This is a genomic window from Burkholderia crassaminum, from assembly GCF_964265005.1.
Lineage (GTDB): Bacteria > Pseudomonadota > Gammaproteobacteria > Burkholderiales > Burkholderiaceae > Burkholderia.
This window is the reverse complement of the sequence record NZ_OZ183800.1, coordinates 2839895-2897244: the sequence shown is the minus strand read 5'-3', so window position 1 is coordinate 2897244 and position 57350 is coordinate 2839895. Positions and strand designations below refer to the sequence as shown.

Below are 57350 nucleotides of genomic sequence, written 5' to 3'. Positions count from 1 at the left end.
GGGTATCGAGTTCGCACCGGGTACGGATACGGGGCGGTCGCACTGAGGCAGGTGAAGCCCGGCTGATGCCGGGTGACGGAGGCGCGGCCGCGTGTTCTCGCGGCCGCGCCCTTCAATTTTGTTGGGGCACGGGTTCAGTCGGTGCGCTGCGCTTCGCCGTCTTTCGGCTGCGCCTGCGCCGCGCGTTGCCAGATCGGGAACATCGCGTTGTCGACCGACGTCTGCGCGGCAATGACCTTGCCGTGATCGATGCCTGGCAGGCCGAGCAGCCGGTCGACCGCCGCTTTCGCGCCTTCGACGTCCTGCGGGAACCCGCACGCGAACCGCCGGTTCGTATCGAACAGTATCCACCACACATCCGATTCATACGGCCCCTGGTCGTTGGTTTCGATCACGATCGCGCCGAGGTCGGGCAGCGCGATTCCGTGCGTTACACCCTTCGGGTCGGTCGACTCGATACGCGTATCGGTCACGGTCACGGCCCAGCAGCCCGGCTGGATAGGCGCGTGGATCGATGATGAAAGCGTGTCGGGCCGGGCCGTGTCGCCGGCGGCGGTCGGTGCGGCTGCATTCACCCGACCGGTTGCGTCGGCCGGGCCATCCGGCGCGCTTCCTGCCATCGGCGCGACGGCGTCCGGCTTCCGGCGCCCGCCGATCCACGGCAACGCGGCGCCACCGGCCATCGCCACGATCCACAGGTAGTACCCGAGGCCGAACGCGTGGATCGGCTTGAAGTCCGGGCCGGTCGGTATCGTGTGCCATCCGAGCGCGAAGATCACGACTACGGCCAGCAGCGCGGACACGATCCGGTTCGGCTTGATCAGCGCAACGACGAGCAGCGGGTTGCCGAGCCATGCGAATTGCAGGTCGAGGATCGCGAGCGGGCCGATCGCGAGCACCGCGTAACCGCGCCACCAGTTCACCGTGCCGGCAGCATTCGGCGGTTCGGCCGCGACGGGCAACAGCAGCGACACGACATACAGCGCGACGATGACGGCGCGCGCGAGGTTCAGGCGAGCGGAAGCGGTGCGAGTCTGCATGTTGCCTTCTTTCTTGTCGTGCAGCGGCGAGCGAAGCGGTCGGTGCCGGACGGCCGTGCCGGCATTCACGACGCGTGGCCGCCACGCGTCGCTGGCGATTGTGGGCGATTCGCGCGGCGATGTCGAATGCGCGTGAATTGCCCGCAATCGCCACCCGCCGGCCCGCACCGCTTCAAAGTGCTTCGACCAGCAACCGCTTGCTCTTCTCGCAATACTCATGACACGCGACCCGCGCCGCAATCGACGCACCGTGCACGAACCGCGGCGCATCCGCGCGTCGTGACATCGACACGACGATCGACGGCGGCGACGGCTGCAGCGGCAGTTCCACGACTTCACCGCTTTCGATCAGCGCATCGACGAACAGCACCGGAATCGCCGCGACACCGAAACCGTCGCGCACGAGCTGCACGATCACCGAGATGGAAGGCGAGCCGGTGATGCGCGTCTCCGACAGCGGCACGCCATGCGCGTGCGCGAGCGCGCGGACGATGTCTTCCAGCGCGCGATGGGGCGCCGTCCCGCGCCCGTAGGTGAGAATCGGCTGGCGCAGCACTTGCCGCGCGAGGCCCGTGCGCGTGTTCGGCAGCAGCCCGGCGCGCGCGATCCAGCGCACCGGATAGTTCGCGAGCGCATCGCACACGACCGACGCCTCGTCGCTGCCTTCCACGCGGATGATCAGGTCGAGCTCGCCGGCCATCAGCCGGCGCTGCAGCACGACGCTCACGTCGACGGTCAGGTCGATTTCGAGCTGCGGATAGTCGGCCGCCAGCCGCCGCATATAGTGCGGCAACCAGCTGTGCACGACGGTCTCGATCACGCCGAGCCGCAGCTTGCCGCGCAGCGCGCTCTCGCCGGAGGCGGCGGCCTGCAGCTCCTGCGTCGCCTCGACCACGGCTTTCGCATAGCCGAGCAGGTATTCGCCGTTCGGCGTGAGCCGGAATTCGCGGCTGTCGCGATCGACGAGTACCGTCTGCAATTCGTCCTCGAGCGCCTTCACGCGCTGCGAGATCGCGGCCGGCGTCGCGTGCAGCGCGGCGGCCGTCGTGCGGAAGTTGCGCAGCTTCGCGAGCGTGACGAAGGTTTCGAGAAAACGCGTGTTCATGGCGGTCGGACGGAGGGTGGATGCGCACTTTGCCGGTGAGGAAAAGTGAACGGAGCAGGGGAAAACCCCGAGATGTGTTAAGAAATTCTATACAAGAGACGCAAAAAAACTCGTTGGCGACAAAATTTTTTCTTTTCTATTCTTCGCCGTATCCGATGACACGGCACCGTCATCCCGACGACATACCGATTAGCGACCCCACACCATGACGCCTTCCGAATTCCGCCAGTCCGTGCGCCACGGCGCGTTCCGCGGCCCGACCGCCGGCCATTGCGGCCCGTACGCGCAAGCGAACCTCGCGATCCTGCCCGACGCGTATGCGCACGATTTCCTGCGCTTCTGCCAGGCGAACCCGAAAGCGTGCCCGCTGCTGGGCGTCGGCGAACCGGGCGCGTTCCGGATCGACGCGCTCGGCGAGGATCTCGACATCCGCACCGACGTGCCGAGCTACAACGTCTACCGCGACGGCCGCCTGACCGAGCGCGTCGAGTCGCTGGAAGCGCTGTGGCGCGACGATTTCGTCGTGTTCGCGATCGGCTGCTCGTTCTCGTTCGAGGACATGCTGGCCCGCGAAGGGATCGGATTGCGTCACGTCGAGGAAGGGCGCAACGTGCCGATGTACCGCACATCGATTCCGAACCGCCGTGCGGGGATCTTCGGCGGCCAGCTGGTCGTGTCGATGCGGCCGATGCGTGGCGCCGACGCGATCCGCGCGGTGCAGGTCACGAGCCGGTTTCCGGGCGTGCACGGCGCGCCGATCCATCTCGGCGATCCGCGCGAACTCGGCATCGCTGACCTGAACGCACCCGAATTCGGCGACGCGGTGACGATCCGCGACGGCGAACTGCCGGTGTTCTGGGCGTGCGGCGTGACGCCGCAAACCGCGCTGATGGACGCGAAGCTGCCGATCGCGATCGCGCACACGCCCGGCCACATGCTGATGACCGACATCACGAACGCGTCGCTGGCCGTATTCTGAATCCCGGGCCGGCAGACGGCCACGCACGACACACCGCACGCACGATCGCCATTTGACGGCGCATAACGACAGGAGCACCACCATGGAAAGCAAGACCCTCGCGGCGAGCGCCGCCCAGCCCGCGAGCCCCGAGCGCAACGGCCTGTTCTCGTGGTACGGCGACGCGCAGCCGCGCGAGCGCCGCGCGTTCTGGAGCTGCAAGGTCGGCTACATGCTCGACGGGATGGACACGCAGATGCTGTCGTTCGTGATCCCGACGCTCGTCGCGACCTGGGGCATCTCGTTCGCGGATGCGGGCTTCATCGGCACAATCACGCTGCTCGCGTCGGCGCTCGGCGGCTGGATCGCCGGCATCCTGTCCGACCGGATCGGCCGCGTGCGCACGCTGCAGCTCACGGTGCTGTGGTTCGCCGTGTTCACCGCGCTGTGCGGGCTCGCGCAGAACTACCACCAGCTGCTCGCCGCGCGTGCGCTGATGGGCTTCGGCTTCGGCGGCGAATGGACGGCCGGCGCGGTGCTGATCGGCGAAGTGATCCGCGCGCGCGACCGCGGCAAGGCGGTCGGCCTCGTGCAGTCGGGCTGGGCGATCGGCTGGGGGCTGTGCGCGCTGCTGTATGCGCTGCTGTTCTCGGTGCTGCCCGCCGAAGACGCATGGCGCGCGCTGTTCCTCGTCGGGCTCGCACCGGCCCTGCTGGTCGTCGCGATCCGCCGCTACGTGAAGGAGCCGGACGTCTACGAGAAGGAGAAGGCCGCGCAGGCGAAAGTGGCCGATGCACCGCGCCTCACCGAGATCTTCGCGCCGAAGCTGATCACGACGACGCTGCGCGCGGCGTTGCTGACGACCGGCGCGCAGGGCGGCTACTACGCGATCACGACGTGGCTGCCGACCTTCCTGAAGACCGAGCGCCACCTCACGGTGATGGGCACCGGCGGTTATCTCGCGATGATCATCTTCGGCTCGTGGGTCGGCTACCTGACGAGCGCATACCTGACCGACCGGCTCGGCCGCAAGCCGAACTTCATCCTGTTCGCGCTCGGCTCGATGGTGATCGCGTTCGCGTACACGTCGCTGAACCTCACCAACGCGTCGATGCTGTGGCTCGGCTTCCCGCTCGGCTTCTTCGCATCGGGCATCTTCTCGGGGATGGGCGCATTCCTCACCGAACTGTTCCCGACCCGCGTGCGCGGCTCCGGCCAGGGCTTCTGCTACAACGTGGGCCGCGCGATCGGTGCGCTGTTCCCGTTCCTGATCGGCGCGCTGTCCAAGCAATACGGGCTCGGCACGAGCATCGGCATTTTCGCGGTCGCCGCATACGGCGTGGTGATCGTCGCCGCGCTGACGCTGCCCGAGACCCGCGGCCGCGAACTCGACGCCGCCTGAACCGGCGGGGCGCTCCGCCCCGCGTTTGCTTCCCCTTTCATCGACTCCGTGACACGGCGTGCGACGCGCGCCGTGCGGCGGCGCTCGTCCCTCGATTCAACGACGCATCGACCCGACATCATGACTGACCGACACCTTTCCCCCGTTCCCTCCGACACCGCCCGCTGGCAATTCTGGATCGACCGCGGCGGCACGTTCACCGACATCGTCGCGCGCCGGCCCGACGGCACGCTCGTCACGCACAAGCTGCTGTCGGAGAACCCCGAGCAGTATCGCGACGCGGCCGTGGCCGGGATCCGCCACCTGCTGGGCCTCGCGGCCGGCGAGCCGATCACGCCCGAGCGCGTCGACATGGTGAAGATGGGCACGACGGTCGCGACCAACGCGCTGCTCGAACGCAAGGGCGAACGTACCGCGCTCGCGACCACGCGCGGCTTTCGCGACGTGCTGCGCATCGCGTACCAGAACCGGCCGCGCCTGTTCGACCTCGACATCGTGTTGCCCGACGCGCTGTACGAAACCGTCGTCGAGATCGACGAGCGCATCGGCGCGCACGGCGACGTCGTCGTGCCGCTCGATGCAGAGCAGGCCGAAGCGTCGCTGCGCCGTGTGTACGACTCGGGCGTGCGTGCGCTCGCGATCGTGCTGATCCACGGCTATCGCTACACCGCGCACGAACGCGCGCTGGCCGCGCTGGCGCGCCGGATCGGCTTCACGCAGGTATCGGTGTCGCACGAGGTGTCGCCGCTGATGAAGATGGTGTCGCGCGGCGACACGACCGTCGTCGACGCGTACCTGTCGCCGATCCTGCGTCGTTATGTCGAGCAGGTCGCGCACGAGATGCCGGGCGTGAACCTGCAGTTCATGCAGAGCAGCGGCGGCCTGACGCGTGCCGACGCGTTCCAGGGCAAGGACGCGATCCTGTCGGGCCCGGCCGGCGGCATCGTCGGGATGGTGCGCGCCGCGCGGGCGGCCGGCTTCGAGCGCGTGATCGGCTTCGACATGGGCGGCACGTCGACCGACGTGTCGCACTACCACGGCGAGTTCGAGCGCGTGTTCGAGACGCAGGTGGCCGGCGTGCGGATGCGCGCGCCGATGATGAGCATCCATACGGTGGCCGCCGGCGGCGGCTCGGTGCTCGGCTTCGACGGCGCGCGGCTGCGCGTCGGGCCCGAGTCGGCCGGCGCGAACCCGGGGCCGGCCGCGTACCGGCGCGGCGGCCCGCTGACGGTGACCGATTGCAACGTGATGCTCGGCAAGATCCAGCCGGATCATTTCCCGCGCGTGTTCGGCCCGCATGCGGACGAACCGCTCGACCGTGACGGCGTGGTCGCGAAGTTCGAAGCGCTCGCCGACGAGATCCACGCGGCGACGGGGCGGCGCGAGACGCCCGAGGCGCTCGCAGAAGGTTTCCTGGAGATCGCGATCGGCAGCATGGCGAACGCGATCAAGAAGATCTCGGTGCAGCGCGGCCACGACGTGTCGCGCTACGTGCTGACGACGTTCGGCGGCGCGGGCGGCCAGCACGCATGCGGCGTGGCCGACGCGCTCGGGATGACGCAGGTGTTCGCGCATCCGCTCGCGGGCGTGCTGTCCGCATACGGGATGGGCCTCGCCGACCAGACGGCGATGCGCGAGCGCGCGGTCGAGGCCGTGTTGTCCGACGCGTCGCTGCCAGCGCTGAATGCGGCGCTCGACCGGCTGGCCGACGAGGCCGTCGGCGCGCTGCTCGAACAGGGCGTGCCGCAGGCGCGGATCGCGATCGAGCGCCGCGTGCACCTGCGCTACCAGGGCACCGATTCGGCGCTCGACGTGCCGGCCGGCAGTGTCGACGCGATGCAGCAGGCGTTCGAGGCCGCGTACCGGCAGCGCTATGCGTTCCTGATGCCCGGCACGCCGCTGGTGGCCGAACTCGCGTCGGTCGAGGCGATCGGCCGCTCCGACGCGCCGGTGGAGATCGCGCCGCTCGCGCCGCGCGGCAGCGGCGGGGAGGGTGAGGGCGACGATGCCGCACTGCGTGCCCATTCCGCCGTGCGCTTCCATTCCGGCGGCCAATGGCACGACGCGGCGCTCTACGTACGCGACACGCTGCTGGCCGGCGACGCGATCGACGGCCCGGCGATCGTCGCGGAGAAGAACGGCACGACCGTCGTCGAGCCCGGCTGGCGTGCGGAGATGACCGCACAGGGCAACCTCGTGCTGACACGCACGACGCCGTTGCCGACGCGCCGCTCGCTCGGCACCGACGCCGACCCGGTGCGCCTCGAGATCTTCAACAACCTGTTCATGTCGATCGCCGAGCAGATGGGGTTGCGGCTGCAGAACACCGCGTACTCGGTGAACATCAAGGAGCGCCTCGACTTCTCGTGCGCGATCTTCGACGGCGACGGCAACCTGATCGCGAACGCACCGCACATGCCGGTGCACCTCGGCTCGATGGGCGAGAGCATCCGCACCGTGATCGAGCGTAATCGCGGCCGCATGCGCGACGGCGACGTGTTCATGCTGAACGACCCGTATCACGGCGGCACGCACCTGCCGGACGTGACGGTCATCACGCCGGTGTTCGCGGACGGCTCGGACGCGCCGCTGTTCTACGTCGGTTCGCGCGGCCACCACGCGGACATTGGCGGCACGACGCCGGGCTCGATGCCGCCCGATTCGACGCATATCGACGAGGAAGGCGTGCTGATCGACAACTGGCAGCTCGTGTCGGCCGGCACGCTGCGCGATGCGCAAACCCGCGCGCTGCTCGCGTCGGGCCGCTACCCGGCGCGCAACGTCGAGCAGAACATGGCCGACCTGCGCGCGCAGGTCGCCGCGAACCAGAAGGGCGTGGACGAGCTGCGCCGGATGGTCGCGCAGTTCGGCCGCGACGTCGTGCTCGCGTTCATGGGCCACGTGCAGGACAACGCGGAAGAAGCCGTGCGGCGCGTGATCGGCGCGCTGCAGGACGGCGAGTACCGCTACCCGCTCGACAACGGCGCTCAGATTCGCGTCGCGATCCGCGTCGACCGGGGCGCGCGGCGCGCGGAAATCGATTTCACGGGCACGTCCGCGCAGCTCGACAACAACTTCAATGCGCCGAAAGCCGTCTGCATGGCCGCCGTGCTGTACGTGTTCCGCACGCTGGTCGGCGACGACATCCCGCTGAACGCGGGCTGCCTGAAGCCGCTCACGGTGATCGTGCCGGCCCGCTCGATGCTGAACCCCGAGTACCCGGCGGCGGTCGTGTCGGGCAACGTCGAGACGTCGTCGGCCATCACCAACGCGCTGTACGGCGCGCTCGGTTGCGTTGCGTCGAGCCAGGGAACGATGAATAACTTCACATTTGGCAACGATCGATACCAGTACTACGAGACGATTGCGGGCGGCAGCGGTGCCGGCGACGGCTTCGCGGGCGTCGGCGCGGTGCAGACCCACATGACGAACTCGCGGCTCACCGATCCGGAGGTGCTGGAATGGCGCTACCCGGTGCGGCTCGACTCGCACCGGATCCGCGCCGGCTCGGGCGGCGGCGGGCGCTGGCGCGGCGGCGACGGCGCGGTGCGGCGGATCCGCTTCCTCGAGCCGATGACCGCGTCGATCCTGTCGAACAACCGGATCCACGCGCCGTTCGGCGCGGCGGGCGGCGAGGCCGGCGCGCTCGGCCGCAACACGATCGAGCGCGCGGACGGCACGGTCGAGGCGCTCGACCACATCGGCCGCGCGCAGATGGCGCCGGGCGACGTGTTCGTCGTCGAAACGCCGGGCGGCGGCGGGTACGGCGCGGCGGGCTGAACCGCGTAACCGGCGCGGGCATCCCGCGCCGGTTACGCGGACGACATTGCAATGAAATGTGGAATAAAGCCGCGCATTAACGCCCGAACGGAATCAAAAAAGACGAAAAATCGGGTCGCGGGAATGCGATCCGACCCTGCCGCCACGGTTCAGCCGCCGCGCTGTCCCCCTATTCTGAAATCAGCCGGAAACGCCCGCCGGGCGGGGCGCTCGGCCTGTCTCGCCAGGCCCGTTGCGCACCGCCGCACCCGCATTCGCGCAGGCTGCCAATCATGAAAAATCCGGCTTGCCAATCGAGTCCCGATTCCTTGACACTCCGCTCTAAATGTGAGTGCCAATCCGGATCGTCATTTGATAAGATGGCTCTCATCATTCGTTAGGCAGAACCTGCGCGCATCACGCGCGAACGCCGGGTCGCATTAGCTGGAAACAAGTACGGGACGAGGCCCATCATCACGGCAATCACGGTTGCCCCGCCGGGAGCGCGCGACGCGCGGCCCGGAAGGGCCGCCGGCCGCTCGCCTCCGTCTACACTGTGCGTTTTTTCTGGATCGGGGCGTCTCCATGGATGACGAAAACGATAGCGCGGTGCTCGAGGCGCACGTCGGTACGCGCAGCCCCTGCTGGCGTCTCGGCAGCGACAGCAATGCACTCGAACTGGCGGCCGTCCGCGGCCTGACCAACGTCGCCGTCGCGCTGACGGTCGAACAGGCCGCGTGCATCCGCGCGCTGACCGGCGTCACGTCGCACCTCGTGCTCGACATCACGCTGTTCGGCGAACCGGTCAGGCTCCATCTCGTCGGCCGGAAGGTCGACACGACCGACTGGGCCGGCACGGCCTCGGCCTATTCCGATGCGGAGTCCGTCGCGGTCGATCTCGCGCACGGGCTCGCGTTCGCCGAGCAGGTCGTGTCGGAGGTGAATTCGCTCGTCGTGATCCTCGACCGCAACGGGATGGTGCAGCGCTTCAACCGCCTGTGCGAGGAAGTGACGGGCAAGCGCGAGGTCGACGTGATCGGCCGCAGCGCGTTCGAGCTGTTCATGAGCCCGGAGCAGGGCGCGCAGTCGCGCACCAACATCACGGGCTTTTTCGCGAGCAACCACTCGTTCGCGGTCGAGCGCTACATCAACACGGTCAACGGGCCGCGCCTGTTCCAGTTCCGCAACAAGTTCGTCCAGAGCGGCAGCGGCGTCGACGAGCAGTTCCTGATCTGCTCGGGTATCGACATCACCGAGGAGCGCAACGCGCAGCATCGGCTCATCGAACTCGCGAACACCGACGTGCTCACCGGGCTGCCGAACCGCCATGCGATCAGCGAGCGCATCCACGCGGCGATCGCCGCCGAAACCGCCGCGTCGCGCGGGCAGGTCGGCATCCTGTTCCTCGATCTCGACAACTTCAAGCGCGTCAACGATCACTACGGGCACATCACCGGCGACCGGCTGCTGCAGGACGTGTCGGCGATCATCAGCGGCTGCCTGCCGTCCGGCGCGACGCTCGCGCGGCTCGGCGGCGACGAATTCCTCGTGCTGTTCGAGCACGGCACGCGGCCGCTGCTCGAAGCGACCGCGCAGATCATCCTGGAGCGGCTGCGCACGCCGATCCATCTCGGGCTGATGGAGGTCTACACGAGCTGCTCGATCGGCATCGCGATGCATCCGCAGCACGGCGATTCGCTCGAGACGCTGATCCGCAGCGCGGATACCGCGATGTACGTCGCGAAGGAAGAGGGCAAGCATACGTACCGCGTGTTCTCGCTGGAGATGAACCAGAAGGTCGCGAAGTACATGTGGCTCGACACGAACCTGCGCAAGGCGCTCGAAGAGGAGCAGTTCGTGCTGCACTACCAGCCGGTCGTCGATATCGCGACCGGCGACGTGCATGGCGTCGAGGCGCTGATCCGCTGGCAGTCGCCCGATCGCGGGCTCGTCGCGCCGGTCGAATTCATCCGCTTCGCGGAGGAGTCGGGCCTGATCGCGCCGCTCGGGCGCTGGGTGATGCGTAGCGCGGCCGCGCAGGCCGCCGCGTGGAAGTCGAAGGGGCTCGACATCCGGATCGCGGTGAACGTCTCCGCGCGGCAGTTGCAGGACATGAACATCGTGCACCAGTTCGCGTCGATTCTCGACGGTGCGGGGCTGAAGCCCGGCCTGCTCGACATCGAGCTGACCGAGAGCTGCTTCATCGAGGACGAGGATGCGGCGATCGGGCTGATGCGGCAGTTCCGCCAGCTCGGCGCGGAGATCCATCTCGACGATTTCGGCACTGGCTATTCGTCGCTGTCGCAGTTGTCGCGCCTGCCGCTCGACGCGATCAAGCTCGACCGCACCTTCATCACGGGCATCGACCGCAATCCGCGCTCACAGGCGCTGGTGCGCTCGGTCGTGTCGCTCGCGAAGGCCCTGAATTTCGCGGTGGTCGCCGAAGGCGTCGAAACGCATGCGGAAGCCGAATTCCTCAAGCAGCTCGACGTCGATCACGCGCAGGGCTACTACTACGCGCGCCCGATGCCGGCCCAGGCGTTCGAGGCGTGGCTCGCGGAGACGAGAAAGCTCAGGCTGATCGCCTGAGCTTCGTTCATGAAGCGGCGCCGCCCGCAAGTGGCGGCGCCCGTCGCACTACACCGTGCGCAGCTTCGACACGCGCCGGTTCTGCAGCATCACGAGGCGTTCCATGTACGCGAGGTCCTTCGGCTCGATCGTGAACGCCGCATGCACCCATGCTTCCGTGATGTCCATCAGCTCGGAGCGCGTCAGCTGGAACACCCGCTCGCGTGCGCGCAGCATCGCGCGCACGCCGTTCAGCTTCGGTTTCATCACGTCGATGAAGGTGCGCGTCGCGAGATACGCGTCGCCCGCGTCGAACGTCTGGTCGATCAGGCCGCGATCCTCATACCACTCGGATGCGTGCGCTTCACCGGTCGCGATCAGTTGCTCCGCAATGCCCCGGTCGGCCTTGCGTGCGACGAGCGAATAACCGCCCATGCCCGGGAACAGGTTGAACGCGATCTCGGGGAACCCGAGCTTCACGCCCTTCTGCGCGAGCACGTAGTGATGCGCGAGCGCGGCCTCGAAACCGCCGCCGAGCGCGCTGCCCTCGACCATCGCGATCGAGATCGACCCGGTGCCGAAGCCCGTGTAGATCTCGTACACGCCGTCGATGCACGAGCGCGCGTAGGCCATCAGCAGGTCGCGCCTGCCGCTGCGGATCGCGTCGACGAAGAAGCTCAGGTCGCCGCCGACGTTGAACAGCTCGGGGACGAGCGAGCCCGTCACCCAGAAGTCGAACGGCAGGCCCGAGTCGCGTGCGACGCGTGCGAGATGGATGATGTCGGTAACGAGTTGCTGGTTGAAGCACGGCCGCGGCTCCGATCGCAGCATCATCCACATGACATTACGTCCTTCTTCGTAAAAGGCAGTCAGTTGCGTGAGTTCGCCGGCTTCATAAAACGGGCGGCACGCGGGATGGGATTGGAGTTGCATGGTATGTCCTCGTGAATGTGGTTTTTGAAGACCGTCGCGCCCGGTGCCGAGCGGGAGACGGGTATCCCGCAGGGCGCCGGGCGCGAGGCATCGCCATTGTTGCGCGCACAAACTCGGCCGATGTGTTGAGTGGGTCACCCGATCGCGCCGTCGGCGATCACGCGGCGGCGGGAAAATCGGTTACACGCGAATGAATCGATATGTGACCTTCGTGCAGGGCGGGAGGCCGGTTTCTCGCGGGCTTCGCGCGGGAAATGGGTGACTCGGCAGGCTGCGAAGGTATTTCGCGTGTGAATTTTTTTGGAAGGGAAACCGGCGGCGACGATGATGCGGAGCGATCGTCGTTACAACGGAAGGCGGACGAGCCGCGATCGTGTGACGAAGGTGCGCGGCGCCGTGACGCCGCGCACGGCACAAGAGATCGTGATTGGAAGCGGAAGCGGAAGCGGAAGCGGAAGCAGTAGCAGTAGCAGTAGCAGTAGCAGTAGCGGCGACACTTCGTCGATCTAGTTCGTCATGCAGATCACTTGACGATATCACCTTGGATCGACGCACGCGTCAGGCGTGCGTGACGTGTCGGCGGCGCTCCCGGCTTCACGCATCGGGCCTCGTGCGCGGTCGGTGCTCCCGCTCGGCCCGTGAGCCCGATGCAATCGCATGGCATTCCGTACCGTCGGCTCGCCCGTTCGGGCGGCGGTCCGGACAGGGTATTCACCGATCGCGACACGGTTGCGCCACAATTTTTCGACGTTAGAATCCCGCGCGCGTTGTATCGTGCCCCGCGTTACGCCCCGCGCAGGCGAACGCGGCGTCCCGCCCATCCTCATGCCGATGCGTGTTCACGGGAACTTGCCAGGATCGGTCCGGATCGGCCACCATTCGCTTCCGGCCCGACTGCGTCATCCCACCGCAGTCCGGCCTCATACCGACAGAAATACCAGTCCGCCCCGCGCGGCCGATCGAATCGGCGCGCGCGGCAGGCTTGGAGGAGAACACCCATGTCAGAAAAACATCGGATCCTGGTGCTGGACGACGATCCGGAAGTGCGCGTCTGGCTGAAGAGCGTGCTGGAAGAGGCCGGGTTCGAGGTCTCGGCCGTCGACAGCGCCGCCCGGATGCAGCAGCAGCTCGCGGCCGCGCCGCACGCGCTCGTGATTCTCGACCTGAAGCTGCGCGGCGAGGACGGCCTGACGGTCGCGCGCGAGCTCCGGCGCCGGTCCGACGTGTCGATCATCATGATCAGCGGCCTGGGCGACGAGACGGATCGGGTGCTCGGCCTCGAGACCGCGGCCGACGATTTCGTCACGAAACCGTTCTCCGGGCGCGAACTGATCGCACGGGTGCGTGCCCAGCTGCGGCGCACGATCGAGCTGTCGATGCCGCGCCCCGCGTCGAACGGCGGCGGCCCGCGCTACTGCTTCGATGGCTGGACGATGGATCTGGCCGCGCGCACGCTGACCCACAACGGCGGCCCATGCGCGCTGACGCAAGGCGAATTCGAGCTGCTCGCGGCGATGGTGCAACAGCCGTCGCGGGTCTGGTCGCGCGACCAGTTGCTCGAACACACGCGCGGCTTCGGCATCGACGTGTACGACCGGACGATCGACGTGCTGATCCTGCGCCTGCGCCGCAAGATCGAGCCGAACCCCGAGCAGCCGACCTATATCCGCACGCAGCGTGGCATCGGCTACGTGTTCGCGGTGCCCGTCGTGCGCGTGTGACGCGATGCGCACGACGGTGAGGCTGTTGCCGCCCTGGAGTGTCCGGGCGAAGCTGATCGCGACGTTTCTGCTGCTGTTCGGCATCACGCTCGCGGTCGTGGTGGTCGGCGTGCTCGGCATGCGTGCGAACCAGAACGCGCTCGACGAATACGAGGCGAACGTGGTGCCGGAGATTGCCCGCGCGCTCGAGTTGTCGGACAAGGTCGCGCAGCTCGCCGCGGTCGCGCCGAGCATGATGCTGACCGATTCGCCGGACTTGCTGCACAACGACACCGAGCTGATGCGCGGCCTGCTCGGCGACATCCGGCGGCTGTCGCCGGGCTTCGGCAAACTGCCGGGCCCCGCCGCGAAGGCGGGCGAGCAACTCGCGGTGATCGACGATCTCGACGCGATCGACCAGGATCTCGCCCGGCTGCTGATCGTGTCGGGCAGGCAGCGACAGCTCAAGGAGGAACTGAGCACCCTGCGCCTTGCAAACGACCGCATCGGCGACAGCATCGCGCGCGACAAGAGCGTGATCGCGCAGCGCGCGCCGACGCTGCTCGAGATCTGGGCCCGCACGGCCGGTGCGCTGCAGGCGGCTAACGCGGCGGAGCTCGGCAGCGCGGAAAGCGACAACGAGGCGCTGTGGCTGCGCGTGCGCGAACGCGGCGAAGACCGCCGCCAGCCGGCGCTTGCCGAGGCGCTGCAGCAACTCGACGGCGGCGCGCGCAACGTATTCGCGGTGCGCCGCGAGTTTCTGTCGAGCGAAGCGCAGACGGGTTATCTCGTGACGCTCCTGCGCGGCCACGCGGATCACCTGAGCGGCAAGTCGGCGCGCTACGTCGAGCGCTTGCGGCAGATCGCCAGCGAGCGCAGCGACAAGGTGCGCAAGGTCGCGGTCTCCAGCCAGTCGGGCCTGCTGCTGCTGGCCGTCGCGGGCGTCCTGGTGGCGTTGCTCGGCGTCGCGTATGCGAGCCGCATCCTGCACAAGCTGCAGGCGATGACGCGCGTGATGGCGCGACTCGCGAAAGGGATCACGTCCGACCGGATGCCGTCGACGCACCGGCCGGACGAAATCGGCGAGCTGGCGCGCGCGTTCGAGGTGTTCCGCACCAACCTGATCGAGAAGGAGCAACTGACCCACGGGCTCGAGTCGCAGCGCCGCCTGCAGGAATCGGTGCTCAACTCGATGAACGACGGGGTGTCCGTCCACGACACGCACGGCAGCCTGATCGCGTGGAATCCGACCTTCGCGACGCTGCTCGGGATCGACCCCGGCACGCTGCATGCGGGCCTGTCGCTCGCGATGCTGCGGCAGGCCATGCATCAGCCCGCGCGCTGGCGCCAGGTGTCGCGCGAGACCGCGACCCGCACGTCGGACGGCGCGCGCATCGCCGCGTCGGCCGAGCTGCACCTGCGCGACCAGCGGACCCTCGAATTCCACTGCCAGCCGCTTCCCGACGGCGGATGGGTGGCGGTCTGCCGCGACCTGACGAGCCGGCGCGCGGTCGAGGCCGAGCTGCGCCAGGCGCAGAAGATGGACGTGCTCGGCCAGCTGACGGGCGGCGTCGCGCACGATTTCAACAACTTCCTCGTCGCGATACTCGGCAACCTGGAACTGCTGCTGCCGCGGCTCGACGGCCAGCAGGACGCGCAGACGATGGCCGAGCGGGCGCGCCGCGCGGCCGAACGCGCGTCGCGGCTCACGCGGCGGCTGCTTGCGTTCGCGCGGCGCCAGCCGCTGCAGGCCGAACGCGTATCGGTCAGGGCGATGCTCGCGGAGATGCTCGATCTCGTCGAATACTCGGCGGGCCAGCGGGTGAGCGTCGTGCTGGAGCCGGCCGCCGACGCGATGTGGGTGAACGTCGACCGCGGCCAGCTCGAGAACGCGGTCCTCAACCTGACGCTCAACAGCGCCGCCGCGATGCCGGACGGCGGAACGCTGGCGCTGGCCGCGCGCCGCGCACCGGCGGGCGACGGTACCGCCGCGCCGCACGCGATCGTGCTGAGCGTCACCGACACGGGCTGCGGGATCGCCCCGGTGCTGCTCGACAAGGTGATCGAGCCGTTCTTCACGACCAAGGCGGCTGGCGAGGGGAGCGGGCTCGGGCTCAGCAGCGTCTACGGCTTCGTGCGCCAGAGCGGCGGGGATCTGCGCATCCACAGCGAGGTCGGCCGGGGGACGCGCATGGAGCTGTGGCTGCCCGAGAGCGCACCGCCCGACCGGCGCGGCGCGCCGGCCGTCACGGTGGCCGCGCCCGTTGCCGGGCCGGCCGGTGCCCGCGTGCTCGTGGTCGACGACGATCCCGAGGTACGCGACACGGCGCTCAGCCAGTTCGCGGCGCTCGGCGCGCGGGCCGACGCGGTGGCGACCGGCGACGCGGCATTGCGCTGGCTGGCCGAGCACGGCCCCGTCACGCTCGTGCTGTCAGATATCTCGCTCGGCGCGGGCGGCAGCGGCATCGCGTTCGCCGCGCGGCTCGCCGAGCGCTGGCCGGCGCAGCGCGTCGCGCTCACCTCGGGCCTGCCGCCCGAGATTCATCAGGCCCATCCCGACTGGCGCGCGGACCTGCCGTTCGTGCCGAAGCCGTTCGATCTGGCGGCGCTCGCCGCGCTGCTGGGCTGACGCGCGACGCCGATTGTTTCGATTGTTAATGGCGTGGCGCGTTTCCGAAATTTTCGATTAACCGGACTGGAGTCTCATAGACCCACGGCACCCGGCGACGCGCTCGCGACACCGCGGCGCACGATTCGAACGATTCGAAAAAAACTGGAGACACCGAATGATGAAGCTCAAGGCAGGTTGGCTGGCGATGGCGATGGCGCTCGCGATGACGGCCGCCACGGCCACCAGCGCCGGCGCGACGACGCTGCGGATCGCATGCGGCGCAGCCGGCGTCGACCAGGACATTTGCCAGGTCTCGGCGAAGCGGTGGGCCGAGAAGACCGGCAACGAGGTCGAGTTCATCAGCATGCCCAATAACTCGAGCGAAACGCTGGCGCTCTATCAGCAGCTGCTCGGCGGCGGCTCGGACAAGATCGACGTGATGCAGATCGATACGGTCTGGCCGGGCATCCTCGCCAGCCACCTGATCGACCTGAAGCCCTACAGCAAAGGGCTGGAAAGCCAGTCGTTCCCGAGCATCGTCGCGAACGATACGGTGAACGGCAAGCTGGTCGCGATGCCGTGGTTCATCGACACGGGGCTGCTCTACTACCGCAAGGATCTGCTCGACAAGTACCGCGTGAAAGTGCCCGCCACGTGGGAGGAACTCGATGCCACCGCCCGCAAGATCCAGTCGGGCGAGCGTGCCGCCGGCAACGAGAAGGTCTGGGGGTACGTGTGGCAAGGGCGCGCGTACGAAGGGCTGACCTGCGCTGCGCTCGAATGGGTCAGCAGCTACAACGGCGGCACGGTGGTCGACGACAAGGGCCGCGTGACGATCGACAACCCGGGCGCGATCAAGGCGCTCGAGCAGTCGGCGAAATGGGTCGGCACGATCAGCCCGAAGGCCGTGCTGAACTACGGCGAAGAGGAGGCCCGCGGCGTGTTCCAGGCCGGCAACGCCGTGTTCATGCGCAACTGGCCGTACGCATGGGCGATCGCGAATCGCACGGGCAGCCCGATCAAGGGCAAGGTCGGCATCGCGCCGCTGCCGAAGGGCGGCGCCGACGGCCGCCCGGCCGCCGCGCTGGGCGGATGGCAGCTCGCCGTGTCGCGCTACTCGCCGAACCCGAAACTGGCCGCCGATCTCGTGATGTATATGGCGAGCGCGGAAGTCCAGAAGATGCGCGCGATCCAGGGGTCGTACAACCCGACGATGCCGGCGCTCTACCGGGACAAGGACATCCTGCAGGCCAACCCGTTCATGGCCGATCTGCTGCCGACCTTCAGCACGGCGGTCGCGCGGCCGTCGACCGTGACCGGCGCGAAGTACAACCAGGTCAGCAACCAGTTCTGGAATGCCGTGCACGATGTGCTCGCCGGCAGCGACACCGCAACGGGTGCACTCGCGCGGCTCGCCGCCACGCTCAACCGGCTCGCGCCGGGCGGCAACTGGCACTGAGCGCCGCGGCGCGCGATTGATCGATCGGGCCGGCCGCCGCAGGGTGCCGGCCTGACAGGAGACATCGAATGAGAACCGGAAGCATCGAGATAAGTAGCACTCCTTCATTCGTGCAGGAACCCGTGCGGGCCCGCGCCGGGCTTGCCCGTGCGCGCCGGCGCCAGGCGTGGCTGCTGGTGGCGCCCGCGCTGCTCACGCTGGCGGCCATCGCCGGCTGGCCGCTGCTGCGCACGGCGTGGTTCAGCCTGACCGACGCGCAACTGTCCGACCTGTCGCAGCGTCACTTCGTCGGCCTCGACAACTATCTCGGCGCAGCGGGCGTGCTGCGCGACCCGGCCTGGTGGCAGGCCGTCGGCAATACCGTGCTGTTCGCCGTCGTGTCGGTGGTGCTCGAGACGGCCACGGGCCTCGGCGTCGCGCTGCTGCTGGACGTGCCGTCGCGGCTGCGCACGCTGCTGCGCGCGGCCGTGCTCGTGCCGTGGGCGATCCCCACGGTCGTGTCGGCGAAGATCTGGAGCTGGATGCTCAACGACCAGTTCGGGATCGTCAACGCGATGCTGATGTCGATCGGCGCGATCCATGAGCCGCTCGCGTTTACCGCCGACGCGCGCCTCGTCTTCCCGACCATCGTGCTCGTCGACGTGTGGAAGACCACGCCGTTCATGGCGCTGCTGATGCTCGCCGCGCTGCAGACCGTGCCGCGCGATTGCTACGAGGCCGCCCGTGTCGACGGCGTGCCGCGCTGGCGCGTGTTCCGTTCGGTGACGCTGCCGCTGATCCTGCCCGGCGTGCTGGTCGCGATGATCTTCCGCTCGCTCGACGCGTTGCGCGTGTTCGACCTGATCTACGTGATGACGTCGAACAGCCGGATCACGAAAAGCATGTCGATCTATGTGCGCGAACAGCTGATCGATTTCCAGCAGGTCGGGTTCGGGTCGGCGTCGGCGATGTTGCTGTTCGTCACGATCGTGCTGTTCACCATCGGCTACATGGCGGTCAGCCGCCGCCGGATGCAGGAGGCGTGAAATGAAGAAGCATCCGCTCGACATCGCAATTCACGGGCTGCTGTCGGCGCTCGTGCTGGTGATCGCGCTGTTCCCGTTCGTCTACATGATCGGCACGTCGATCAAGCATGGCGATGCGCTGTTCGACACGTCGCTGTTCCCGGCGAGCCCGTCGCTCGACAACTACCGCCAGTTGTTTCGCGACCAGCCGTTCGGCGCGTACCTGCTGAATTCGGCGCTCGTTGCGGGCGGGGCGGTCGCGCTGTCGCTCGCCGTGTCGGTACTCGCCGCGTATGCGCTCGGCCGCGTGTCGTTCCGCGGGCGCGGGGTGCTGATGATGTGCATTCTCGGCGTGTCGATGTTTCCGCAGGTCGCGATCCTGTCGGGCCTGTTCGAGCTGGTCCGCTCGCTCGGCCTGTACGACCACCTCGGCGCGCTCGTGCTGTCCGACCTGATCTTCACGCTGCCGTTCACGATCTGGATTCTCGTCACGTTCATGCGCGAGTTGCCGCGCGAGCTGGAGGAGGCGGCGCTCGTCGATGGCGTCGGCGTGTTCACGCTGATCTTCAAGATCTTCATGCCGCTGCTGCGGCCGGCGCTGGCCGCGACGTCGCTGCTCGCGTTCGTGTCGGCCTGGAACGAGTTCCTGTTCGCGCTGACTTTCATGATCTCGTCGAGCCAGCGCACGGTACCCGTCGCGATCACGATGATCTCGGGCGCGAGCAGTTACGAGTTGCCGTGGGGAACCATCATGGCCGCGTCGGTCATCGTCACCGTGCCGCTCGTGCTGCTGGTGCTGGTGTTTCAGCGGCAAATCGTCTCCGGCCTGACTGCCGGTGCGGTCAAGGGTTGACGCGTCTCGGCCCGAACAGGATCAAGAGGAAAACATGAGTCAGATCAAGTTGAGCGGTCTTCGCAAGCAGTTCGGCACGACCCCCATCCTCAGCGACGTGAATCTCACGGTCGAGCAGGGCGAGTTCTGCGTCTTCATCGGCCCGTCGGGCTGCGGCAAGTCGACGTTGCTGCGGATCGTCGCCGGCCTCGAGGAACAGAGCGCCGGCGACGTGTGGATCGACGGCCGCTGCGTCAACACGTTCGCGCCCGCGCAGCGCGACATCGCGATGGTGTTCCAGAGCTATGCGCTCTATCCGCATATGTCTGTCTACGAAAACATGGCGTTCGGCCTGCGTCACCTGCGCTTGCCGAAAGACGAGATCGACCGGCGGGTGCGGCTCGCGTCCGAATCGCTGCGGCTTGGCGAGCTGCTCGAACGCAAGCCCGGCGCATTGTCCGGCGGCCAGCGGCAGCGCGTCGCGATCGGCCGGGCGATCGTCCGCAAGCCGAAAGTATTCCTGTTCGACGAGCCGCTGTCGAACCTCGATGCGGCGCTGCGCGTGAAGACGCGCGTGGAGATCGCGAAGCTGCACCGCAGCCTCGACAGCACCAGCATGATCTACGTGACGCACGACCAGGTCGAGGCGATGACGCTCGCCGACAAGATCGTGCTGCTGCGGCCGCTCGAAGGGCGCAGCGGGCTCGCCAGCGTCGCGCAGATCGGCACGCCGCTCGATCTGTATCACCGTCCGGCGAGCCAGTTCGTCGCCGGTTTCATCGGCTCGCCCGCGATGAACTTCCTGCCGGCCAGCGTCGCGGCAGCCGGCAGCGGCGAGGTTCGCGTGCTGGTCCGCGATCATCCGCTCGGCGCCCACGTGTCCGGCGACGGGCTCGAGACGGGCGCCGGCGTGACCCTCGGCATCCGCCCCGAACACGTGCGGGTCGGTACGGGCACCGTGACGGGCCAGGTCGCACACGTCGAGCAGATGGGCGAACACACCTATCTGTATCTCGACACGCCGCTGTGCGACCAGCCGATCGTCGCGAAGACCGATGCGGCCGGCGCGCGGGTCGGCGAGCGCCTGCGCGTCGATCTGCCGGCGGGCGCATTGCATCTGTTTCATCCGGACGGACGCGCGGCGGGTCGCACGCCGCGCGAGCCTGCCGCGCCGGCGCTCGCGATCGCCTGAGCGGTGCGCGGTACCCGGCGAATCCAGCCACAGGTTTCAGGCGGCCACGGCGCATGGCCGCTGTCGAATGGGCGCCAAATCATCGATAAAGGATAGTCATGCTAAACAAGAAGCTTTCAGTGATCGTATGGAACGAGTTCGAGCACGAACGGGAAAACGCGGGCGTGCGCGCGATCTATCCGGACGGCCTGCATCAGGTGATCGCCGCCGCGCTCGCCGAAACCCCGGCGCTCGGCCACGGTGCGTTGCCGCTCGAGATCAGCACCGCGACGCTCGACCAGCCCGAGCACGGCCTCAGCGAAGCGCGGCTCGCCGCGTGCGACGTGCTGATCTGGTGGGGGCACAAGGCGCACGCGAAGGTCTCCGACGAGATCGTCGAGCGCGTGCAGCGTCGCGTGCTCGAAGGGATGGGCCTGATCGTGCTGCATTCCGGGCACTTCTCGAAGATCTTCCGCCGCCTGCTCGGTACGAACTGCTCGCTGAAGTGGCGCGAGGCAGCCGAGAAGGAACGGCTGTGGGTCGTCGAACCGTCGCATCCGATCGCGGCCGGGCTCGGCGAGTATTTCGAGCTGCCGCACGAGGAAATGTACGGCGAGCGTTTTGACATCCCGCAGCCGGACAGCACCGTGTTCATCTCGTGGTTCGAGGGCGGCGAGGTGTTCCGTTCGGGCTGCTGCTGGGAGCGCGGTCACGGCCGGATCTTCTATTTCCGCCCCGGGCACGAAGCCTACCCGACCTATCACGACCGCAACGTGCAGCGCGTGATCGCGAACGCGGTGCAGTGGGCCGCGCCGCGCGTGAGCCTCACCGACCGCTGCCCGGAATCGCCGCCGCTCGAAAAGCTCAGCGAGAAGAGCGGGCAGTTCGCGCACGTCGGCATCCGGCAAAGCGCAGGAGACCTCGCATGAACGACGATTACAAGGTCGAGCTGCCGGAAGCGGCGGTGATCGCACGTGGCCGGCGCCTGCGCGTGGGCGTGATCGGGCTCGGGATCGGCAGCAAGCATATCGAAGGCTGGCGCGAGCATCCGGATGTCGACGTGGTCGCGATTGCCGACCCCGATGCGAAGCGGCTCGCGAAGGTGGGCGACGCGTTCGGCATCGATGCCCGCTACGCGTCGGCCGACGCGATGTTCGCAGCGGAGAAGCTCGACGTCGTCAGTGTCTGCACGCCGAACAAGTTCCATCGCGAGCTGACGCTTGCCGCGTTCGACGCCGGCTGCCACGTGCTGTGCGAGAAGCCGATGGCGCTGAACGCGGACGAAGGGCGCGAAATGCTGATCGCCGCGCAGCGCGCCGGCAAGCGGCTGATGATCAATTTCTCGTACCGCTTCAGCGCGCAGTCGCGCGCGCTGAAGGCGCAGGTCGAGAGCGGCCTGTTCGGTGATTTCTATTTCGGGCGGACGGTCTGGCATCGCCGGCGCGGGATGCCCGGCTTCGGTGGCTGGTTCGGCACGAAGGCGCTGGCGGGTGGCGGGCCGCTGATCGATCTCGGCGTGCATCGGCTCGACCTCGCGCTGTGGCTGATGGGCTATCCGAAACCCGTGTGGGTGATGGGCAGCACCTACGATCCGATCGCACGCGAACTGGCAGAGCGTGCGGGCAAGACGTTCGACGTCGAGGATCTCGCGGCCGCGATGATCCGCTTCGACAACGGCGCGACGCTCGCGCTCGAGGCGTCGTGGGCGACCAACATCCAGGAGGCGGAGCTGATGGAAACCCGCCTGCTCGGCACGCGCGCCGGGCTGCTGCAGAAGAACCTGAACGAGGGCTACACGTTCGACGCGCACGTGTTCCTCGAGCAGAACGGCGCGCAGTTCGACATGCGCCTGAATCCGCCCGCGGAAGGCGCGCATTCCGCGATGTACGACTACGCGGAAGCGATTCTGTGCGACGTTCCGCATCCGGCGCCCGGTGAGGAAGGGCTGATCGTGATGGAGATTCTCGACGCGATCTATGCAAGCGCAGCCGCGGGCGAGCCGATCCGCATCCACGCGCCGACGCGGGCGGACGCCGACGCGTCGCCGGTGCTCGATCTCGACGTCGCGGGCTGAAGTCGAGCGCTGACTTCGTTCCGGGCCGGCGCGCGGATCGTCCACCACGCCGGCCCGACAGCAGCATGACGGACGACGCAGCACACACACCTATTAGATGACGCCGCGCATCGCACGCGGCGCACAAACAACGTTTGGAGACACGTTCATGATCGACGAAGCAGGCTGCGCCGCGCGCGGCCCCGCACGCACCCCGTTCAGGCTCACGCGGCTCGCCGCCGCGTTCTCGCTGGCCGTCGCATCGGCCGCGCTGCATGCGGCGCCGGACCCGGCAATGACGGTCGCCGCCGACAGCGCGCCGGGCGGCCTCTCGCAGGCCACCGGCGTCGTGCCGGCTGATACGAGCCCCGCCAACGTGGCGACGCCGACGCCGTCGTCGGCCTGGAACCAGCTGACGCCGTGGACGCAGTTCCATGGCTATATGCGGGCCGGCGTCGGCACGAGCGATGGCCATTCGCAGGCCTGCTTCCAGTTGCCGGGTGCACAGAGCAAATACCGGCTTGGCAACGAATGCCAGGTCTACAGCGAGCTGGAGATCGACCAGACGCTGTACAAGTTCTCGAACGGCATGCAGCTGTCGGCGGTGGGGATGGCGAGCCTCGTCAACGATCTCGATCGCGCGCCGACCTTCAACGGCGATCACGGCCGCGTGCGCCTGCCGCAGTCGTACGTGCAGCTCACGAACTTTCCGGGGCTGGACGACATGCGGGTCTGGTTCGGGCGCATCTACTACCGGCGCAACGACGTCCACATGAACGACTTCTACTACTGGAACCCGAGCGGCCTCGGCGCGGGCATCGAGAACGTGCCGATCGGTGGCGGCCTGAAGCTCAGCTATGCGCTGTTCCGCGAGGACTATATCGACCAGCCCAACTATGCGACGCGCCACGACCTGCAGTTGTCGGGCGTGCACCCGAACCCCGGCGGCGAACTGCAGTTCGGGCTGTCGTACATCCCGGCCCGCGCGCCGGTGCTGAACACGAGCGGCGTGCTGCAGGACGCGCACAGCGGCTGGTCGTTCACGGTTCAGCACGTGCAGACCAACCTGCTCGGCGGCAAGAACAAGCTCGCGTTCCAGTACGGCGTCGGTCCGGGCACGGGCCTCGGCTACACGGGAACGCTGACCAACGACAACCGCTACAAGAGTTTTCGCGTGCTCGACGCGTTCGACTGGCAGGCGACGCGCGACTTCAGCGGACAGGTGGTCGGCATCTACCAGCGCGACATCGCGCCGTCGGGCGGGTCGCAGACCTGGATATCGATGGGTGTACGGCCGGTGTACGCGTTCACACAGCACATCAAGCTGCAGGGCGACCTCGGGCACGATCGCGTGACGCCGTCCGGCGGCCCGACGCGCACGCTGCTGAAGGCGAGCGTCGCGCTGACGCTCGCGATGGACCGCTCGTTCTGGTCGCGGCCGGAATTCCGCGTGTTCTACACCTATGCGCGCTGGAACCAGGCCGCGCAGGATGCGGCGGCGCCCGGCGATCCGCTGTCGACGACGGGCATCTTCGGCACGTCGCGCACGGGTTCGACGGTCGGCGCGCAGGTCGAATGGTGGTGGTGAGCGCGATGACGGAACGCTGTACGACGATATCGATGGGTGCCGATGCCGCGCCGTTCTCGCGCATCGTGTTCGGGATGTGGCGAATCGGCGACTGGGCGTTGCCGGTCCGCGAGCGACGTGCGCTGATCGAGGCGGCGCTGGAACTCGGCGTGACGAGCTTCGACCATGCGGACATCTACGGCGACTACACGGCCGAGGGCCTGTTCGGCGACGTGCTGGCCGATGCGCCGCACTTGCGCGAGCGGATGCAGATCGTCACGAAATGCGGGATCCGGCTCGTGTCCGCACGCCGGCCTGCGCACGGGATCAAGCATTACGACACGCGCGCCGCCCATGTCGTCGCGTCGGTCGAGCAGTCGCTGCGCGCGCTGCGCACCGACCGGCTCGATCTGCTGCTGCTGCATCGTCCCGATCCGCTGATGGATGCCGACGAGGTTGCCGCGACCTTCGCCGCGCTTCGGCGTGACGGAAAGGTGAGGGCGTTCGGGGTATCGAACTTTACGCCGGCACAGGCTGCGTTGTTGCAGGACCGCATGGCGGCGCACGGCATGTCGCTCGCGACGAATCAGGTCGAATGCTCGCCGCTGCATCTCGCGCCGCTCGACGACGGCACGTTCGACCAGGCGCAGCGCTGGCGCTGTCCGCCGATGCTGTGGTCGCCGCTTGCCGGCGGACGCCTGTTGACGGAGGCGTCGCCCGCCGCGACGCGGGTGCGCGAGTGCGCGACGCGGATCGGCGACGCGCTCGGCGTGTCGGCGACGACGGTGCTGTTCGCGTGGTTGCTCGCGCTGCCGTGCCGACCGCTGCCGATCGTCGGGTCGAGCCGGATCGCGGCGCTGCGCGAGGCCGTGGCGGCGACACACATCGCGCTCGAACGCGAGCACTGGTTCGAACTGCTGCACGCGGCGCGCGGCGTGGAGGTGCCATGACCGTTGCGATCGACACACGATGACAATTCGGGAGATGGGATGAGTGTAGCAATCCTCAACGGTGATCCGGTCGCGCCGCGCGGTGCGCGCGCCGGAGAACCCCGCTTGCTGGCCGACATCGGCGGCACGCATGCGCGCTTCGCGCTGGAGACCGCGCTCGGCGGGATCGGCGACGTGCGTGTCTATCGATGCAGCGCCCATGCCGGCCTGGACGACGCGGTGCGCGCGTTCCTGCGCGACACGGGCGGCGCCCGGGTGCGGGACGCGGCGATCGCGATCGCCAATCCGGTGGACGGCGACATGGTCAGCATGACCAATCATGACTGGCGCTTCTCGATCGACGCGACGCGCCGCGCGCTCGGGTTCGACACGCTGCACGTCTTCAACGATTTCGCGGCGCTGGCGATGGCCGTGCCGCATCTGTCCGCGGGACAACGCCGGCAGGTCGGCGGCGGGCGCGCGGTGCCCGCCGGTACGATCGGCGTGCTCGGCGCCGGCACTGGGCTGGGCGTCTCGGCGCTCGTGCGCGCGGGCGACGCATGGGTGCCGGTGTCCGGCGAGGGCGGGCATGTATCGTTTGCGCCCGCCGATGCACGCGAAGCCGACGTGCTGCAGTACGCGCGGGCACGCTGGCCGCACGTGTCGTTCGAGCGGCTGGCCGCGGGCCCCGGCATCGCGGTCATTCACGCAGCGCTCGCCGCACGCGACGGTTGCGACGCATCGCGGGCCGATGCGGTCGATGCGGTCGATGCGGTCGATACGGCCGCCATCATCGATCGTGCGCTTGCCGGCGACGCACGCTGCGCGGCGACCCTGGATTGCTTCTGCGGCATGCTCGGCACGTTCGCGGGCAATCTGGCGCTGACGCTCGGCGCGACCGGCGGTATCCATATCGGCGGGGGCGTCGTGCCGCGCCTCGGTGCATGGTTCGATGCATCGCCATTTCGAGCCCGCTTCGAGGCGAAGGGCCGCTTTGCCGGCTATCTCGCGAAGATTCCGACCTTCGTGATCACCGCGCCGCATCCGGCCTTCGTCGGCGTGTCGCGCCTGCTCGCCCGCGCGTTGGGCGAGGTCGGCTGACGCGCTGCACGGGTCGCCGGGGCCGTGCACGAAGGTGTGCACTCCCGTCGAGCATCGATCGGATGAAGGCTCGCGTCGGCACGCATGCGTGTCCCGTTGCAGGTCGATCGGCTGTGCACGACATGCGCAACACGTGCGTGTCGCGTCCGTACCGTCATGTCCGGCTTGCGTGTTCGTAGTGCGATTGTCTGCAAGGCGTCGGCAGGTTGAAAGCAATCCGGCGCACGCACGCCGCCCTATGGAATACGCCGACTGGAAGTCGTCCCGGAACTCATTTACTTTTAGAGGAGTGTCGCCGAGGCGTCGTGCGTTCCGGAGGAATCGTGACCGCATTCCAGAAGGTGTGGCAATTGCTCGTCGGAAAGCCGCTCGACCCGCTCGATCCGCGCACGCGGCATGCGATCGCCGTGACGCCGCTGCTGGCCTGGGTCGGGCTCGGCGCCGACGGCCTGTCGTCGTCGTGCTACGGCCCGGAGGAAGCGTTCCTCGCGCTCGGCCAGCACCACGCGCTCGCGCTGTTTCTCGCGCTGGCGACGGCGGCCACCGTGTTCATCATCGCGCTCGGCTACAACCAGGTGATCGAGCTGTTCCCGACGGGCGGCGGCGGCTACCGCGTCGCGACGTCGCTGCTCGGGTCGAAGCCCGGGCTCGTGTCGGGCGCGGCGCTGCTGGTCGACTACGTGCTGACCGTCGCGACGTCGCTCGCGAGCGGCGTCGACGCGTTCTTCAGCCTGCTGCCGGTCAGCGCGCAAGCCTTCAAGCTCACCACCGAGATCGTGCTGATCCTGATGATGACGGGGCTCAATTTTCGCGGGATGCGCGAATCGATCATGGTGCTGCTGCCGATCTTCATCGGCTTCGTGGTCCTGCACTTCGTGCTGATCGTGTACGGCGTCGCCGTACACGGCAGCAGCCTCGCGATGGTCGTGCCCGACGCCGTGCACGAAGCGCACGGGATGTCGCAGTCGCTCGGCCTGTTCGTGCTGCTCGCGCTGCTGATGCGTGCGTTCTCGCTCGGCGGCGGCACCTATACGGGCCTCGAGGCCGTGTCGAACAACGTGAACATGCTCGCCGATCCGCGCGTGCCGAACGGCAAGGTGACGATGTGGTACATGTCGACGTCGCTCGCGTTCACGGCCGGCGGCATCATCCTGCTGTACATGCTGTGGCATGCGAAGCCCGTCGACGGCGAGACGCTCAACGCGGTCGTGTTCGGCAGCGTGATCGACCATCTCGGGCTCGGCTCGGCATTCGCGCGCCATGCGTTGCTCGCGGCCGTGCTCGCATTCGAGGCCGGGCTGCTGCTGGTCGGCGCGCAGACGGGCTTCCTCGACGGCCCGGCCGTGCTGTCGAACATGGCGTCGGATTCGTGGGTGCCGCGCCATTTCCGCGACCTGTCGACGCGCCTCGTGCGGCAGAACGGGATCATCGTCGTCGGGCTGTCGAGCCTGCTGATCCTCTTGTGGACGCACGGCAACGTCGACGTGCTCGTCGTGCTGTACAGCATCAACGTGTTCCTCACGTTCAGCATGTCGCTGCTCGGGCTTTGCACGTACTGGTGGCATCATCGCAGCCAGCAGGGCTGGTTCAAGCACTTCTTCCTGTCGGCGCTCGGGCTGAGCGTGACGGCGACCGTGCTTGTCATCACGCTCATCGAGAAGTTTACGGCGGGCGGCTGGCTCACGGTGCTCGTGACGAGCGCGGTGATCGCGCTGTGCTTCATGATCAATCGCCACTACGCGTATACGCGCGCGCAGCTCGCGAAGGAAGATGCGCTGTTCTCCGGCAAGCCGCCCGAAGTCGACGAGGCGACCGCGCCGGGCAAGCCCGATCCGTCGCAACCGACGGCCGTGCTGCTGGTCGGCAAGCATCGCGGCGCGAGCATGCACGCGCTGCTGTGGGTCAACCGGCTGTTTCCCGGGCACTTCCGCAACGTGATCTTCCTCGCGGTCGGCGAGGTCGATGCGAAGGCATACGACGGGCACGAACATCTCGAACGGCTGCGTCACTCGATCACCGAAGCGCTGGACTACTATGTCGCGCACTGCCGTCGCAGCGGCATCGCGGCCGACTACCGGATCGCGTTCGGCACGAACCCCGTCGTCGAGTTCATGAACCTCGCATCGTCGACGCTCGACGAGTACCCGAACGCCGTGTGCTTCGCGAGCAAGCTGATCTTCCGGCGCGTGAATTTCCTCACGGCCTGGCTGCACAACCAGACACCTGTCGAGTTGCAGGCGCGCCTGCACGTCGAGGGCAAGCAGATGGTGCTGCTGCCGATGAACGTCGGCTGACGGACGGGCGAAGCGGCTCGCCAGCACTTTTCAGCGCGAACGAACAGGCGTGCGGCAACGGCACGGTGACTTTTCTTGCGCAGCGCGATTACGGATGACGATGCGTATGCGAGCGTGACGAGCGTCGCGCGGGCCGGTGCAGCAGCTTGTCGCGCGTGCGGTCGCGGCCGCGTGCTGCCGTGAAGAACAACACCGCGAACACGAGAAGCGCGAGCAGCAAGAGCGCCTGGACGATACCGTTTTCCATGTCACCTCCAGCATGACGAGGGACGAAAGGCGCCGCGGCCGGCCGTCAGCCGGCGGGCACGAATGGGCCGGCGAGCATCGTGTCGATGAAGCGCTTGGCCAGCGCGATCGAGATCCGGAGCGCGTCCGCGTCGTTGCGGAACACCTGATGTTTCGGGTCGAGCAGGTGCGTTTCGTGGCATCTGCCGGCATCGCGCCAGACCACGACGGCAAGCGGTTCGTACAGCGCGCCCAGTTCGAGCCCTTCGCCGGCAACCGGGTCGACGAGCGCGACCGCGCGAATCCCGCACTGGCGATAGGTCAGGCAGAGCGGTGAAGCCATGACGGCCTCCGCGGCAGGCGCCGATCGTTCCGACCCCGCGTGATGCGTGATCGGACGAATGGGTGCCGGGCCGTATTCACGTCAGCACCGGCATCGCTTCGATCAGCGCGATGCCGAGCAACGCGCCGAGCGCGGCGCCGACCAGCTTCGGATGCCACCGTTCGAGATGCAGCGCGGTGAGCAGCGCACCGAACAGGATCACGCCGAGCAGTGCGAACGCGATCACGAGGTAACCCATTTCGAAGTCGCTATTGATCAACATGATGTCTCCTTCCCCATGTCGGCGTGTCGCGTTCGGCAGAGGGGCGTTCTGCCGACGTCGCACGCACGGATGATCTGCCTGAATTATAGATCACAACGTGATACAAAAGGCATTCTCGCCCGGGACAGGATGCGCAGAAGCGGCATGTCGGACTGGCGCCGCCGGCGCTGCACACCGGGCCGGCTCGCCGCATCGCGCGCAGGCCCGCCGCCGCGCGGCTTGACGCTCGACGGCACGTCACCCACACTGGTTCGCACGACGGTCACGCGGCGTGTGAGCCGTCATGTGCGCGTCATGCGGATCGAACCGTCCGCGCCGGCGCGCGGCCCTGGCGCCCGGCAACGAACGCGCGGAGAGCGACGACGTGGTGCTTTTCCTTTCCCGATGGACCGGCCGCCTGCTTGCCTGCGCCATCGCGCTCGGCGCAGGCGCGGCCATGGCCGATGTGCGCGACAGCGGCAACACGGGCGGCGACGCGCCCGTCACGGTCGTCAGCGATGTCCACGAATTCGTGATCCAGCACGACGGTTCGCTCGACGAGCACGACGATGCGACGCTGCGCGCGAACAACGCGAACGGCATCGATGCCATCGCGCAGCGCTACGTGTGGTTCGACAAGAATCTCGAGAAGGTGGACCTGCTCGCGACCGAAACGATCGACCGCGACGGTGTCGCGCATCCCGTCGGCGCGGACGGCATCCGCGACGTGCAGGAACCGCGCTCGGCCGGCGCGCCGACGTTCCAGGACGGGCTGTTGCGCACCGTCGTGTTTCCCGGCGTCGAAGCCGGGTCGAGCACGCGCGTGGCGTTCCGCAAGACCCGCACGAAGCCGGTCAACCGCGGCTACTTCGGCTACACCGTGGAGCCGTCGCGCGAGCCGGTCGACAGCCAGCGGCTGATCTTCGACGTGCCGGCCGACATGCCGCTGTACGCGGATGCGCGTGGCTACGTCGCGCTGCCGCCGGTCACCGCGAACGGCCGCACGCGCTACGAATTCGACTACCGGCACGGCCCGTACGAGCGCATCGAGAACGGCGCGGTCGGCTACGCGACCTACGGCGACCGGCTCGTCGTGTCGACGCTGCCCGACTATGCGGCGTTCGCCGCGCGCTACCGCAACGCGGCCGTCGATCCGGACACGGACGATCCGGCCGTCGCGCAACTGGCGCGCACGCTGACCGCGGGTGCCGCCGATCCGCGCGACAAGGCGCGCATCCTGTACGACTGGGTGCAGGCGAACGTGCGCTACGTCGGGCTGTTTCTCGGCGAAACGGCCGCCGCGCCGCATCGCGTCACGGACATCCTGCGCAACCGCTACGGCGACTGCAAGGATCATGTCGCGCTGTTCGGCGCGTTGCTCGCGGCGGTCGGCATCCGCAGCGAACCGGTGCTGATCAGTCTCGGGTCCGTCTACACGCTGCCGTCGGTGCCCGGTTACGGCGGCGGTGCGATCAATCACGCGATCACGTGGCTGCCCGATCTCGCCAGCTTTGCGGATACGACGACGGCCGGCATCGCGTTCGGCTATCTGCCACCCATCGTGATGGACCGTCCCGCGCTGCTCGTCGACACGGGTGTGCTGTCGCGCACGCCGGCCACGCAGCCGCGCGGCCGCATCGCACGGGTCGGGATCGATGCGGCCGGGCCGGGCGCCGTGCATTTTCACGCGTACATCGAGGATGACGGCTGGACGGCCGAACTCGAACGCAACCTGTTTCGCCGCGCGACACCCGACGCCATCGCCCAACTCGCGAACGACCGTCTGCGGCAAAGCGGCTTGCGCGGCCGCGCGCAACTGTCGACCAGCGACCGGCGCGTGACCGACGGGCCGTTCGACGTGACGATGTCGGGCACGCTCGACCATTTCGTGTGGCCCGACGGCACGACCGCGTTGCCCGCGCTGTCGAGCCTGACGGGCGGCATCGCGACGCAGGTCGAGAGCTGGCTGGCCGAACCCGTGCGCACGCAGCCGTGGGGCTGCATCGGCGGCACGTTCGACGAGACCGGCCAGATCGCACTGCCGGCCGACGTCACGGTGACCGACCTGCCGGCCGATACGGCCGTGCACGATCGCTTCGTCGACTTCACGTCGCATTACGTATTCGACGCGGCCGCGCGTGTCGTGCAGGTCTCGCGGCGGATGACGGCGGATTTCGGCCGCCAGGTGTGTACGCCGGACGAATTCACGGCGCTGCGCGCGTCGCTCGAACGCATCGAACGCGACACGCAGGCCCAGATCGTCGTGCGGGCGAAAGGGCGTTGAACGTCGATCGGGCAGGGGAAGTGATCGCGTCGATACGTTCGGTCGACGCGCAGGAGGGCATCATGACGGAACGGGATGACGAGATCGCCGATCTCTCGAAGGAATTGCTGGGCCGGATCGTGCAAGGCACCGTTGCCGGCGGCGCGGTGGTGGATCCGGAGCAGTGCGCGGCGCTCGCCGTGCAGTGCGCAACGGCGCTGGTCGACAGGCTGGAAGCGCGCAGCGGCTGAGCGCTGCAATCACGCGTGGCAGCGATTTGAGCGACGGTTGGCGGCCGCGGGCGGCATCACGTTTAAGACGTGATGCGTGACACGTCACGCCTTACGCTTCGACACGCATCTCGCCGTCCGCGCGCACGGCGCCCGGCGGCTTGCCTACCACGCGCTTGAACGCGCGGCTGAACGCGGCGAGCGAGCCGTAGCCGAGCCGGTACGCGACGGCCTCGATCGTCTCGTGGTCGCGCGTGATCCATTGCGCGGCGAGCCGCATCCGCAGCTCGGTCAGGTAGCGCACGGGCGTCATCCCGGTGGCCGCGAGAAAGCGTTCGGCGAACACCGAACGTGACACGCCCGCTTCGGTGGCGAGTTCCGCCACGCTCCAGTTGCGGCCCGGATCGCGATGCAGCGCGACGATCGCGCGGCCGAGCTTCGGCTCGCGCAGCGCCTGCACCCAGCCCGTCGCATCGCCGCATCCGCATTCGACCCAGCCGCGCACGATGAACGCCGCGACCACGTCCGCGAGCCGCGCGAGGATGCCGGCGAAGCCCGCGCGCGCCGAGCACGCTTCGCGCTCCATCGCATCGAGCATCGGGCGGATTTCCGGGTAGCGCGCGAGCAGCGTGCCGACGTGCATGAGCTCGGGCATCGTGCCGACCAGCGGCTGCATGCCGCCGAGATCGAGCTCCATGCAGGCGCTGAAGATCAGCGCGTCGCCGGCGCCCGGCTCGGTCGTCGCGCAACTGGCGGGCGACACGCCGGCCGATGCCACCGACGCAACCGTATCGCAGATCTTCGCGACTTCGAAGCCGTTGATCTCGCGGCACTGTGCATCGGGGTCCGACACCAGCGCGTGCATGCCGCCGTGTGGCAGCAGGATTGCATCGCCGGCCTCGAGCCGCATCGTGTCGCCCGACGCGTCGCGCAGCAGCACCGGCCCGCGCCCGACGAAATGGAACTGCGCGCGGCCCGTCACGTGGCCGAAATTCAGCCCGAACGGCCGCGCGACCTGGATGCGGCGGTACTGGACGCCGCTCAGGCGCATCCCCAGCAGCAGCTCGCTGACGAGGTCGTGCACGTCGGGGATGGGCGGAAGCAGGGGCTCGGACATATCGAGATTCGGACGTTCGATCAACAAGAGCGGATTGTATGTCATAGACCGTCCTGATGTGATTCCTTACGATACGCCCTCATCAGTATTTTCCCTAACCGACACGGAACCACGCATGAATCCCGGAATCTCCACGGCCGCCTCGACGGCGGCCCCCCGCGAACCGGCCTGGGGCGCGGTATTCGCGATGACGCTCGGCGTCTTCGGGCTCGTCACGGCCGAATTCCTGCCCGCGAGCCTGCTGACGCCGATGGCCGACAGCCTTGGCGTGACCGAAGGCGTGGCCGGGCAGGCCGTCACGGCCACCGCGACGGTCGCGCTCGTCACAAGCCTGCTGATCTCGGCGCTGACGCGCACGATCGACCGGCGGCGCGTGTTGCTCGTGTTCTCGGTGCTGCTCGTCGCATCGAACCTGGCGGTCGCGTTCGCGCCCAACCTGGCAATGCTCCTGATCGGGCGCGTCGTGCTCGGCATCGCGCTCGGCGGCTTCTGGACGATGGCGACCGCCACCGCGATGCGGCTCGTGCCGACGGCGATGGTGCCGCGCGCGCTGTCGATCATCTTCAGCGGCGTGGCGGTCGCGACGATCGCGTCCGCGCCGATGGGCAGCTACTTCGGCCACCTGATCGGCTGGCGCAACGTGTTCCTGATCGCGGCCGTGCTCGGCGGCATTTCGTTCGTGTCGCAGGTCATCACGCTGCCGTCGATGCCGCCGAGCGGCACGACCCGGCTGCGCACGCTGATCGATGTGCTGCGCCGGCCGACCGTCGGCCTCGGGATGTTCGCGACGATCCTCGTGTTCACCGGGCACTTCGCGTTCTTCACATACCTGCGGCCGTTCCTCGAGCAGGTCGCGGGCGTCGGCGTGAACGGGCTGTCGGCGATCCTGCTCGGCTACGGCATCGCGAACTTCGTCGGCACGTCGCTCGCCGGCCGCGTGCTCGAACACCGGCTGCGGCCGATGCTGATCGGGATGCCCGCGCTGATGGTCGTGCTCGGCGTCGCGCTCGTCGCGCTCGGCCGCGCGCCGATGATCGACGCGGTGCTCGTCGCGTTGTGGGGGATGGCGTTCGGCGGCGTGCCCGTTGCGTGGTCGACGTGGGTCACGCGCACCGTGCCCGATGAAGCCGAAAGCGCGGGTGGGCTGATCGTCGCGGCGATCCAGCTTGCCATCGCGACGGGCGCGGCAGCCGGCGGCGTCGTCTTCGACGCGAACGGTGCGGCTGGCGTGTTCGTTGCCGCGGCCGTCGTGCTGGCCGTCGCGGTGGCGACGATCGTGACCGGCGTGCCGAAGCGTGTCGGCGTGGTGCCCGCGCTGGCGGAATAAGCGGTCCCGGTGAGGCGGGCGGCGCGATCGCGCATCGGCCCGCCGCTCAGCGCACCGGTGCGTGCGCGTCGAGCAACTGCCGGTGGCGCGCTTCGGTCGCATCGTCGGCGGGGAACATGCACTCCATGCGCAGCTCCTGCGCAGCGGCGCTTTGCGGCGTACCCACCGTCGTGACCAGCGAGAAGTAGCGCAGCACGACGCCTTCATGCACGAAGCCGATCGGGATGACCGGCAGCGACGGCGCGGCGGCAGGTGCCGGCGGCGATGTCCAGTCGCGCGGCGCATCGGGGGTGGCGAGCAGGTCGTCGAGGAGCTGCCGGGTATCGTCGTCGATCACGCGGCCGACCGATTCGCGATGCACGCGCTGCAGCAGGCTGCGCGACACCGTATCCCAGTCGGCCAGAAACGGCCGCATGCCGTGCGGATCGAACATCAGGCGCAGCAGGTTGCGCGGGCCGTCGCGCGCGGCCATGTCGATGAAGCAGCCGAAAAAGCGCGGCGCCGCGTCATTGGTCATCAGCACGTTCCAGTGGCGATCCATCACGATCGCCGGAAACGGATCGTGCTGGCGCACGACCCGTTCCAGCGCGCGGATCACGCCGTGCATCTCCTGCGCATCCCACGGCGCTTCCGAATACACGGGCGCATAGCCGGCCGCGAGCAGCAGCGCGTTGCGCTCGCGCAGCGGCACGTCCAAAGTCTGCGCGAGCGTCAGCAGCGTATCGCGGCCCGGCACGCTGCGCCCGCTTTCGATGAAGCTGATCTGGCGCTGCGAGATGCCCGCGTCGAGCGACAGGTCGAGCTGGCTCACGCCGCGCATGTCGCGCCAGTAGCGCAGCAACCGGCCCAGTTCGTGCGGCGGCGCGTGCCGATCGCGGCGGCTGGCGTTCATCGTGCCTCCCTGGGCGTTTCGTGAGCGATGCGAACGACTATATCGAACTCAAGCGGCGTGCGCATGCCACGCAAATTCGTCGAACGGTGCTTCGAGCGTGGGCCGCGTCACGCTGCCGACGTAGTTCGTGATCGTCGACGCGGCGACGACCGCGATCACTTCCAGCAACTGTTCGTCGCTGAAGCCGGCGTCGAGGAACGACTGCCGGTCGGCATCGGCCAGGCGGCCGCGGGTGTCGATCAGCTTGCGTGCCGTGGCCGACAGCGCGGCCAGTTGCGCGTCGCCGGGCAGGCCGCCGCGGCGGATCGCGTCGACGTCGGCGTGGGTCACACCCTGTTTCAGTGCAAGCGCGGTATGGAATGCGGCCGGCCACTCGCTCGCGTTCGTGACCGCGTTGGTGAGCAGGAGCGTCTGGATCTGCGGCTCGGTGAGGCTGCTGGCGTGCACGCGCTCGAACAGGCCGATGAAGCCGTTGATCAGCACCGGCGACGCGGCCATGGCCGCCGCGATGTTCGGGATCGTGCCGAAGGTTTGCTGGAGCTGCTGGAGCACGGGCTTCGATTCAACCGGTGCCGAGTCGATGGTGTGAAGCGGGTAGGCGGACATGATGTCTCCGGGGCGACGGGCGCCGCCGGAATGGCAGCGCGACACCCGAAGCGTAGGAGCGGCCGTGTCGTGCGCCAATTACATGGGATGTAATCGTTCGAGGTGCGCGCGAGGCCGGCCGTTCCGCGAAGCGCCTAGCCGCCTTGCCTGACCATCTCCGCCAGCGTCTTCATCGCCTGCAGGTACGGATACGGCCCGTGACTGATACGGGCCACGCCGTATTCCGCGAATTCGGCGAGGGTCGGTGTTTCCGTGACGCGCATCACGTTCACCGGCAGCGGCGACGCGGCCGTCAGCGCGCGAATGAGCGCCGGCGAGCGCAGCCCCGGCACGAAGAGCCCATCGGCGCCGGCCGCTGCGTACGCGCGTGCGCGGGCGAGTACGGCGTCGAGCAGGCGCTCGTCGTGCGTGTCGGTCGGCGCCTTGAAGAACACGTCGGTCCGCGCGTTGATGAAGTAGTCGGCGCCTGCGCGATCCGCAGCCTGTCGTGCTGCCGCGAGACGGGCTGCAGCGGCTTCGACGTCACGCAATTCGCCCGTCGCCGGGAAGCTGTCCTCGAGGTTGCAGCCGATCGCGCCGGCCTCGATGCTGAGCGCGATCGTTTCGGCGACATCTTCCGGCCGCTCGCCGTACCCGCTTTCGAGATCGACGGTGACGGGCAGGTCGGTCGTGCGCGTGATGCGCTCGAGTACCTCCATCATCAGCGCGCGCGGCATCTGCTCGCCGTCGACGAACCCGTTGGCGGCCGCGACCGACCAGCTGCCGGTTGCCAGCGCGACAGCGCCCGCGTCGGCCGCCGTGCGCGCGCTGCCGGCGTCCCACACGTTGAACAGCGCCAGCGGCTGGCCCGCGCGGTGAAGCGACCGGAAATACGCGCCTTTCTCATTGCTGCTCATGCCTGTGTCTCCTTGTTGAAAACCGGATCGGTCGTCGTGCCGAACGATACTGCCACCGAATCGAGCGCCGCGAGAAAATCGCGCGCGTCGAACAGCTCGCCGAGACTGCGCACGCCGCCCGATACCACCGTGTTGCCCGTGATCAGGCGCACGGCCGCCTCGACGATGATCGGTGCGCTGACCGCGTAGATGTCGCGCCCGGACGCCGTCGCGCGGTGCGTCGTGCCGCCTTGCACGACGATCGCGTCCATCGCGAACTGCTGTGCCGAGCGGCCGAGCGCGTCGGTTGGCTCGGGCGGCGGCGTGGCGGTATCGCGCACGTCGCGCAGCGCGAGTGTCGCGAGCCAAGATTCGATCGTATCGATGCGTAGGTGACGCGAGAGTGTCATCACTTCCGAAAACGGCAGCAGCGTGACGTCGACGGGGCCGATCGGCGGCGGGAACGGCCATGCGCGTTCGCGTGCGACCGACGGCACCGGTGTCGGCTTCCCGTCCTTCTGCACGAGCCGTACCGCGCGATTGCGTTCACCCGTCACGCGCGTGCCGCGCGTCGGGTGCCAGCGGTCGAGCCCGGTCGCGACATCGACGCGCTCGATCGGCTGGTTCTTGTCCACCACGGCCGTGACGAGCAGGTCGGCCAGGCCACCGTAGAACGCCGCGGCCGGCACGATGGTCACGCCCGCGGCACGTGCCCGCGCATCGCTGTGTTCGGCCAGCGCCAGCACCGACGGCTGCTCGGCGGTCAGGTCGAGATAGGGGATGCCGGCCCGCAGTGCGGCATCGGCCAGCGGCAGCGCCGTATCGAGGTACGGGCCCGCGCAGTTGATCACCGCATCCGCGCCGCGCAGCGCGGCGTCGAGCGCGGCCGGATCGTCGATCGCGGCGACGCGCGCGAGCGTCGCCTCGCCGCCGTTTTCCGCGAGCCGCGCGGCATCGCGGCCGATGCGGATCGCGCGCAGGCCGCGCCGTGCCAGTTCGGCGACGACAAACCGCCCGGTATGACCCGTGGCGCCATAGACTGCAACCGTCATTCGATCATCCATGATCAACTCCGATACAGAACGGTCTGTTTTATAGTACAGACCTGTAGCGTCGTCAACCCCGCGGTGCTATGATCGGCTCACTGTTGCGGTAAGGACGGCCAGCACGGCCGGGTCGGGATGAAAAAGGAAACAGGCACACCAGGGAACGCGCCCGATACGCGCGAACGCATTCTGCAAACGGCCAGCGAGCTGTTCTACCGGGAGGGCACGCGCGCGGTCGGCGTGGACCTGATCGTCGCGCAGGCGGGCGTTGCGAAGACGAGCCTCTATCGTCACTTCGCGACGAAGGACGACCTGATCGAAGCGTTCCTGCTGCGCGAGGACGCCGATTTCTGGGCGCATTGGGATGCGGTGGCCGCGCAGTACCGGCGCACGCCGCGTGAGGAACTGGATGCGCAGTTGCGATGGATCGGCGAGCGCATCGAGCGCCCCGGTTATCGCGGCTGCCCGCAGATCAACATCGCCGCCGAATATGCGGACGGCAATCATCCGGCCCGCAAGGTGGCCGTCGCGCACAAGCAGGAGCTACGGCGCCGGCTGACCGAACTGGCGGGTGCGATCGGTGTCGACGAACCGGAAACCTTCGCACTGCGGCTCGCGACCGTCATCGACGGCGCGCTGAGCAGCGGGCAGGCGCTGCATGCGCACGGGCCCGTGAATTTCCTGCAGGAATTCGCGCAACTACTGATGCCCAGGAAGGGCAGGAAGTAGGACGGCCGCTCGGTGTCAGGCGTGGTCGAAGAGCGTTGACACCCAGTCGACGAATACCTTGACCTTGGTGCTGTACCGTCGGCTGGGTGGATACACGGCATACACGGGCATCGGATCGGGCCGCCAGTCGGCGAGGATCGGCACGAGCTGCTTGCGCTCGATGAACGGCCGCACCATGAAGTTCAGCGTATGCACGATGCCGAGGCCATGCAGCGCGGTCGCGAGGTGGGCATTGCTTTCGCTGACGAGCAAGTCGTTGCGCGGGTGTTCCAGCGCGATCGTTTCGTCCGCGCGACGGAACCGCAGTGGCTGCACGACGCCCGTGCTCGCGGAAAAATAACCGACAACCGGCATGTGTCGCTCGACGATGTCGTGTGGGTGCGCCGGCGTACCGTGCCGCGCGAGATAGTCGGGACTCGCGCAGGTCGTCCACGCGAGCGAGCCGATCTGCCGGGCGATCAGCGCGGGATCGTCGGCCGAACTGCGAATGCCGCAGTCGATGTTTTCGGCGATGAGATCGACGGTGCGGTCGGTGACGCCGAGTTGCAGCCGGATATCGGGAAAGCGCGCACGGAATGCCGGGAGGTTCGGAACGAGGATGCCGCTGGCCGTCGACCCGCCCACGTCAATGCGAAGCGTGCCGCGCGGGCTGGCCTGCGCGCGACCGAGCGTCGCCTCGATATCGTCGAGTTCCGTCAGCAGCGGGCGGATGCGCTCGTAGTACGCGGCGCCGTCGGTCGTGACGCTGACGCTCCGGGTGCTCCGTTCCAGCAGCTTCACGCCGAGATGGGTTTCGAGCGACTTGACCCACTTGCTGACCGTCGCGTTCGGCATGTCCAGCGACAGCGCGGCGCGGCCGAAGCCGCCCGTTTCGACGACCCGCGCGAAGATCCGGATAGCCTGCAGATGATCCATCGCCCACCTCGAATAGGTTCATTGCATGTCATTGTGCACAGGCGTGGATAAAGAATCCACCGGGCCGCCTTTTATGGTCGATTCGTGTTCATTAGTCTTCAGCATGCGATCCACGACCTTGAAGGAGTACCTGAAAATGAACACCACGCCTTACATCAATATTCACGCGACGAAACATGCCGGCAAGGTGGCGCTGGTCACCGGTGGCAGCACGGGTATCGGGCTCGCGACGGCCAGGCGCCTGGCGCACGAAGGCGCGACGGTATTCGTGACCGGGCGGCGCCAGTCGGCGCTGGACGACGCCATTCGGGAGATCGGACATGGCGCACAGGCGATCCGGGGCGACATCGCGTCGGCGGAGGATGTCGCGAGGGTCATGGCCCGCATATCGGCGACGCACGGCAGGATCGACATCCTGTTTGCCAATGCAGGCGGCGGCGAGTTCACGCCGCTCGGTGACATTACCGAAGCACAGTTCGACAAATATTTCGGCATCAACGCGAAAGGGACGCTCCTGACCGTCCAGGGCGCACTGCCGCTGATGCCGGCAGGAAGCGCGATCGTGGTGACGGGATCGATCGCAGCCATGCAGGGCATTCCGGCGTTCGGCATCTATGCCGCGACGAAGGCGGCGCTGCGGTCGTTTGCGCGGACCTGGTCGTCCGATCTCAAGGGGCGCGGGATCCGCGTCAACGTCGTGTCGCCCGGCGTCATCGTCACGCCGGGCTACAAGTCGGAACTCGGGATGAGCGACGAGCAGATCGACGCGTACAGCAAGGAAGTCGCCGAAACGACGCCGCTCGGGCGCGTCGGCGAGCCGGACGAGATCGCCAAGGCAGTATCGTTCCTGGCCTCCGACGATGCGAGCTATATCACCGGCGTCGAGTTGTTCGTCGACGGCGGGCGCGCGCAGATCTGAACCTTGGGCTGAGCATCGGTGCAGCGGTGCGAGCCGATGCTCAGCGCTGTGCGGCCGGCTCCTGCGACAGCGCGCGCAACTGGCCGCGCAGCTGATCGACTTCCCCCGGGGCGAACGGCCGTTCGATCTCGGCGTGCGTCTGCTGCCACAGCGGAAACGCCTCGGCCAGCAGGTCGTGGCCGGCCTGCGTCAGTTCGAGCAGGCGGCTGCGCCGGTCGTCCGGATCCTGCGCGATCGTGACGAGGCCGCGCCGCTCGAGCGGCTTGAGCGCGGCCGTGAGCGTGGTGCGATCCATCGCGAGCAGCGATGCGACCGATTTCATCGGCGCCGGCTGCGGCCGGTTCAGCGACATCAGCAGCGAAAACTGGCCGTTGGTGAGATCCAGCGGGCGCAGCACATCGTCGAAGATCCGCGCAAGATTGCGCGCCGCGCGCTGCATGTGCAGGCACAGGCAGCAATCGCGCACCATCAGCGTCGTTTCGAAAGGGAGCTTTTCTTTTCGTGCCATGTTGCAATTGTGTTGATATCAACCTATCGTGTCAAGGTCGAGGCGCGGCAGCCTGTCGTGTCCGTCACCGGAGGAGACAGCATGAGTGCTCAACAGCAGTTGTATCTCGCGGTATTTCTCGGCACCCAGGATAGCCCGGCCATGAAGGCCTGGCTGGCGCTGCCGGAAGAGGCGCGGCGCACGCGCGAGCGCGACGGCATCGCCGCATGGCATGCATGGGTCGACCGGCATCGCGACGCAATCGTCGAGATGGGCGGGCCGCTCGGCAAGACGAAGACCATCGATGCGGCCGGCGTCACGGATACCGCGAACGCGATGAGCGGCTTCACCGTCGTGCGGGCCGACTCGCACGATGCGGCGGCCGCACTGTTCGAAGGCCATCCGCATTTCACGCTGTTCCCGGGCGTGGCGATCGACGTGATGCCGGTGCTGGCGATTCCCGGCGCGTGAACCCGGAGCGAGGCCACGCGTTGCGGATCGGCGAAGCGCCGTGGCCGGCATGCGGACATTTTTCCGACATTCTGGATGGAGACTGGCGATGAAGCTTTACGGATTTGCCGGCACCCGCTCGCAACGCGCGCTGTGGGGGCTGAAGGAGCTGGATGCCGATTTCGAGTTCGTCTCGGTGAACCTGCTCCAGGGCGAGCACAAGCGGCCCGAATTCCTGCGCCTCAATCCGGCCGGCAAGGTGCCCGTGCTGGTGGACGGCGACCTCGTGATTCCCGAATCGGCGGCGATCGTGCTGTATCTCGCGGACAAATACCCGGAAAAGGCGCTGCTGCCGGTCGATCCGGCGCTGCGCGCGGAAGCCTATCGGTGGGTGATGTTCGCGGTGACGGAGCTCGAGCAGCCGCTGTGGCGGATCACGCGGCATTCGTTCCTCTATCCGCCGGAGAAGCGCTCGCCGGCCGACATCGAACTGGCGCGCGAGGATTTCAGGACGATGGCCGCGATTCTGGACAAGCATCTGGAAGGGCGCGAGTTCATCGTCGGCGACACGCTGACGGTGGCCGATTGCGTGACGGCTTACCTGATCGACTGGGCCGGCGAGTGCAACCTGATCGAATCGTTCCCGCAGTTGCGTGCGTACCTCGAACGGTTGTATGCGCGGCCGAAGGCGCCGCAACGGATCGCGGAGGCGCGCAAGGCGGCGTGAATGTCGGGCGGTCGGTCATGGGCCGCCTTGCCTTGGCCGGCCGCTCCGTTTGTGCAGTCGGCGAGCGGCGGTCAGCCGCATTTCATGGCGGTGGAGCGTGCGTCGCGAACGCGGCGCACGCAGGCCCTCACGCTCGCGCTACGTCGTCAGGCCCGCCGAGCGCGCGACACAGCATCGACAGGTCGCTGAGCGTAAGGTGGGGCGTGGCGGCCTGCTGCTGCGCACGCTCCATTTCCGGATGCGTATCGCGAACCACCCACGCTGCCTGCAGCCCCGCGTTCAACGCACCGACGATGTCGAGGTGATAGTCGTCCCCGACATGCAGCAATTCCGACGGATGCACGTCGAGCGTTTCCGCCGCCGCATGGAATATCCCGGGCTCCGGCTTCGCGACCCCGAACGCTTGCGCGCTGAGCGTCGCACGAAAGAATTCACCGCCGCCGGTCAGCCGGAGATCCGCGTTGCCGTTGGTCACCGCGATCAACGGGAACCGCGCGCTCAACCACGCGAGCGCCGGCAACGCATCTTCATAGAATTCGACCCGGTTGCGCGCGGCAAAGAACGCTGCGTACGCACGCTCGGTGAGCGCGACATCTTCGTTCGCACGCTCCAGCGCAAGCCTGATCGATCCGATTCTCATCGCGCGGAAATCGCCGGCGATATCGGGGCGCAATAGTTCGTATTCCTCACGCAACTCGCTCAGTGCCTGCTGCGTGGGCAGCACGCTCGCGGTACCGGGCGCGTGCTCGATCAGCCACGCGCGAAGCGCCGCTTCGGCCCGTACGACGGACGGCCCGAACGGCCACAGGGTGTCGTCCAGGTCGAACGAGAGGGCGGAAACTTTGGTGAGACGCATGGCGATTGACGGGGAGTTTCGTTTACCAGGGCCACGGAATGGAGATTCCGGTGCCGTTTTCGAGGGCCTGTCGATACAGGAAGCGGGCGACGGTCAGGTCCTGAAGCGCCAGCCCGGTCATGTCGAAGACGGTGATCTCGTGCGGCGCGCGGTCGACCGACGCGGTTCCGGCGAGGATGTCACCGATTTCAGTGCGTGGCAAATCCGGCGCCCACTGGCACTCGCCGATGCTGCGCGCCTGATCGTGATCGTCCACGACGATGCGCGCGCGTTCCAGCACGCCCGCCGGAAGCTCGCGCTTGCCGGCCGTGTCGGCACCGACGCAGGTCAGGTGGGTGCCCGGCCGAACCGCATCCGCATCGAATAGCGCGCCGCCGCCCGGTGTTGCCGTGATGACCACGTCGCTATCGGCCACCGCGTCGTTCCGGTCGCGCGCCACGCCGATCGTGCATCGTTCCCGGAACGCCGATTCGAACTCCGGATCTGGCTTGCCGCTGACGTTCACGTACTGCACCGTGCACCGTTGCGGCAGCAGCCCGAGCGCGTAGTCGAGCTGGACGCGCGCCTGCACGCCGGTGCCGAATACGCAGATTCGCGTGCTGTCGCGCCGTGCGAGCAGTTGCAGCCCGAGGCCGCCGGCGGCACCGGTTCGCGCGGTGGTGATCGCGTTGCCGTCCATGATGCACAGCGGGCGGCCAGTGGCCGGGTCGAGCAGCGCGACGGTGGCCTGATGCGGTTCGCCGCCGAGCCCCCGGTTGCCGGGCCAGAACCCGGCCGCCTTGAAACCGAGCAGATCCTGGCGCGCGACGTCGCCCGACTTGATGCCGAATACGCCGCCGGTGTGCAGTTTCTCGCGGACCACCGGGAACACGCGCCCGGCGCGTTGACTGTGCAGCACGAAGGCTTCGCGAACCGCCGCCGTCACTTGAGTGGCATCCAGGGCGGGTTCGACGGCATCGCGGTCGAGAAGCAGGAGTCGGGCGTCTGTCGGCATGTTCGGGCAAGCGCTTTCGGCGCAACGCAAAGCTAGGGTATTTAAATTTTGTCCATATTTGGACAAATAGTCAATTAATTGGCGGAACGGTGCAGGCGGGCGGCGGTGCTCACCACCCGTAGAAGCGCGGCCACGTCTGCGCGCGGCCGTCTTCGTCGATGGCCTGATACTCGGGATGTTGCGCACCGGTAGCGCACGCGTGATTCGGCAGGATGCGCAGGCGGGTGCCGATCGGGAACCGTTGCGCGATGCCGGCGTCGGGCGAGCCCGCGTGCGACACGATTCCATGCTCCTGGTTGGCGGCGCTCATCACGTAGTCGCCGAGCACATCGCCGTGTTCGGTGCAGACCTGCCCGTAGCCGAAATCGCGCGCCTGACGCTGCGTGCCGCGGTCGCGGCTCATCGCCATCCAGCCTGCGTCGACGATCGCCCAGCCTTTCTCTTCCTGGTGCCCGATGACGGTGGTCAGCACCGACAGCGCGATGTCGGACAGGTCGCACACGCCGATGTTGTGCATCACGAGGTCGAACATCACGTACACGCCGGCACGCACCTCGGTGACGCCGTCGAGATGTTGCGCCGCGAGGGCGGTGGGGGTCGAACCGATACTCACGACCGGGCAGGGCAGCCCGGCGGCGCGCAGGCGTTCCGCCGCCCGCACGGTGCGGTTGCGCTCTTGTTCGGCGATGGTCGCCAGCGCTTCGGGCGTGTTGTATTCGTAGCTGGAGCCCGCATGCGCCAGCACCCCGCCGAGCACCAGCCCGCCGTCGACCAGCGCGCGGCCCACGTCGATCAGCAGGTCGGCGTCGGGCGGAATCCCCGAGCGGTGGCCGTCGACGTCGACCTCGATCCACACTTCGAAGCGCTCGCCATGCGCACGCCCGAATTCGGCGATCGCGTGCGCGGCGGGCAGGCTGTCGGCGACCAGCTTCAGGTCGCAGCCCTGCCGGCGCAGCGCGAGCGCCTGGCCCAGCTTCGCGGGCACCATGCCGACCGCGTAGACGATGTCGCGGATACCGTGCGCGAAAAACTGTTCGGCCTCCTTGAGCGTCGACACCGTGATGCCCTGCGCGCCTGCGGCGACCTGGGCATCGACGACGTGCGTGCATTTGGTGGTCTTGACGTGTGGCCGGAACCTGACGCCGAGCGCGTCCAGATGTGCCTGCATGCGGCCGATGTTGTGACGCATGCGGCCGACGTCGATCAGGGCGGCCGGGGTGTTGAGGGTTTGAAGGTCCACGGTGCGTTGCCTCGGAATGTTGCCGGTGCGAACACTGTAGATGCGTCGATGGGCTCCGTGTTTAACGCATGGCTAATGCGGCATTAAACACGGTTTAATCGACCGGATCGCGCGGGCCGCACGGGCCGTGGTGCGGCTCATGCCTTGCCGCGCCACGGCGGCGGGCTGAGAAACCGCGTCGCGGCTTCGAGAAACACCCGCTGCCGCGCGGAGCGGCCGGTGCGCGACGGCAGCAGCGCCGTCACCGGCGCGGGCGGCAGGTGCCAGTCGGGCAGCAACCGGACGAGCCTGCCGTTCGCCAGCAGCGGTGCGACGTCCCACTCGGAGCGCTCGACGATCCCGAGCCCGGCCAGCGCCCATTCCGTGATGACGGTACCGTCGTTGGAGGACAGCGCGCCGGTGACGCGGATCACTGCGGACCGGCGCGGTTCGCCCTTGACGTCGCCGCCCGACGAGAAGCGCCATCGCGGGACGTCCTCGTCGTTCTCGCGCAGGCACAGGCAGTCGTAGCGGGCCAGGTCGGACGGATGGTTCAATTCCTTGATGCGACGGGCATAGGCAGGGCTCGCGCATAGAAAGCGCTCGTTGGGCGCGAGCGGATACCCGATCCACGACGACGACTTGAGGCTGCCGACGTGCACGACCACGTCGGCTCCCGACGCGCTGGTCAGCGGGCTGTCCGACAGGTGGAGCGCGATGTCGAGTTTCGGGTGTGCGCGTTGCAGGTCGCGCACGATCCGCGCGACGTACTTTCGTCCGAAGCCGAGCGGGGCGACGACGCGAAGCGTGCCCCGCACGTCGCCGTGGTCGCCTGAAATGCTGACCGGCAGCGCCTCCACGCGCTCGAGAATGTCGACGGCCTCCTGGTACAGCCGTTGCCCTTCGTCGGTCAACGCGATCCCTTTCGGCTGCCGCACGGCGAGCCTGGCGTTCAATCGCGTTTCCATCCGCTGCAGGCGAATCGTGACCGCGGGCGGCGTGAGATCGAGCAGCCGGGCGGCCGCGGCCAGCGAGCGTGACGTGCCGATCGCGCGTACGAGTCGTAGGTCGTCGAGGTCGAGCATTTCATGTCTCTTAATGCTGATGATGCAGGGCATTAAACCGCATATCACGCGTGGTAGCCATCGAGGCGGCGGAGCGCGGCGGCGCTCCCGATGTCGACGGTTTAAAGAATCGTCGCACCGAGCCGATATAGAGGCGATGTCCGGCCTTTTGTGCATCGTGCCCAGACCAGCACGGTGCGTGCCGCGGAAGGCTGCGACCTATTCCAACGAAAACAATGGAGCGTCTCACCTTATGAAGTCCGTCTTTACCCGTCCCTTGGCAGGCCGTCTCGCCATCGTCGTCGCAGCTGCTTCGCTCGCCGCGTGCGGCGCGACGAATCCGCTTCAGCAGGCTGGCCAGGGGATCATGGGCGCCCTGACGTCCGACGCGGGCCGGACCGACGTGTCGAGCCAGAAGCCGGTCGTCCTGAAGATTCCGAACGATCCCGGCATCCAGCCGCGCAAGGTTGCGCCGTATTCGACGGTCATCGTGCGCGACGTCGGTTACGACAGCCGTAGCGTGCAGGTCATCGCGAACGCGCAATACTACCGGCTTCGCTTCGAGAACCTGACGCCAGGCTCGTTCGTCGTGCATGCGCGTACGGACAACGGCGTCGCCGGTTCGGGGGTGAAGTACGACGTCAACTTCAACGTGCAGGAATCGCCGAAGGGGTATCAGGTCGGGTTTCAGCCGATGACCCGCAATGCCTACCAGCAGGGACTGATCGGCAAGTTCCCGGTGCCGAACTTCAACGACGCGGACCTGCGCACGCAATTGACTTCGCTGCAGATCGTTTACCGCTTCGAGGTGGATTCGCCGTACAACTCGGAATCGGTGACCGCGAACTTCATGCGTCTCGCGCGCCCGATGACCGCGCGACAGGGCTGGGCCGACCCGGTGACGGGGAAGATCTACAGCAGCTACTTCGTGTCCACGCTGCATGGCCGCGACATGACGTATGTCACGCAGGTGTATCCGTACCACAACGGGTCGAAGGCGGTGATCACGGCAGTGATCACCGGCGTCGAAACCGCGCCGGATACGGTCGACTTCGGTGTACTGATCAACGACGCGCGTCACATGCTCGAGACCATCGCGAAGTCCTGATCGCCTGATCGCCGGCAGCACCCCCGGGTCACGCGTGCAACCCGAAAATCAGCGACCGATGCGCGGCGACCCCGGCCATCACGCCTGACGCCGACGCGAACGTCGCGTTGGTCATCGGCGTCGACGCGTCGCCGGCCACGAACACGCCGGCGACGCTCGTCTCTTTCCCCGCGTCGACGCGAACGACCGCGCCGAGCGGCCCGTCCTCGAACGCACAGCCGAGCTGCTGCGCGAGATCGCTCGCCATGACCGTACGCGCGCCGACGAACAGCGCATCGATCGGCACGACCTGCCCGTCGGCGAGCCGCAACGCTTCGATCCGCGGCGCGTCGCCGAGGATCTCAACGACCGGCGAGCGCTCGATGCGTACGCCACGCGCATCGAGCAACGCGGCTTCTTCCTGATTCGCCTCGACCACGCCCTGCGTGAACCACGTCGTCGGGCCCCAGTCCGGAATCAGGATCGCCTGGTGCACGGACAGCGGATGTGTGGCGAGCACGCCGAGCCGCTGACCGCTCACCTCGTACCCATGGCAATACGGACAATGCAGCACGCTGACGCCCCAGCGTTCCGCAAGCCCCGGCAGCGCGGGCAGTTCGTCGCGGATGCCGGTCGCGAGAATCAGCCGGTCGGCGCTCGCGCGGCTACCGTCGGCGAGCGTCACGTGAAAGCGCCCGTCGGCATCGCGCTCGGCCGTGCGCACGTCGCCTTCGATCCGCTGCACGGTCGGATACGCGGCGAGTTGCGCGGCGGCTTCCTCGACGATCTGCGCGGGCGGCTTGCCGTCCTGCCCGAAGAAGCCGTGCGCGTGCGCGGCAAAGCGGTTGCGCGGCCGGCCGGCGTCGATCACGAGCACGCGGCGGCGCGCCCGCGCAAGCTGCATCGCGGCCGACAGCCCCGCAAAGCTGCCGCCGATCACGATCACTTCATGATGGTCATGCATGCACCTGCTCCTTTCCTGAACCTGCGTGAATGACGGACGTGTTCCGATGGCGGCCAACTCATGAAACACGAGAAGTTGCATGATAGGGCGATGGTATCATTCACGCAACTTCAAAAGTTTCGAGAGAGAGGGGCGCCGCCCGTGAGAACCGATAGCCGTTTGTCGCGCATGCTGCACGTGCTGATCCACATGGACCAGGCCGACGGCCCGCTGACCTCGGAGACGATCGCGACGATGCTGGGCACGAACCCGGTGGTCGTGCGACGCCTGCTCGGCGGTTTGCGCGACCACGGCTACGTGCAGTCGGAGAAGGGGCATGGCGGCGGGTGGGTGCTGAGCGTCGCGCTCGACGACATCACGCTGCTCGACGTCTACGGCGCGGTGGGCGAGCCGCCGCTGTTCTCCGATCTCGTCACCGACGACGAGGCCGAATGTTTGGTCGAGCAGGCCGTCAACGCGCACCTGTCGGCCACGCTGAAGGAGGCCGAGACGACGCTGCTCGCACGCTTCGGCGAAGTCACGCTCGGCATGCTGTCGCGCGATTTCGAAGCGAAGGCGGCCCGGCGGCGCAAGCCGCGCTGACGCGCTGCAGCATCGCGGCCGGGCGCGGCCGCCGTGCGTGCCGGCGCGGCCGAAACCGTCGCGCCGCGATGTTCTGTCCCCCAACTTCTGCCCGGTTCGCCCGCCACAGGGCAAAATACGGGTTTTCCGCACCCGCGAGGGCGCGACCGAATCACGCGCCGGGCGGCGCCAGTGCGCAATCCGCACGCCGCCGCCGGGCGCCCAGGCAAGATCGCTCGCCATGTCGCGAGCCCACAGGAGTCCAGACCCCATGCCCGAATCCAACCTGTCCTTCTTCGGCCGGCTGTCGCTGGCCGTCGGCACGTTTTTCTCCGTGCTCGGCAACCGCGAGTTCGCGGCCGGCGTGCTGCGCGTGCGCGATGGCGCCCCGGCCCCGGTCGTGCCGACCCCGGCCCCGGCTGCCGCACCCGTTGCACCGGCACCCGCGCCCGTGAAGGCGCCGGCGCCCGAGCTGCGCGAAGCGAGCCCGCAAGCCGCGCTGCAACTGCTCGGCCTGCTGCAGCGCGATGCGCGCTTCATCGATTTCGTCGAGGAAGACATCGCCGGCTACGCGGACGCCGATATCGGTGCGGCCGCGCGCCTCGTGCACGACGGCTGCCGTGCCGCGCTGCGCGAACACTTCACGATCGTGCCGGTGCGCGACGAAGCCGAAGGCAGCCGCGTGACGCTGCCGGCCGGCTTCGACGCGACGGCCGTGCGCGTGACGGGCAACGTGGTCGGCTCGGCGCCGTTCACGGGCACGGTCAGCCATCGCGGCTGGCGCGTGGCCGACGTGCGCCTGCCGAAGCTGACGGGCAGCCACGACGCCTCGGTCGTCGCACCGGCGGAGGTGGAACTGTGAGCGATCCGCGCTATTCGATCGGTATCGATCTCGGTACGACCCACTGCGCGCTGTCGTATGTCGACAGCGCCGCGAGCGACGGCGAAACCATCACGCAGCAGGTGCTGCCGATCGCGCAGCTCACAGCGCCCGGCGCGCTGGAGTCGCGCGACCTGCTGCCGTCGTTCCTCTACCTGCCGCATGAAAGCGAACTGACGCAGGGCGACCTGACGCTGCCGTGGACGGCCTCGCGCGCCTTCGCGGTCGGCGAGATGGCGCGCACGCGCGGCGCCGGCACGCCGATCCGCCTCGTGTCGAGCGCGAAGAGCTGGCTGTGCCACCCCGGCGTCGACCGCCGCGCGGCGATCCTGCCGAGCGACGCGCCGCCGGAAGTGTCGCGCGTGTCGCCGCTGGAAAGCTCGATCCGCTACCTGTCGCACCTGCGCGAAGCGTGGGACCACGCGCATCCCGACGCGCCGTTCGCCGACCAGGACGTGACGGTCACGATTCCCGCGTCGTTCGACCCGGCCGCGCGCGAGCTGACGGCCGAGGCCGCACGCGCCGCCGGCTATTCGCGGATGACGCTGCTGGAAGAGCCGCAGGCCGCGCTGTACAGCTGGATCCAGAAGAGCCAGGGCGGCTGGCGCAAGCAGGTGCAGGTCGGCGACCTGATCCTGTGCGTCGACGTCGGTGGCGGCACGACCGACCTGTCGCTGATCGCGGTGGTCGAGCGTGACGGCAATCTCGAGCTGCATCGAGTGGCGGTCGGCGAGCACATCCTGCTCGGCGGCGACAACATGGACCTCGCGCTCGCGCACGTGGTCGCGCGCAAGCTTGCGCAGCAGGGCACGCAGGCCGATCCGTGGCAACTGCGGGCGCTGACGTACGCGTGCCGCTCCGCGAAGGAAACGCTGCTGTCCGATCCGTCGACCGACGCGGTGCCGCTCGTCGTGCCGAGTCGCGGCTCGAAGCTGATCGGCGGGTCGATCCGCACGGAGCTCACCCGCGCGGAACTCACGCAGACGATCCTCGAAGGCTTCTTCCCGCAGGTCGACGCCGCCGCGCGCCCGGTGAGCCGCGCACGGGTCGGCCTGACGCAGCTCGGCCTGCCGTATGCGCAGGACGCGGGCATCACGCGCCATCTCGCGGCGTTCCTCGGCCGCCAGGTCGCGGCGCTCGACTCGCTCGAAGGCGTGCAGCGCACGCTGCCGCAGGGCGCGACGTTCCTGCACCCGACCGCCGTGCTGTTCAACGGCGGCGTGTTCAAGTCGACGCTGCTCACGCAGCGCGTGCTCGACACGCTCAACAGCTGGCTCGCCGCCGAAGGCGCGCCGCCCGCACGCCTGCTCGAAGGCGCGGATCTCGATCTCGCGGTCGCGCGCGGCGCGGCGTATTACGGCTACGTGAAGCGCGGCCGTGGCGTGCGCATTCGCGGCGGCACGGCGCGTGCGTACTACGTCGCGATCGAATCGGCGATGCCCGCGGTGCCGGGTCTCGAACCGCCGGTGCAGGCGCTGTGCGTCGCGCCGTTCGGGATGGAGGAAGGCTCGGACGCGGCGCTGCCGCCGCAGGAGTTCGGCCTCGTCGTCGGCGAACCGGTGCAGTTCCGCTTCTTCGGTTCGTCGGTGCGCCGCCAGGACCAGGTCGGCACGCTACTCGACTACTGGTCGGCGGAAGAGCTGCAGGAGCTTGAAGAAATCCAGGCGACGCTGCCCGCCGAAGGGCGCACGGTCGGCGAAGTCGTGCCGGTGAAGCTGCATGCGCGCGTGACCGAAGCCGGCACGCTCGAACTCGAGGCGATCCCGAGCGGCACGAACGAGCGCTGGAAGGTCGAGTTCGACGTGCGCGGCGCCGCCTGAGCACGATGAAGCGCTATACGGTCGGGATCGACCTCGGCACGAGCAATACGGTCGTCGCATACGTCGAGGCCGGTTCCGACGCGATCCGCGTGTTCGACGTCGAGCAGCTGGTCGGCCCCGGCGCGGTGGCCGCGCAGCCGCTGCTGCCGTCGGTGCGCTATCACCCGGCGGCCGGTGAGCTCGCGGCGGACGCGTTGAGGTTGCCGTGGCACGCGGCCGGCGCGCGCGACGCGGCCACCCGTTCGGGCGGCGGCCGTGACGGCGGGGCAGTCGGTCGCGACAGCGGCGCTGGTGACACGTTGCCGCCCGTGATCGGCCGCTATGCGCGCACGCTAGGCGCGCAGGTGCCGGGCCGGCTCGTCACGAGCGCGAAGAGCTGGCTGTCGCACGCAGCGGTCGACCGGCTCGCGGCGATCCTGCCGTGGGGCGCGGCCGACGGCGTCGACAAGGTGTCGCCGGTCGACGCGAGCGCGAGCTATCTCGCGCACGTGCGCGACGCGTGGGACGCCCATTTTCCCGATGCGCCGCTCGCGAAGCAGGACGTGATCCTGACGGTGCCCGCGTCGTTCGACGACGGCGCGCGCGCACTGACCGTCGAGGCAGCGCGACGCGCGAAGCTGCCCGCGCTGCGGCTGCTGGAAGAGCCGCAGGCCGCGTTCTACGACTGGTTGTACGGCCAGCGCGACACGCTGCGCGATACGTTTGCCGCCGCGCGGCGCGTGCTGATCTGCGACGTCGGCGGCGGCACGACCGACCTCACGCTCGTCGATGTCGCGCCGGGCGACGACGGCGAGCCGGCCTTCACGCGCGTCGGCGTCGGCAATCACCTGATGCTCGGCGGCGACAACATGGACCTCGCGCTCGCGCGCCTGGTCGAGACGCGGCTGACCGAGCCCGGCACGCGGCTGTCGGCCGCGAGCCTGTCGCAGCTCGTCGAGCGTTGCCGCGCGGCGAAGGAGCGGCTGCTCGGCGACGATGCGCCGGCGTCGGTCACCGTCACGCTGCTCGGCGCGGGCAGCAAGCTCGTCGGCGGCGCACGCTCGGCCGAGCTGACGCGGCAGGAAGTCGAGCAGATCGTCGTCGAAGGTTTCTTTCCGCAGGTCGAAGCGGGCGAGTTGCCGCGCCGTGCGCGCGCCGCGATCGTCGAATTCGGGCTGCCGTATGCGAGCGACGCGGCCGTCACACGGCACGTCGCCGCGTTCCTGAACCGTCATGCGGAAGGCCCGCTGCCCGACACGCTGCTGCTCAACGGCGGCGTGTTCCGCGCGGGTGCGCTCGCCGGCCGTCTCGCGCAGACGCTCGGCGCGTGGCGCGGTGCACCGCTCGACGTGCTGCACAACGCGCATCCGGACGTGGCCGTCGCACGTGGCGCGGTTGCGTACGGGCTCGCGCGTGCCGGGCATGCGCCGCGCATCGGCGGCGGGTCCGCGCGCAGCTATTTCCTCGTGCTCGACGACGGCGCGGCCGATTCCGCCGCGCGTGGCGTCTGCCTGCTGCCGCGCGGCGCGGAAGAGGGCCGCGAGATCCGGCTCGACGATCGCACGTTCGCATTGCAGCTCGGGCAGCCGGTGCGTTTTCACCTCGTGTCGACGGTGGCCGAGACCCAGTATCAACCCGGCGATCTCGTCGATCTCGACGGTGGCGATTTCGTGCGGCTGCCGCCGATCGCGACGGTCGTCGACCGGCAGGCAGGCAGCGATGCGCGCGAAACGCCCGTGAAGCTCACTGCGTCGCTGACCGAGGTCGGCACGCTTGAAATGCACTGTATCGCGACCGACGATGCAGCGCGCCGCTGGCGGCTCGAATTCCAGTTACGCGGCGATTCGCCGGTTCACGGCGAGGATGCGGGGCCCGCGCGGCATCCGCGGCTCGACCAGGCGATCGAGCTGATCGAGCGCTCGTTCGGCAGCAAGGCCGCGGATGTCACGCCGAAAGACACGCGCCGGCTGCGCGCGCAACTCGAGCAGCTGCTCGGCGCGCGTGAAGCGTGGGACGTTGCGCTCGCGCGAGAACTGTTCGATGCGCTGCTCGCACGCGCACGTCGCCGCCGACGTTCGGCCGATCACGAGCGCGCGTGGCTGAACCTCGCCGGCTATTGCCTGCGTCCGGGTTTCGGTCATCCGCTCGATGCATGGCGCATCGAGCAGCTGTGGCCGCTGTTCGACGACGGGATCCAGTACGTGACCGACGGCCAGGTATGGTCCGAGTGGTGGACGCTGTGGCGGCGCGTGGCCGGCGGCCTCGACGACGATGCGCAGACGCAGGTGCGCGACGCGATCGCGTTCCTCGAACCGTCCGACGACAAGCGGCGCAAGTTGCCGTTCGATCCGGGCAAGGTCGGCCCGGCCGACATGACGCGGCTATCCGCGTCGCTCGAACGGTTGCCGGTCGAGCGCAAGGTCGAACTGGCCGGGCGCCTCATCGCGCAACTGCAGAAGCCTGCCGAGCGGGCGCTGTGCGCATGGGCACTCGGGCGCATCGGCGCGCGCCGGCCGTTTTACGGCAGTGCGCACAGCGTCGTGCCGGCGGACGTCGCCCATGGCTGGCTCGATGCGCTGTTCGCGCTCGACTGGAAGCAGGTCGAGCCGGCCGCGTTCGCGGCCGCGCAGATCGCGCGGATGACCGGAGACCGTTCGCGCGATTTGCCGGACGATACGCGCGAGGCCGTGATCAAGCGCTTGTCGGCCGCGAATGCGTCGGCCGCGTGGATCGACATGGTGCGCGAGGCAATCGCGTTCGACGAAGCCGACACGGTGCGCGTGTTCGGCGAGACGCTGCCGGCCGGGTTGAAGCTGCTGGCGGGGTGAGGGAAGTGCCACGGATGCGCCGGTTTCGTTCGCAAGCCGAAGCATTCCACGGGATGGTTGGCGCAGGCTGGCTTCAGCCGATGCGTCAATGCGCTTCGAATACGAAAACGGCTGCCGTTGCATCGCATCGGCAGCCGTTCGTGTTTTCGAGCCGGTCCGTCAGACGAGCGGCGCCGCCTCGCGCGGCAAATCTGCCGCCGTCACGGCGATCGTGTCCGGCGCGGTGGCTCGCCGCGCAAGATGAATCCCCGCGAGCATGCAGCGCACCGATCCACCGGCCAGCTCGATCGTCGGCACGTCGAGCGGCAGCAGGCGTGCGGAACGCTCGATCGTCGCGCGCTGCACCGGCGTGAGGCAGTCGTACGCGCGTCTCGACAGCGCAAGCACACGCCCATCCTTGCCCGACAATTCCAGCGTATTGCCCGCGAAATTCGCGATCTGCGATGCATCGAGCGCGATCACCGTGCGCCCCGTTTCGGCCAGCCGTTGCGCGATCTCGCCACGGCGCCGGCTGTCGGCGATGAGTTCGAGGCCGACCATCGCGAACTCGGTCGCGACGCTCATCATCACGTTCGTGTGATAGATCGGGCGCCCGTCGGCATCGGCCGTATCGAAGCAGATCGGCTCGAAATTGAAGTGCGTGCAGAAGCGTTCGAGCGCGACCGGATCGGCACGGCGCGAGCGCGCGGTGTACGCGATTCGCGCGACGTGGTCGAGCACCATCGCGCCGGTGCCTTCGAGGAACACGTCGTCGTATTCGAGGCCCGAGTAGTCGATCACGTCCTGCACGCGGTACTCGGCCTTCAGCATCTCGATCACGTCCGCGCGCCGTTCGCGACGGCGGTTTGCGCTAACCATCGGATACAGCGCGATATGGCCGCCCGGGTGCGTCGAGAACCAGTTGTTCGGGAACACGGAGTCGGGCGTGTCGCGCTCGCCGTGATCGTCGAATACATGCACGCGCACGCCCGCATCGGCGAGCGTCTGCGCGGCGGCCGTGACTTCGTCGCGCGCGGCCTCGGATACCGAGGGCGTGTCGCCCGCGCCGCCGCCGGCCGTGCGCTGGAATGCGTTGTCGGCCGCGGTCTGCGGGTTCGGCAGGAAGCGGTGCGGCCGGATCATCACGACGGCGGCCGGCGCCTGGATCGATACGAGATTCATGACAGGCAGGAGCGAAGGACAGGAAAACGGACGGCGCAAGGCCGCCCGGGGATGACGGTCAGCGCGCGAACGCGGCGACGGCTTCGGTCACGAACGCCGCGTGACCTTGGGCGATCGCGGCCGGGTCGTCGATCAGCGCGAACAGGTTCTTCGGGTCGACGGCCGGCGGAATCAGCGCGATCTCGACGCCCGCGTTGTGCTGCTGCGCGAGCGCATACAGGTAGCGCAGCGCCGAGTAATCCTCGAGCGCGAAGCCGACCGAGTCGAACACCGTGACTTCGTCCGCGCGTTCGCGGCCCGTCGTTTCGCCTTGCAGCACGCGCCACAGCTCGGTGACGGGGAAGTCGGCCGGCATCTGCTGGATCTCGCCCTCGATGCGCGACTGCGGCTCGAATTCGACGAACACGCGGCCCGCATGCAGCACGCCCGCTTCGAGTTCGGTCTTGCCCGGGCAATCGCCGCCCACAGCGTTCAGGTGCATGCCGGGCTCGATCATGTCGGCGGTGACGATCGTCGCGTACGCCTTGTCGGCGGTGACGGTCGTCACGATGTCGGCGCCGCGTACGGCGTCGGCGGTCGATGCGGCGCGCACGACGCGCAACCCGGGATAAGCGGCGAGGTTCTGCACGAGCTTGTCGGTCGCGAGCGGATCGACGTCGAACACGCGGATTTCGTCGATGCCGAGCAGCGTGTGGAACGCGATCGCCTGGAATTCGCTCTGCGCGCCGTTGCCGATCAGCGCCATCTTTCGCGAATCGGGCCGCGCGAGCAGCTGCGCGGCGAGCACCGACGTGGCGGCCGTGCGCAGCGCGGTGGTCAGCGTAAGTTCGGCGAGCAGCAGCGGGTAGCCGGTATCGACTTCGGCGAGCGCGCCGAACGCCATCACCGTGTGCATCCCGCGCGCCGCATTGACGGGGTGGCCGTTCACGTACTTGAACGCGAACAGCGACGCGTTCGCGACGGGCATCAGTTCGATCACGCCGTCGCGCGAGTGACACGCGACGCGCGGCGACTTGTCGAAGTCGGCCCAGTGCAGGTAATCGGCGCGCAGCGTGTCGACGAGTTCGCGCAGGAACGTCGTGACGCCGGTCTTGGCGATCAGTCGGGCGGTGGCGGGAACGTCGAGGAAGCGGGTCATCGGTCTGTCTCCATATTCAGTGCCGGTACGGGTGTCCTGGCGTTCTGGTCGACCGGGCGGTGCATCGGCGCGGGCCTCGGGCTTCCTGAAAAGCGCGGCGCGGCGTGTTCTGCCGGTCGATGGAGTCATTATTTCCGTGAGTCGAGCCAACAAAAAGACAGCAAAAGTGGCAGATTTATCGATAGACTTGGCAAATTGCCAGCCAGTTCCGGCAATTTGTCCGATTGTGCTGGTCGGAATGCGCAGTCTCCGGCACGCTGGCGGCCGGCTCACGCTCAACAGGAAGGCCCGTTCATGATCACGCTCGACGACGTCGACCGGCAGCTCATCGCACTGCTGCGCGACAACGCGCGACTGCCCGTCGTCGCGCTGGCGAAGGAACTGCGCGTCGCGCGCGCGACCGTGCAGAACCGGCTGACGCGGTTGGAGAAAAACGGCGTGATCGTCGGTTATACGGTGCGGCTCAAGCCGGCGGCGGAACGCCACCGGATCCGCGCGCTGATGTCGATCGCCGTGCAGGGCAATCGCGGCGCGGAAGTTGTGAAGGTGCTGCGCGGGCATCCGAACGTCGCCTCGATCCACAGCACCAACGGGCGCTGGGATCTCGTCGCCGAGCTGCATGCCGATTCGCTCGAGCACTTCGATCGCGTGCTCGGCGCGATCCGGTTGATCGACGGGATCGCGAATACCGAGACGAGCATTCTGCTGTCGACGCACAAGGCGTGATGCGCGCGGCACCCGACGGGAGGCCGGGCAGGAAGCGAGTGCGCGCGACGGGTCGATGCCGGCCGGTTTCCGTCAGCCGAACGTGTCGATGCGTGCCCGCCAGTCGCTTCGCGAAAACGACTCCGTCAGAAACTCGACGAACGCGCGAACCTTCGGCGGTGTGAGGCGCGCGTGCGCGTAGTACACGTAGATCGT

50 protein-coding genes and 1 pseudogene (2 of these 51 running past the window's edge) are annotated in these 57350 nt (G+C 68.2%); 30 read left to right on the top strand and 21 right to left on the bottom strand.

All coding sequences use genetic code 11. The annotated features are described in order from the left end of the window. A protein-coding gene (locus ACPTTF_RS30005; protein ID WP_423369346.1) for a hypothetical protein crosses the window boundary here: on the top strand, positions 1 to 46 show its 3' portion. 1655 nt of this gene lie to the left of the window's left edge; only the last 46 of its 1701 coding nucleotides appear in the window; its start codon lies beyond the left edge, outside the window; the stop codon is at positions 44 to 46. 88 nt (positions 47 to 134) lie between these two features. Here the strand turns inward: ACPTTF_RS30005 and ACPTTF_RS30000 are convergent, their stop codons facing one another. After that, a complete protein-coding gene (locus ACPTTF_RS30000; protein WP_423369345.1) occupies positions 135 to 1040 on the bottom strand; it encodes a hypothetical protein in 906 nt (301 codons plus the stop codon). A 172-nt stretch (positions 1041 to 1212) separates the two neighbouring features. Continuing rightward, a complete protein-coding gene (locus ACPTTF_RS29995) occupies positions 1213 to 2145 on the bottom strand; it encodes a LysR family transcriptional regulator (protein WP_423369344.1) in 933 nt (310 codons plus the stop codon). Between the two features lie 205 nt (positions 2146 to 2350). Between ACPTTF_RS29995 and ACPTTF_RS29990 the strand changes: the two genes are divergently transcribed. The 4 genes from ACPTTF_RS29990 (at position 2351) to pdeR (ending at position 10853) form a co-directional block, all read left to right on the top strand. After that, positions 2351 to 3124: a putative hydro-lyase gene (locus ACPTTF_RS29990; protein WP_423369343.1), complete on the top strand. Its 774-nt coding sequence runs from the start codon at positions 2351 to 2353 to the stop codon at positions 3122 to 3124. Between the two features lie 82 nt (positions 3125 to 3206). Continuing rightward, positions 3207 to 4505 carry an MFS transporter gene (locus ACPTTF_RS29985; protein WP_423369342.1) on the top strand — a complete coding sequence of 433 codons (1299 nt, stop codon included), beginning with the start codon at positions 3207 to 3209 and terminating at the stop codon, positions 4503 to 4505. Positions 4506 to 4625: 120 nt separating this feature from the next. Next, positions 4626 to 8285, top strand: coding sequence for a hydantoinase B/oxoprolinase family protein (locus ACPTTF_RS29980; RefSeq protein ID WP_423369341.1), 3660 nt, complete (start codon positions 4626 to 4628; stop codon positions 8283 to 8285). A 564-nt stretch (positions 8286 to 8849) separates the two neighbouring features. Further along, positions 8850 to 10853 carry a cyclic di-GMP phosphodiesterase gene (gene pdeR, locus ACPTTF_RS29975; protein ID WP_166954774.1) on the top strand — a complete coding sequence of 668 codons (2004 nt, stop codon included), beginning with the start codon at positions 8850 to 8852 and terminating at the stop codon, positions 10851 to 10853. A gap of 48 nt (positions 10854 to 10901) precedes the next feature. On the opposite strand, the gene ACPTTF_RS29970 is transcribed toward pdeR, so the two are convergent. Then, positions 10902 to 11765 (bottom strand): crotonase/enoyl-CoA hydratase family protein, encoded by an 864-nt coding sequence (locus tag ACPTTF_RS29970; RefSeq protein WP_423369340.1) that lies wholly within the window; start codon positions 11763 to 11765, stop codon positions 10902 to 10904. A 998-nt stretch (positions 11766 to 12763) separates the two neighbouring features. On the opposite strand from ACPTTF_RS29970, the gene ACPTTF_RS29965 reads away from it, so the two are divergent. The 12 genes and pseudogenes from ACPTTF_RS29965 to ACPTTF_RS29910 all read left to right on the top strand — a co-directional run bounded on the left by ACPTTF_RS29965 (position 12764) and on the right by ACPTTF_RS29910 (position 28486). Continuing rightward, on the top strand, positions 12764 to 13486 hold the full coding sequence (locus tag ACPTTF_RS29965; protein WP_166954770.1) for a winged helix-turn-helix domain-containing protein: 723 nt from the start codon (positions 12764 to 12766) through the stop codon (positions 13484 to 13486). Positions 13487 to 13502: 16 nt separating this feature from the next. Next, positions 13503 to 16094 (top strand): ATP-binding protein, encoded by a 2592-nt coding sequence (locus ACPTTF_RS29960; RefSeq protein ID WP_423369909.1) that lies wholly within the window; start codon positions 13503 to 13505, stop codon positions 16092 to 16094. Between the two features lie 157 nt (positions 16095 to 16251). Next, positions 16252 to 17535, top strand: a complete 1284-nt coding sequence (locus tag ACPTTF_RS29955) for an ABC transporter substrate-binding protein (protein WP_423369339.1) — start codon at positions 16252 to 16254, stop codon at positions 17533 to 17535. A gap of 68 nt (positions 17536 to 17603) precedes the next feature. After that, positions 17604 to 18560 carry a carbohydrate ABC transporter permease gene (locus tag ACPTTF_RS29950; RefSeq protein WP_423369338.1) on the top strand — a complete coding sequence of 319 codons (957 nt, stop codon included), beginning with the start codon at positions 17604 to 17606 and terminating at the stop codon, positions 18558 to 18560. Between the two features lies 1 nt (position 18561). Next, a complete protein-coding gene (locus ACPTTF_RS29945) occupies positions 18562 to 19392 on the top strand; it encodes a carbohydrate ABC transporter permease (RefSeq protein WP_166954764.1) in 831 nt (276 codons plus the stop codon). 34 nt (positions 19393 to 19426) lie between these two features. Next, on the top strand, positions 19427 to 20563 hold the full coding sequence (locus ACPTTF_RS29940; RefSeq protein WP_423369337.1) for an ABC transporter ATP-binding protein: 1137 nt from the start codon (positions 19427 to 19429) through the stop codon (positions 20561 to 20563). A 98-nt stretch (positions 20564 to 20661) separates the two neighbouring features. Continuing rightward, entirely contained in the window at positions 20662 to 21471 is an 810-nt protein-coding gene (locus tag ACPTTF_RS29935) for a ThuA domain-containing protein (RefSeq protein WP_423369336.1), read from the top strand. Then, complete coding sequence (locus ACPTTF_RS29930) at positions 21468 to 22616, top strand: Gfo/Idh/MocA family protein (protein ID WP_423369335.1); 1149 nt, start codon at positions 21468 to 21470, stop codon at positions 22614 to 22616. The genes ACPTTF_RS29935 and ACPTTF_RS29930 overlap by 4 nt, the downstream gene beginning before the upstream one ends. A 148-nt stretch (positions 22617 to 22764) precedes the next feature. Beyond that, on the top strand, positions 22765 to 24183 hold the full coding sequence (locus ACPTTF_RS29925) for a maltoporin (RefSeq protein ID WP_423369334.1): 1419 nt from the start codon (positions 22765 to 22767) through the stop codon (positions 24181 to 24183). After that, the gene (locus ACPTTF_RS29920; protein WP_423369333.1) at positions 24171 to 25112 is read left to right on the top strand and encodes an aldo/keto reductase; all 942 of its coding nucleotides are present in this window, start codon (positions 24171 to 24173) and stop codon (positions 25110 to 25112) included. The genes ACPTTF_RS29925 and ACPTTF_RS29920 overlap by 13 nt, the downstream gene beginning before the upstream one ends. Before the next feature lie 39 nt (positions 25113 to 25151). After that, a pseudogene (locus ACPTTF_RS29915) lies at positions 25152 to 26177 on the top strand (glucokinase); the annotation flags it as partial. 338 nt (positions 26178 to 26515) lie between these two features. Continuing rightward, positions 26516 to 28486 (top strand): amino acid permease, encoded by a 1971-nt coding sequence (locus tag ACPTTF_RS29910; protein WP_166954752.1) that lies wholly within the window; start codon positions 26516 to 26518, stop codon positions 28484 to 28486. A gap of 88 nt (positions 28487 to 28574) precedes the next feature. Here ACPTTF_RS29910 and ACPTTF_RS29905 read toward each other — a convergent pair whose 3' ends face one another. From ACPTTF_RS29905 to ACPTTF_RS29895, 3 genes are all read right to left on the bottom strand, one after another. Next, entirely contained in the window at positions 28575 to 28733 is a 159-nt protein-coding gene (locus tag ACPTTF_RS29905; RefSeq protein ID WP_166954750.1) for a hypothetical protein, read from the bottom strand. Positions 28734 to 28778: 45 nt separating this feature from the next. Further along, positions 28779 to 29054 carry a hypothetical protein gene (locus ACPTTF_RS29900; protein WP_423369332.1) on the bottom strand — a complete coding sequence of 92 codons (276 nt, stop codon included), beginning with the start codon at positions 29052 to 29054 and terminating at the stop codon, positions 28779 to 28781. Between the two features lie 76 nt (positions 29055 to 29130). Further along, the gene (locus ACPTTF_RS29895; RefSeq protein ID WP_166954746.1) at positions 29131 to 29316 is read right to left on the bottom strand and encodes a hypothetical protein; all 186 of its coding nucleotides are present in this window, start codon (positions 29314 to 29316) and stop codon (positions 29131 to 29133) included. Between the two features lie 364 nt (positions 29317 to 29680). Here ACPTTF_RS29895 and ACPTTF_RS29890 point away from each other — a divergent pair, with 364 nt between their 5' ends. Continuing rightward, positions 29681 to 31579: a DUF3857 domain-containing transglutaminase family protein gene (locus ACPTTF_RS29890; RefSeq protein ID WP_423369331.1), complete on the top strand. Its 1899-nt coding sequence runs from the start codon at positions 29681 to 29683 to the stop codon at positions 31577 to 31579. Further along, complete coding sequence (locus ACPTTF_RS29885) at positions 31576 to 31809, top strand: hypothetical protein (protein ID WP_423369933.1); 234 nt, start codon at positions 31576 to 31578, stop codon at positions 31807 to 31809. Before ACPTTF_RS29890 ends, ACPTTF_RS29885 begins: the two co-directional genes overlap by 4 nt. A 91-nt stretch (positions 31810 to 31900) precedes the next feature. Here the strand turns inward: ACPTTF_RS29885 and ACPTTF_RS29880 are convergent, their stop codons facing one another. Beyond that, positions 31901 to 32950, bottom strand: a complete 1050-nt coding sequence (locus ACPTTF_RS29880; protein WP_423369330.1) for an AraC family transcriptional regulator — start codon at positions 32948 to 32950, stop codon at positions 31901 to 31903. Between the two features lie 70 nt (positions 32951 to 33020). Between ACPTTF_RS29880 and ACPTTF_RS29875 the strand changes: the two genes are divergently transcribed. After that, positions 33021 to 34232, top strand: a complete 1212-nt coding sequence (locus ACPTTF_RS29875; RefSeq protein WP_166954738.1) for an MFS transporter — start codon at positions 33021 to 33023, stop codon at positions 34230 to 34232. Positions 34233 to 34278: 46 nt separating this feature from the next. On the opposite strand, the gene ACPTTF_RS29870 is transcribed toward ACPTTF_RS29875, so the two are convergent. From ACPTTF_RS29870 to ACPTTF_RS29855, 4 genes are all read right to left on the bottom strand, one after another. Beyond that, positions 34279 to 35124, bottom strand: a complete 846-nt coding sequence (locus ACPTTF_RS29870; RefSeq protein WP_423369329.1) for a helix-turn-helix transcriptional regulator — start codon at positions 35122 to 35124, stop codon at positions 34279 to 34281. 48 nt (positions 35125 to 35172) lie between these two features. Continuing rightward, positions 35173 to 35730 carry a carboxymuconolactone decarboxylase family protein gene (locus ACPTTF_RS29865; RefSeq protein ID WP_166954734.1) on the bottom strand — a complete coding sequence of 186 codons (558 nt, stop codon included), beginning with the start codon at positions 35728 to 35730 and terminating at the stop codon, positions 35173 to 35175. A gap of 134 nt (positions 35731 to 35864) precedes the next feature. Further along, entirely contained in the window at positions 35865 to 36626 is a 762-nt protein-coding gene (locus ACPTTF_RS29860; protein ID WP_423369328.1) for an isocitrate lyase/PEP mutase family protein, read from the bottom strand. Further along, the gene (locus tag ACPTTF_RS29855) at positions 36623 to 37669 is read right to left on the bottom strand and encodes a saccharopine dehydrogenase family protein (RefSeq protein WP_423369327.1); all 1047 of its coding nucleotides are present in this window, start codon (positions 37667 to 37669) and stop codon (positions 36623 to 36625) included. Before ACPTTF_RS29855 ends, ACPTTF_RS29860 begins: the two co-directional genes overlap by 4 nt. A 117-nt stretch (positions 37670 to 37786) precedes the next feature. Here ACPTTF_RS29855 and ACPTTF_RS29850 point away from each other — a divergent pair, with 117 nt between their 5' ends. After that, entirely contained in the window at positions 37787 to 38380 is a 594-nt protein-coding gene (locus tag ACPTTF_RS29850; RefSeq protein ID WP_423369326.1) for a TetR/AcrR family transcriptional regulator, read from the top strand. A gap of 15 nt (positions 38381 to 38395) precedes the next feature. On the opposite strand, the gene ACPTTF_RS29845 is transcribed toward ACPTTF_RS29850, so the two are convergent. Then, on the bottom strand, positions 38396 to 39295 hold the full coding sequence (locus ACPTTF_RS29845; RefSeq protein ID WP_423369325.1) for a LysR substrate-binding domain-containing protein: 900 nt from the start codon (positions 39293 to 39295) through the stop codon (positions 38396 to 38398). A 136-nt stretch (positions 39296 to 39431) separates the two neighbouring features. On the opposite strand from ACPTTF_RS29845, the gene ACPTTF_RS29840 reads away from it, so the two are divergent. Beyond that, positions 39432 to 40214 carry a glucose 1-dehydrogenase gene (locus tag ACPTTF_RS29840; protein WP_423369908.1) on the top strand — a complete coding sequence of 261 codons (783 nt, stop codon included), beginning with the start codon at positions 39432 to 39434 and terminating at the stop codon, positions 40212 to 40214. Between the two features lie 40 nt (positions 40215 to 40254). On the opposite strand, the gene ACPTTF_RS29835 is transcribed toward ACPTTF_RS29840, so the two are convergent. Beyond that, positions 40255 to 40722, bottom strand: a complete 468-nt coding sequence (locus ACPTTF_RS29835; RefSeq protein ID WP_423369324.1) for a MarR family winged helix-turn-helix transcriptional regulator — start codon at positions 40720 to 40722, stop codon at positions 40255 to 40257. Between the two features lie 81 nt (positions 40723 to 40803). Here ACPTTF_RS29835 and ACPTTF_RS29830 point away from each other — a divergent pair, with 81 nt between their 5' ends. Both ACPTTF_RS29830 and ACPTTF_RS29825 read left to right on the top strand, forming a co-directional pair. Continuing rightward, on the top strand, positions 40804 to 41172 hold the full coding sequence (locus tag ACPTTF_RS29830; protein ID WP_423369323.1) for a hypothetical protein: 369 nt from the start codon (positions 40804 to 40806) through the stop codon (positions 41170 to 41172). 88 nt (positions 41173 to 41260) lie between these two features. Beyond that, positions 41261 to 41878, top strand: coding sequence for a glutathione S-transferase family protein (locus tag ACPTTF_RS29825; RefSeq protein WP_166954725.1), 618 nt, complete (start codon positions 41261 to 41263; stop codon positions 41876 to 41878). A 127-nt stretch (positions 41879 to 42005) separates the two neighbouring features. Here ACPTTF_RS29825 and ACPTTF_RS29820 read toward each other — a convergent pair whose 3' ends face one another. The 4 genes from ACPTTF_RS29820 to ACPTTF_RS29805 all read right to left on the bottom strand — a co-directional run bounded on the left by ACPTTF_RS29820 (position 42006) and on the right by ACPTTF_RS29805 (position 46032). Then, the gene (locus ACPTTF_RS29820; protein ID WP_423369322.1) at positions 42006 to 42734 is read right to left on the bottom strand and encodes an HAD family hydrolase; all 729 of its coding nucleotides are present in this window, start codon (positions 42732 to 42734) and stop codon (positions 42006 to 42008) included. 22 nt (positions 42735 to 42756) lie between these two features. After that, positions 42757 to 43728, bottom strand: a complete 972-nt coding sequence (locus ACPTTF_RS29815; RefSeq protein WP_423369321.1) for an ornithine cyclodeaminase family protein — start codon at positions 43726 to 43728, stop codon at positions 42757 to 42759. Between the two features lie 109 nt (positions 43729 to 43837). After that, complete coding sequence (locus ACPTTF_RS29810; protein ID WP_423369320.1) at positions 43838 to 44968, bottom strand: DSD1 family PLP-dependent enzyme; 1131 nt, start codon at positions 44966 to 44968, stop codon at positions 43838 to 43840. 137 nt (positions 44969 to 45105) lie between these two features. Beyond that, complete coding sequence (locus ACPTTF_RS29805; protein ID WP_423369319.1) at positions 45106 to 46032, bottom strand: LysR substrate-binding domain-containing protein; 927 nt, start codon at positions 46030 to 46032, stop codon at positions 45106 to 45108. Positions 46033 to 46264: 232 nt separating this feature from the next. On the opposite strand from ACPTTF_RS29805, the gene ACPTTF_RS29800 reads away from it, so the two are divergent. Beyond that, entirely contained in the window at positions 46265 to 47119 is an 855-nt protein-coding gene (locus tag ACPTTF_RS29800; RefSeq protein WP_423369318.1) for a hypothetical protein, read from the top strand. A gap of 28 nt (positions 47120 to 47147) precedes the next feature. Here the strand turns inward: ACPTTF_RS29800 and ACPTTF_RS29795 are convergent, their stop codons facing one another. Next, positions 47148 to 48062 (bottom strand): NAD(P)/FAD-dependent oxidoreductase, encoded by a 915-nt coding sequence (locus ACPTTF_RS29795; RefSeq protein WP_423369317.1) that lies wholly within the window; start codon positions 48060 to 48062, stop codon positions 47148 to 47150. 141 nt (positions 48063 to 48203) lie between these two features. Here ACPTTF_RS29795 and ACPTTF_RS29790 point away from each other — a divergent pair, with 141 nt between their 5' ends. The 4 genes from ACPTTF_RS29790 (at position 48204) to ACPTTF_RS29775 (ending at position 54130) form a co-directional block, all read left to right on the top strand. Then, positions 48204 to 48644 carry an Rrf2 family transcriptional regulator gene (locus ACPTTF_RS29790; protein WP_059556170.1) on the top strand — a complete coding sequence of 147 codons (441 nt, stop codon included), beginning with the start codon at positions 48204 to 48206 and terminating at the stop codon, positions 48642 to 48644. Positions 48645 to 48894: 250 nt separating this feature from the next. Next, positions 48895 to 49485: a DUF2760 domain-containing protein gene (locus tag ACPTTF_RS29785; protein ID WP_322082299.1), complete on the top strand. Its 591-nt coding sequence runs from the start codon at positions 48895 to 48897 to the stop codon at positions 49483 to 49485. Beyond that, entirely contained in the window at positions 49482 to 51323 is a 1842-nt protein-coding gene (locus ACPTTF_RS29780) for an Hsp70 family protein (protein WP_166954709.1), read from the top strand. The genes ACPTTF_RS29785 and ACPTTF_RS29780 overlap by 4 nt, the downstream gene beginning before the upstream one ends. A gap of 5 nt (positions 51324 to 51328) precedes the next feature. Next, positions 51329 to 54130 carry an Hsp70 family protein gene (locus ACPTTF_RS29775; protein ID WP_423369316.1) on the top strand — a complete coding sequence of 934 codons (2802 nt, stop codon included), beginning with the start codon at positions 51329 to 51331 and terminating at the stop codon, positions 54128 to 54130. 159 nt (positions 54131 to 54289) lie between these two features. Here ACPTTF_RS29775 and ctlX read toward each other — a convergent pair whose 3' ends face one another. Then, a complete protein-coding gene (gene ctlX / locus ACPTTF_RS29770) occupies positions 54290 to 55291 on the bottom strand; it encodes a citrulline utilization hydrolase CtlX (RefSeq protein WP_423369315.1) in 1002 nt (333 codons plus the stop codon). A gap of 58 nt (positions 55292 to 55349) precedes the next feature. Continuing rightward, positions 55350 to 56429 (bottom strand): ornithine cyclodeaminase, encoded by a 1080-nt coding sequence (locus tag ACPTTF_RS29765; protein ID WP_282507693.1) that lies wholly within the window; start codon positions 56427 to 56429, stop codon positions 55350 to 55352. A 294-nt stretch (positions 56430 to 56723) separates the two neighbouring features. Between ACPTTF_RS29765 and ACPTTF_RS29760 the strand changes: the two genes are divergently transcribed. Further along, positions 56724 to 57155 carry an Lrp/AsnC family transcriptional regulator gene (locus ACPTTF_RS29760; RefSeq protein ID WP_006479718.1) on the top strand — a complete coding sequence of 144 codons (432 nt, stop codon included), beginning with the start codon at positions 56724 to 56726 and terminating at the stop codon, positions 57153 to 57155. Positions 57156 to 57227: 72 nt separating this feature from the next. On the opposite strand, the gene ACPTTF_RS29755 is transcribed toward ACPTTF_RS29760, so the two are convergent. After that, positions 57228 to 57350 carry the end of a LysR family transcriptional regulator gene (locus tag ACPTTF_RS29755; protein WP_166954701.1) on the bottom strand. 801 nt of this gene lie beyond the right edge of the window, so only the last 123 of its 924 coding nucleotides appear in the window; its start codon lies off the right edge, out of view; its stop codon occupies positions 57228 to 57230.

Coding starts and splice junctions, on each gene's coding strand:
- ACPTTF_RS30000 (WP_423369345.1), bottom strand. CDS start 1,040: ATGCAGACTCGCACCGCTTCCGCTCGCCTGAACCTCGCGCGCGCCGTC.
- ACPTTF_RS29995 (WP_423369344.1), bottom strand. CDS start 2,145: ATGAACACGCGTTTTCTCGAAACCTTCGTCACGCTCGCGAAGCTGCGC.
- ACPTTF_RS29990 (WP_423369343.1), top strand. CDS start 2,351: ATGACGCCTTCCGAATTCCGCCAGTCCGTGCGCCACGGCGCGTTCCGC.
- ACPTTF_RS29985 (WP_423369342.1), top strand. CDS start 3,207: ATGGAAAGCAAGACCCTCGCGGCGAGCGCCGCCCAGCCCGCGAGCCCC.
- ACPTTF_RS29980 (WP_423369341.1), top strand. CDS start 4,626: ATGACTGACCGACACCTTTCCCCCGTTCCCTCCGACACCGCCCGCTGG.
- pdeR (WP_166954774.1), top strand. CDS start 8,850: ATGGATGACGAAAACGATAGCGCGGTGCTCGAGGCGCACGTCGGTACG.
- ACPTTF_RS29970 (WP_423369340.1), bottom strand. CDS start 11,765: ATGCAACTCCAATCCCATCCCGCGTGCCGCCCGTTTTATGAAGCCGGC.
- ACPTTF_RS29965 (WP_166954770.1), top strand. CDS start 12,764: ATGTCAGAAAAACATCGGATCCTGGTGCTGGACGACGATCCGGAAGTG.
- ACPTTF_RS29955 (WP_423369339.1), top strand. CDS start 16,252: ATGATGAAGCTCAAGGCAGGTTGGCTGGCGATGGCGATGGCGCTCGCG.
- ACPTTF_RS29950 (WP_423369338.1), top strand. CDS start 17,604: ATGAGAACCGGAAGCATCGAGATAAGTAGCACTCCTTCATTCGTGCAG.
- ACPTTF_RS29945 (WP_166954764.1), top strand. CDS start 18,562: ATGAAGAAGCATCCGCTCGACATCGCAATTCACGGGCTGCTGTCGGCG.
- ACPTTF_RS29940 (WP_423369337.1), top strand. CDS start 19,427: ATGAGTCAGATCAAGTTGAGCGGTCTTCGCAAGCAGTTCGGCACGACC.
- ACPTTF_RS29935 (WP_423369336.1), top strand. CDS start 20,662: ATGCTAAACAAGAAGCTTTCAGTGATCGTATGGAACGAGTTCGAGCAC.
- ACPTTF_RS29930 (WP_423369335.1), top strand. CDS start 21,468: ATGAACGACGATTACAAGGTCGAGCTGCCGGAAGCGGCGGTGATCGCA.
- ACPTTF_RS29925 (WP_423369334.1), top strand. CDS start 22,765: ATGATCGACGAAGCAGGCTGCGCCGCGCGCGGCCCCGCACGCACCCCG.
- ACPTTF_RS29920 (WP_423369333.1), top strand. CDS start 24,171: ATGGTGGTGGTGAGCGCGATGACGGAACGCTGTACGACGATATCGATG.
- ACPTTF_RS29905 (WP_166954750.1), bottom strand. CDS start 28,733: ATGGAAAACGGTATCGTCCAGGCGCTCTTGCTGCTCGCGCTTCTCGTG.
- ACPTTF_RS29900 (WP_423369332.1), bottom strand. CDS start 29,054: ATGGCTTCACCGCTCTGCCTGACCTATCGCCAGTGCGGGATTCGCGCG.
- ACPTTF_RS29895 (WP_166954746.1), bottom strand. CDS start 29,316: ATGTTGATCAATAGCGACTTCGAAATGGGTTACCTCGTGATCGCGTTC.
- ACPTTF_RS29880 (WP_423369330.1), bottom strand. CDS start 32,950: ATGACATACAATCCGCTCTTGTTGATCGAACGTCCGAATCTCGATATG.
- ACPTTF_RS29875 (WP_166954738.1), top strand. CDS start 33,021: ATGAATCCCGGAATCTCCACGGCCGCCTCGACGGCGGCCCCCCGCGAA.
- ACPTTF_RS29870 (WP_423369329.1), bottom strand. CDS start 35,124: ATGAACGCCAGCCGCCGCGATCGGCACGCGCCGCCGCACGAACTGGGC.
- ACPTTF_RS29865 (WP_166954734.1), bottom strand. CDS start 35,730: ATGTCCGCCTACCCGCTTCACACCATCGACTCGGCACCGGTTGAATCG.
- ACPTTF_RS29860 (WP_423369328.1), bottom strand. CDS start 36,626: ATGAGCAGCAATGAGAAAGGCGCGTATTTCCGGTCGCTTCACCGCGCG.
- ACPTTF_RS29855 (WP_423369327.1), bottom strand. CDS start 37,669: ATGGATGATCGAATGACGGTTGCAGTCTATGGCGCCACGGGTCATACC.
- ACPTTF_RS29850 (WP_423369326.1), top strand. CDS start 37,787: ATGAAAAAGGAAACAGGCACACCAGGGAACGCGCCCGATACGCGCGAA.
- ACPTTF_RS29845 (WP_423369325.1), bottom strand. CDS start 39,295: ATGGATCATCTGCAGGCTATCCGGATCTTCGCGCGGGTCGTCGAAACG.
- ACPTTF_RS29840 (WP_423369908.1), top strand. CDS start 39,432: ATGAACACCACGCCTTACATCAATATTCACGCGACGAAACATGCCGGC.
- ACPTTF_RS29835 (WP_423369324.1), bottom strand. CDS start 40,722: ATGGCACGAAAAGAAAAGCTCCCTTTCGAAACGACGCTGATGGTGCGC.
- ACPTTF_RS29830 (WP_423369323.1), top strand. CDS start 40,804: ATGAGTGCTCAACAGCAGTTGTATCTCGCGGTATTTCTCGGCACCCAG.
- ACPTTF_RS29825 (WP_166954725.1), top strand. CDS start 41,261: ATGAAGCTTTACGGATTTGCCGGCACCCGCTCGCAACGCGCGCTGTGG.
- ACPTTF_RS29820 (WP_423369322.1), bottom strand. CDS start 42,734: ATGCGTCTCACCAAAGTTTCCGCCCTCTCGTTCGACCTGGACGACACC.
- ACPTTF_RS29815 (WP_423369321.1), bottom strand. CDS start 43,728: ATGCCGACAGACGCCCGACTCCTGCTTCTCGACCGCGATGCCGTCGAA.
- ACPTTF_RS29805 (WP_423369319.1), bottom strand. CDS start 46,032: ATGCTCGACCTCGACGACCTACGACTCGTACGCGCGATCGGCACGTCA.
- ACPTTF_RS29800 (WP_423369318.1), top strand. CDS start 46,265: ATGAAGTCCGTCTTTACCCGTCCCTTGGCAGGCCGTCTCGCCATCGTC.
- ACPTTF_RS29795 (WP_423369317.1), bottom strand. CDS start 48,062: ATGCATGACCATCATGAAGTGATCGTGATCGGCGGCAGCTTTGCGGGG.
- ACPTTF_RS29785 (WP_322082299.1), top strand. CDS start 48,895: ATGCCCGAATCCAACCTGTCCTTCTTCGGCCGGCTGTCGCTGGCCGTC.
- ACPTTF_RS29775 (WP_423369316.1), top strand. CDS start 51,329: ATGAAGCGCTATACGGTCGGGATCGACCTCGGCACGAGCAATACGGTC.
- ctlX (WP_423369315.1), bottom strand. CDS start 55,291: ATGAATCTCGTATCGATCCAGGCGCCGGCCGCCGTCGTGATGATCCGG.
- ACPTTF_RS29765 (WP_282507693.1), bottom strand. CDS start 56,429: ATGACCCGCTTCCTCGACGTTCCCGCCACCGCCCGACTGATCGCCAAG.
- ACPTTF_RS29760 (WP_006479718.1), top strand. CDS start 56,724: ATGATCACGCTCGACGACGTCGACCGGCAGCTCATCGCACTGCTGCGC.